Source organism: Variovorax sp. OV700 (genome assembly GCF_900099805.1).
In the GTDB taxonomy this organism is placed as follows: Bacteria; Pseudomonadota; Gammaproteobacteria; order Burkholderiales; family Burkholderiaceae_C; genus Variovorax.
Genome location: NZ_FNDR01000004.1, coordinates 57,672 through 115,342 on the forward strand (window position 1 = coordinate 57,672; position 57,671 = coordinate 115,342).

General features: G+C 62.7%; 48 protein-coding genes and 1 pseudogene (2 of these 49 cut by a window edge). 17 read left to right on the plus strand and 32 right to left on the minus strand.

The genetic code is table 11. The annotated features are described in order from the left end of the window. The 3 genes in view from BLR24_RS10135 to BLR24_RS10145 are tightly spaced (at most 40 nt apart) and all read left to right on the plus strand, a layout consistent with a single transcriptional unit that may run on beyond the window. Positions 1-354 carry the final stretch of a hydantoinase B/oxoprolinase family protein gene (locus BLR24_RS10135; protein ID WP_093016429.1) on the plus strand. It extends 1,332 nt beyond the left edge of the window, so the window shows 354 of its 1,686 coding nt (coding positions 1,333-1,686); its start codon lies beyond the left edge, outside the window; it ends in the stop codon at positions 352-354. After that, entirely contained in the window at positions 351-2,072 is a 1,722-nt protein-coding gene (locus tag BLR24_RS10140; protein WP_093016431.1) for a hydantoinase B/oxoprolinase family protein, read from the plus strand. The genes BLR24_RS10135 and BLR24_RS10140 overlap by 4 nt, the downstream gene beginning before the upstream one ends. A 40-nt stretch (positions 2,073-2,112) precedes the next feature. Continuing rightward, the gene (locus tag BLR24_RS10145) at positions 2,113-3,714 is read left to right on the plus strand and encodes an ABC transporter substrate-binding protein (RefSeq protein ID WP_093016433.1); all 1,602 of its coding nucleotides are present in this window, start codon (positions 2,113-2,115) and stop codon (positions 3,712-3,714) included. A 58-nt stretch (positions 3,715-3,772) separates the two neighbouring features. On the opposite strand, the gene BLR24_RS10150 is transcribed toward BLR24_RS10145, so the two are convergent. The 3 genes from BLR24_RS10150 to BLR24_RS10160 form a co-directional block, all read right to left on the minus strand. Beyond that, positions 3,773-5,497 (minus strand): ABC transporter ATP-binding protein, encoded by a 1,725-nt coding sequence (locus BLR24_RS10150; RefSeq protein WP_093016435.1) that lies wholly within the window; start codon positions 5,495-5,497, stop codon positions 3,773-3,775. A gap of 1 nt (position 5,498) precedes the next feature. Continuing rightward, on the minus strand, positions 5,499-6,374 hold the full coding sequence (locus tag BLR24_RS10155) for an ABC transporter permease (RefSeq protein ID WP_093017312.1): 876 nt from the start codon (positions 6,372-6,374) through the stop codon (positions 5,499-5,501). A gap of 114 nt (positions 6,375-6,488) precedes the next feature. Further along, a complete protein-coding gene (locus BLR24_RS10160; RefSeq protein WP_093016437.1) occupies positions 6,489-7,472 on the minus strand; it encodes an ABC transporter permease in 984 nt (327 codons plus the stop codon). Positions 7,473-7,626: 154 nt separating this feature from the next. Here BLR24_RS10160 and BLR24_RS10165 point away from each other — a divergent pair, with 154 nt between their 5' ends. Then, the gene (locus BLR24_RS10165; protein ID WP_093016439.1) at positions 7,627-9,204 is read left to right on the plus strand and encodes an ABC transporter substrate-binding protein; all 1,578 of its coding nucleotides are present in this window, start codon (positions 7,627-7,629) and stop codon (positions 9,202-9,204) included. Between the two features lie 47 nt (positions 9,205-9,251). Next, positions 9,252-9,611, plus strand: a complete 360-nt coding sequence (locus tag BLR24_RS10170) for a hypothetical protein (protein WP_254787231.1) — start codon at positions 9,252-9,254, stop codon at positions 9,609-9,611. A 4-nt stretch (positions 9,612-9,615) separates the two neighbouring features. Here the strand turns inward: BLR24_RS10170 and BLR24_RS10175 are convergent, their stop codons facing one another. Genes BLR24_RS10175 through BLR24_RS10200 form a run of 6 tightly spaced genes read right to left on the minus strand, consistent with a single transcriptional unit; the run spans position 9,616 to position 17,213 of the window. Next, positions 9,616-11,310 carry a M14 family metallopeptidase gene (locus BLR24_RS10175; RefSeq protein WP_093016443.1) on the minus strand — a complete coding sequence of 565 codons (1,695 nt, stop codon included), beginning with the start codon at positions 11,308-11,310 and terminating at the stop codon, positions 9,616-9,618. Continuing rightward, the gene (locus BLR24_RS10180; protein WP_093016445.1) at positions 11,307-12,572 is read right to left on the minus strand and encodes an ATP-grasp domain-containing protein; all 1,266 of its coding nucleotides are present in this window, start codon (positions 12,570-12,572) and stop codon (positions 11,307-11,309) included. Before BLR24_RS10180 ends, BLR24_RS10175 begins: the two co-directional genes overlap by 4 nt. Next, positions 12,553-13,728 (minus strand): ATP-grasp domain-containing protein, encoded by a 1,176-nt coding sequence (locus BLR24_RS10185; RefSeq protein ID WP_093016447.1) that lies wholly within the window; start codon positions 13,726-13,728, stop codon positions 12,553-12,555. The genes BLR24_RS10180 and BLR24_RS10185 overlap by 20 nt, the downstream gene beginning before the upstream one ends. A 22-nt stretch (positions 13,729-13,750) precedes the next feature. Beyond that, entirely contained in the window at positions 13,751-15,139 is a 1,389-nt protein-coding gene (locus tag BLR24_RS10190; RefSeq protein WP_093016449.1) for an MFS transporter, read from the minus strand. Then, complete coding sequence (locus BLR24_RS10195) at positions 15,136-16,101, minus strand: hypothetical protein (protein ID WP_093016451.1); 966 nt, start codon at positions 16,099-16,101, stop codon at positions 15,136-15,138. Before BLR24_RS10195 ends, BLR24_RS10190 begins: the two co-directional genes overlap by 4 nt. Positions 16,102-16,106: 5 nt before the next feature. After that, a complete protein-coding gene (locus tag BLR24_RS10200) occupies positions 16,107-17,213 on the minus strand; it encodes a TauD/TfdA family dioxygenase (protein WP_093016453.1) in 1,107 nt (368 codons plus the stop codon). Positions 17,214-17,395: 182 nt separating this feature from the next. Here BLR24_RS10200 and BLR24_RS10205 point away from each other — a divergent pair, with 182 nt between their 5' ends. Further along, the gene (locus tag BLR24_RS10205) at positions 17,396-18,280 is read left to right on the plus strand and encodes a LysR family transcriptional regulator (RefSeq protein WP_093016455.1); all 885 of its coding nucleotides are present in this window, start codon (positions 17,396-17,398) and stop codon (positions 18,278-18,280) included. A 7-nt stretch (positions 18,281-18,287) separates the two neighbouring features. On the opposite strand, the pseudogene BLR24_RS10210 reads toward BLR24_RS10205, so the two are convergent. Then, positions 18,288-19,896 (minus strand): annotated as a pseudogene (locus BLR24_RS10210) (rhodanese-like domain-containing protein); the annotation flags it as partial. A gap of 203 nt (positions 19,897-20,099) precedes the next feature. Here BLR24_RS10210 and BLR24_RS10215 point away from each other — a divergent pair. Further along, positions 20,100-21,062 (plus strand): tripartite tricarboxylate transporter substrate binding protein, encoded by a 963-nt coding sequence (locus tag BLR24_RS10215; protein WP_093016457.1) that lies wholly within the window; start codon positions 20,100-20,102, stop codon positions 21,060-21,062. On the opposite strand, the gene BLR24_RS10220 is transcribed toward BLR24_RS10215, so the two are convergent. Next, the gene (locus BLR24_RS10220; RefSeq protein WP_093016458.1) at positions 21,049-22,527 is read right to left on the minus strand and encodes a SidA/IucD/PvdA family monooxygenase; all 1,479 of its coding nucleotides are present in this window, start codon (positions 22,525-22,527) and stop codon (positions 21,049-21,051) included. The two genes, BLR24_RS10215 and BLR24_RS10220, sit on opposite strands and share 14 nt — an antisense overlap. Before the next feature lie 663 nt (positions 22,528-23,190). On the opposite strand from BLR24_RS10220, the gene BLR24_RS10225 reads away from it, so the two are divergent. After that, positions 23,191-24,192, plus strand: a complete 1,002-nt coding sequence (locus tag BLR24_RS10225; RefSeq protein WP_254787232.1) for a hypothetical protein — start codon at positions 23,191-23,193, stop codon at positions 24,190-24,192. 237 nt (positions 24,193-24,429) lie between these two features. Beyond that, entirely contained in the window at positions 24,430-25,224 is a 795-nt protein-coding gene (locus BLR24_RS10230; RefSeq protein WP_093016460.1) for a hypothetical protein, read from the plus strand. Between the two features lie 261 nt (positions 25,225-25,485). On the opposite strand, the gene BLR24_RS10235 is transcribed toward BLR24_RS10230, so the two are convergent. From BLR24_RS10235 to BLR24_RS10245, 3 genes are all read right to left on the minus strand, one after another. Beyond that, positions 25,486-26,286 carry a hypothetical protein gene (locus tag BLR24_RS10235; RefSeq protein WP_217636311.1) on the minus strand — a complete coding sequence of 267 codons (801 nt, stop codon included), beginning with the start codon at positions 26,284-26,286 and terminating at the stop codon, positions 25,486-25,488. A 98-nt stretch (positions 26,287-26,384) separates the two neighbouring features. Further along, entirely contained in the window at positions 26,385-27,890 is a 1,506-nt protein-coding gene (locus tag BLR24_RS10240; RefSeq protein ID WP_093016464.1) for an AAA family ATPase, read from the minus strand. Between the two features lie 199 nt (positions 27,891-28,089). Next, entirely contained in the window at positions 28,090-29,037 is a 948-nt protein-coding gene (locus BLR24_RS10245; RefSeq protein ID WP_254787233.1) for a LysR substrate-binding domain-containing protein, read from the minus strand. Between the two features lie 271 nt (positions 29,038-29,308). Between BLR24_RS10245 and BLR24_RS30390 the strand changes: the two genes are divergently transcribed. The 4 genes from BLR24_RS30390 to BLR24_RS10260 all read left to right on the plus strand — a co-directional run bounded on the left by BLR24_RS30390 (position 29,309) and on the right by BLR24_RS10260 (position 35,113). Beyond that, the gene (locus tag BLR24_RS30390) at positions 29,309-29,599 is read left to right on the plus strand and encodes a hypothetical protein (RefSeq protein WP_139188749.1); all 291 of its coding nucleotides are present in this window, start codon (positions 29,309-29,311) and stop codon (positions 29,597-29,599) included. Between the two features lie 60 nt (positions 29,600-29,659). Continuing rightward, complete coding sequence (locus BLR24_RS10250; RefSeq protein WP_254787234.1) at positions 29,660-30,520, plus strand: TauD/TfdA dioxygenase family protein; 861 nt, start codon at positions 29,660-29,662, stop codon at positions 30,518-30,520. Positions 30,521-30,599: 79 nt separating this feature from the next. After that, positions 30,600-31,742, plus strand: a complete 1,143-nt coding sequence (locus tag BLR24_RS10255; RefSeq protein WP_217636312.1) for an MFS transporter — start codon at positions 30,600-30,602, stop codon at positions 31,740-31,742. A gap of 143 nt (positions 31,743-31,885) precedes the next feature. Then, on the plus strand, positions 31,886-35,113 hold the full coding sequence (locus tag BLR24_RS10260; protein ID WP_093016470.1) for a VPA1262 family protein: 3,228 nt from the start codon (positions 31,886-31,888) through the stop codon (positions 35,111-35,113). Between the two features lie 329 nt (positions 35,114-35,442). Here the strand turns inward: BLR24_RS10260 and BLR24_RS10265 are convergent, their stop codons facing one another. The 18 genes from BLR24_RS10265 to BLR24_RS30685 all read right to left on the minus strand — a co-directional run bounded on the left by BLR24_RS10265 (position 35,443) and on the right by BLR24_RS30685 (position 53,554). Next, positions 35,443-36,180 (minus strand): hypothetical protein, encoded by a 738-nt coding sequence (locus tag BLR24_RS10265; RefSeq protein WP_093016472.1) that lies wholly within the window; start codon positions 36,178-36,180, stop codon positions 35,443-35,445. Further along, the gene (locus tag BLR24_RS10270) at positions 36,170-37,159 is read right to left on the minus strand and encodes a hypothetical protein (protein ID WP_139188750.1); all 990 of its coding nucleotides are present in this window, start codon (positions 37,157-37,159) and stop codon (positions 36,170-36,172) included. Before BLR24_RS10270 ends, BLR24_RS10265 begins: the two co-directional genes overlap by 11 nt. A gap of 308 nt (positions 37,160-37,467) precedes the next feature. Continuing rightward, positions 37,468-39,027: an IS66 family transposase gene (locus BLR24_RS10275; protein ID WP_175543242.1), complete on the minus strand. Its 1,560-nt coding sequence runs from the start codon at positions 39,025-39,027 to the stop codon at positions 37,468-37,470. 35 nt (positions 39,028-39,062) lie between these two features. After that, positions 39,063-39,413, minus strand: coding sequence for an IS66 family insertion sequence element accessory protein TnpB (tnpB, locus tag BLR24_RS10280; RefSeq protein WP_093016479.1), 351 nt, complete (start codon positions 39,411-39,413; stop codon positions 39,063-39,065). After that, complete coding sequence (locus BLR24_RS10285; protein ID WP_093016481.1) at positions 39,389-39,913, minus strand: transposase; 525 nt, start codon at positions 39,911-39,913, stop codon at positions 39,389-39,391. The genes tnpB and BLR24_RS10285 overlap by 25 nt, the downstream gene beginning before the upstream one ends. Before the next feature lie 349 nt (positions 39,914-40,262). Continuing rightward, a complete protein-coding gene (locus BLR24_RS10290) occupies positions 40,263-41,093 on the minus strand; it encodes a DUF7281 domain-containing protein (protein ID WP_093016483.1) in 831 nt (276 codons plus the stop codon). After that, a complete protein-coding gene (locus BLR24_RS10295; protein WP_093016485.1) occupies positions 41,090-42,346 on the minus strand; it encodes a hypothetical protein in 1,257 nt (418 codons plus the stop codon). The genes BLR24_RS10290 and BLR24_RS10295 overlap by 4 nt, the downstream gene beginning before the upstream one ends. Beyond that, positions 42,343-43,002 (minus strand): hypothetical protein, encoded by a 660-nt coding sequence (locus BLR24_RS10300; RefSeq protein WP_093016487.1) that lies wholly within the window; start codon positions 43,000-43,002, stop codon positions 42,343-42,345. Before BLR24_RS10300 ends, BLR24_RS10295 begins: the two co-directional genes overlap by 4 nt. Further along, positions 42,999-46,697 (minus strand): ATP-binding protein, encoded by a 3,699-nt coding sequence (locus tag BLR24_RS10305; RefSeq protein ID WP_093016489.1) that lies wholly within the window; start codon positions 46,695-46,697, stop codon positions 42,999-43,001. The genes BLR24_RS10300 and BLR24_RS10305 overlap by 4 nt, the downstream gene beginning before the upstream one ends. Positions 46,698-46,815: 118 nt before the next feature. Then, on the minus strand, positions 46,816-47,385 hold the full coding sequence (locus tag BLR24_RS10310) for a hypothetical protein (protein ID WP_093016491.1): 570 nt from the start codon (positions 47,383-47,385) through the stop codon (positions 46,816-46,818). 482 nt (positions 47,386-47,867) lie between these two features. Continuing rightward, positions 47,868-48,299: a nucleoside 2-deoxyribosyltransferase gene (locus BLR24_RS31260; protein ID WP_093016493.1), complete on the minus strand. Its 432-nt coding sequence runs from the start codon at positions 48,297-48,299 to the stop codon at positions 47,868-47,870. Beyond that, a complete protein-coding gene (locus tag BLR24_RS10320) occupies positions 48,281-49,990 on the minus strand; it encodes an SIR2 family protein (RefSeq protein WP_093016495.1) in 1,710 nt (569 codons plus the stop codon). Before BLR24_RS10320 ends, BLR24_RS31260 begins: the two co-directional genes overlap by 19 nt. 123 nt (positions 49,991-50,113) lie before the next feature. After that, positions 50,114-50,419 (minus strand): SMODS domain-containing nucleotidyltransferase, encoded by a 306-nt coding sequence (locus tag BLR24_RS10325; RefSeq protein ID WP_093016497.1) that lies wholly within the window; start codon positions 50,417-50,419, stop codon positions 50,114-50,116. Next, positions 50,416-50,637 carry a hypothetical protein gene (locus BLR24_RS10330; RefSeq protein ID WP_093016499.1) on the minus strand — a complete coding sequence of 74 codons (222 nt, stop codon included), beginning with the start codon at positions 50,635-50,637 and terminating at the stop codon, positions 50,416-50,418. Before BLR24_RS10330 ends, BLR24_RS10325 begins: the two co-directional genes overlap by 4 nt. Positions 50,638-50,651: 14 nt before the next feature. After that, the gene (locus BLR24_RS10335) at positions 50,652-51,560 is read right to left on the minus strand and encodes an S-4TM family putative pore-forming effector (RefSeq protein ID WP_093017318.1); all 909 of its coding nucleotides are present in this window, start codon (positions 51,558-51,560) and stop codon (positions 50,652-50,654) included. Positions 51,561-51,617: 57 nt separating this feature from the next. Beyond that, positions 51,618-52,025: a type II CBASS E2 protein gene (locus BLR24_RS10340; RefSeq protein WP_254787235.1), complete on the minus strand. Its 408-nt coding sequence runs from the start codon at positions 52,023-52,025 to the stop codon at positions 51,618-51,620. A gap of 47 nt (positions 52,026-52,072) precedes the next feature. After that, on the minus strand, positions 52,073-53,332 hold the full coding sequence (locus BLR24_RS10345; RefSeq protein WP_093016503.1) for a nucleotidyltransferase domain-containing protein: 1,260 nt from the start codon (positions 53,330-53,332) through the stop codon (positions 52,073-52,075). A 57-nt stretch (positions 53,333-53,389) separates the two neighbouring features. Then, positions 53,390-53,554, minus strand: coding sequence for a hypothetical protein (locus BLR24_RS30685; RefSeq protein WP_175543244.1), 165 nt, complete (start codon positions 53,552-53,554; stop codon positions 53,390-53,392). Positions 53,555-53,729: 175 nt separating this feature from the next. Here BLR24_RS30685 and BLR24_RS10350 point away from each other — a divergent pair, with 175 nt between their 5' ends. From BLR24_RS10350 to BLR24_RS10365, 4 genes are all read left to right on the plus strand, one after another. Beyond that, the gene (locus tag BLR24_RS10350; protein WP_066113304.1) at positions 53,730-54,056 is read left to right on the plus strand and encodes a helix-turn-helix domain-containing protein; all 327 of its coding nucleotides are present in this window, start codon (positions 53,730-53,732) and stop codon (positions 54,054-54,056) included. Then, complete coding sequence (locus BLR24_RS10355; protein ID WP_254787236.1) at positions 54,053-54,919, plus strand: ImmA/IrrE family metallo-endopeptidase; 867 nt, start codon at positions 54,053-54,055, stop codon at positions 54,917-54,919. Before BLR24_RS10350 ends, BLR24_RS10355 begins: the two co-directional genes overlap by 4 nt. 538 nt (positions 54,920-55,457) lie before the next feature. Then, on the plus strand, positions 55,458-56,765 hold the full coding sequence (locus BLR24_RS10360) for an ImmA/IrrE family metallo-endopeptidase (protein WP_175543245.1): 1,308 nt from the start codon (positions 55,458-55,460) through the stop codon (positions 56,763-56,765). Between the two features lie 28 nt (positions 56,766-56,793). Further along, positions 56,794-57,671: the 5' portion of an adenylosuccinate synthetase gene (locus BLR24_RS10365; RefSeq protein WP_093016509.1), read on the plus strand. 703 nt of this gene lie beyond the right edge of the window; 878 of the gene's 1,581 nt are visible here — the first part of the coding sequence; its start codon is at positions 56,794-56,796; the stop codon falls past the right edge of the window.

The following is a 57,671-nucleotide window of genomic DNA, read 5'->3' on the forward strand; positions in this document are numbered from 1 at the left end:
GGCGCCTCGCGCGGCGGGCTTGGCCAGGTCATCGAGATCGAGAACGCCGATGGCGATCCGATGGTGCTCTCGGCCACCTGGGACCGCGTGCGCTTTCCCGCGCGCGGCGCGCTCGGTGGCGGCGACGGTGCGCCGGGCGCCGCGCGGCTCAAGCATTCGGGCACGGCGTTGCGCGGCAAGGGCCGCCAGGTCATTCCCGCCGGCGAAGTGCTGGTGGTCGAGACGCCCGGTGGCGCGGGCCTGGGCGACCCGGCAAAACGCGACCCCGCGCTGGCCGCGCGCGACCTGAAGGCCGGGCTCGCCGGAGCCGCCGCCCCCGCACCGCTTGTCGCATCAACAGGGACCGCTGCATGAGCAACACGCCCACGGCGCTGGCCAGCCGCCAGCTCATCCGCAACCAACTCGCCTGGAACCGCCTTCTCTCCGTGGTCGAGGAACAGGCCCAGGTGCTGATCCATACCGCCTTCGGCACCTCCACGCGCGAGGCTGGCGACCTGTCGGCCGGCGTGTTCCTGCCCGACGGCCGCATGATCGCGCAGGCCGTGACCGGCACGCCCGGCCACGTTAACTCGATGGCCGAGTCGGTCAAGCACTTCCTGCGGCGCTTTCCCATCGAGACGATGGAAGACGGCGACGTGTTCCTGACCAACGATCCGTGGAAGGGCACCGGCCATCTGTTCGACATGACGATGGTCACGCCGGTCTTCGATGGCGAAGGCGACGCACGGCGCGCGGTGGCGCTGTTTGCCTCCACGCTGCACGTGGTCGACATCGGCGGCATCGGCTCCAGCCCCGACGGCCTGGAGATCTACCACGAGGGCCTGTTCCTGCCGATCCTGCGCTTCGTGCGCAAAGGCACCGTCGACCCGGCCGTGCGCGCGATCATCCGCGCCAACGTGCGCGACCCCGAGCAGGTCGAGGGCGACCTGTACGCGCTGGTCGCCTGCAACGAGGTGGGCGGCCGGCGCCTGCGCACGCTGCTGCGCGAATTCGAGCTGGCCGGCCTCGAGGCACTGGGTGAGTTCGTCATCGCGCGTTCGGCCCAGGCCATGCGCGAGGCGCTGCGCGGCTGGCCGCGCGGCACCTGGCACAACACGCTGGTGGCCGACGGCTACGACGCGCCCATCACGCTGCAGGTGTCGGTCACCATCGCCGACGACGGCATCGTGGTCGACTTCGGCGGCACCTCGGGCACGGTGGCGCGCGGCATCAACGTGCCCAAGGCCTACACCGACGCCTACACCTCCTTCGGCATCCGATGCCTGGTGGGCGCCGACGTGCCCAACAACGCCGGCTCGCTGACACCGATCCGCGTCGAGGCGCCGGCCGGCTGCATCCTGAATGCGCTGCATCCGGCCGCGGTGACCGCGCGCCACGTGGTCGGCCAGCTGCTGCCCGATGCGGTGTTCGGCGCGCTGCGCCAGGCGAGGCCCGACCTCGTGCCGGCCGAGGGGGCCTCCTCGCTGTGGAACCTGCAGCTCGTCGGCGGCGAGGTGCTGGCCGGCACCTCCGCGGCCAACGCCGAGGCGGTGCGGCGCGGCCCGCGCTTCAACGCGATCAGCTTCTCCACCGGCGGCACCGGCGCGCGCCCGGGCAAGGATGGACTGTCGGTGACGGCCTACCCGAGCGGCGTGCGCAACGTGTCGCTCGAAATTCTCGAGACCCAGGCGCCGATCGTCTTCGAGCGCAAGGAATTCCGTCCCGACTCCGGCGGTGCCGGCACCGTGCGCGGCGGGCTGGGCCAGGTCATCGAGGTGCGGCATGCGCGCGAAGACGCGGCCATGCTGATCGCCGCCGCGTTCGACCGGGTCGACCATCCCGCGCGCGGTGCGCTCGGTGGGCTCGACGGCGCACCGGGCCGGCTGCGGCTGGCTTCGGGCGCCGGGCTGCGCGCCAAGGGGCGGCAGCTGATTCCTGCGGGCGACCGGCTCATCGTCGAGACGCCCGGCGGCGGCGGCCTGGGTCCACCGTCCAGGCGCGACCCGGCGGCGGTGGCGCGCGACCTGCGCGAAGGCCTCGTCTCGGCCGAAGCGAACCGGGCCGTCGAAAGTGCCGAGCCGGCCGATGCCTGACCTTCTTCTTTTTCTTTCACGTCGCCAGTCTCTCCCCACCATGCATCTCCTGATCCAGGCGCTCCGGCTTCGCAGCGCCGTCGCCGCCACCCTGCTTGCAGCACACCTTGCCGCTCATGCGGCCCCGCCCGCCCACAGCGGCACGCTCACCCTGCTCCTGACCAGCGAGCCCACGGCGCTCGTCACCATCGGCAACGTCGCCACGCCCATCCTGAGCGTGAGCGCCAAGGTCACCGAAGGGCTGCTCAAGTACGACCACGACGTCAACCCGCAGCCGCAGCTGGCCACCGGGTGGACCATCAGCCCCGATGGCCTGACCTACACCTTCACCCTGCGCCAGGGCGTGAAGTGGCACGACGGCAAGGACTTCACCTCGGCCGACGTGGCGTATTCCATCGAGCTGCTCAAGAAGATCCACCCGCGCGGCCGCAACACCTTCGCCAACCTCACGGCCGTCGACACCCCCGACAAGTACACGGCCGTGCTGCGCCTGTCGAAGCCCGCGCCCTACCTGATCCGCGCGCTGGTGGCCACCGAGACGCCGATCGTGCCCAAACACGCCTACGAAGGCACCGACCCCGCCAGCAATCCGAACAACAACGCCCCGATCGGTACTGGCCCCTTCAGGTTCAAGGAGTGGGTGCGCGGCAGCCACATCGTGTACGAACGCAATCCCGGGTACTGGGACAAGCCCAAGCCTTACATCGACCAGCTGATCGTGCGCTTCGTGACCGACCCGGCCGCCGCCGCCGTGGCCTTCGAGACCGGCACTGTCGACCTGGGCTACCGCACGCCGGTTCCGCTGGCCGACCTGGAACGCCTGAAGAAGGTGCCGGCGCTGCGCTTCGAGACCAAGGGCAACAGCTACTCGTCGAACGTGACGCGGTTGGAGTTCAACCTCGACAACGAGTACTTCAGGAACGAGAAGGTGCGCCAGGCCGTGGCCCGCGCGATCGACCGCAGCGTGATCGTGAAGGTGGTGAACTATGGCTATGGCCAGGTGAGCTATTCGCCGATCGCACCGGGCCTGAAGACCTTCCACGACCCCGCGCCCTCCCCCTACGCCTTCGACCTGAAGAAGGCCAACGCGCTGCTCGACGAGGCAGGCTTTCCGAAGAAGGCCGGCGGCGTGCGCTTCAGCGTGCCGCTGGACTTCAATCCCATTGGCTCCGACGGTCCGCGCCTGGCGGACTACCTGCGCTCCGCACTGGCTCGGATCGGCATCGCGGCGACAGTGCGCGCACAGGACCCGAGCGCCTTCATCAAGCGCATCTACACCGACCGCGATTTCGCCCTCACGACGAACGGCGCGAGCAACCTGTTCGACCCGACCGTCGGTGTGCAGCGCCTGTACTGGTCGAAGAACTTCATCAAGGGAGTGCCCTTCTCCAACGGCACTCATTACCAGAACCCGGCGGTGGACAAGCTGCTCGAAGACGCCGCCATCGAGAACGACCCGTCCAGGCGCCTGAAGCTCTTCAAGGATTTCCAGGACACCGTGGCGCGCGACGTGCCCGACCTGAACCTCTACCAGCCGGTGTTCATCACCATCGCCAACCAGCGCGTGCACGACCACTCGCTAACGGCCGATGGGGTCGAGTCGAACCTGGCGGATGTCTGGGTGGACGCGGCAAAGAAGTAAGTTCCGGTCGCCCTTTCTTCGTACCCGCGAAGCGGGCGCAGTGCAATGTATTGGGGCCTCAAGCCGCCTTGCGCTGCTCCATTCCTGGCACAGCCGCAATCAAACTGCGCGTATACGGATGCTGCGGCCGGTCCCAGATGTCCCGATGGCTGCCGGTTTCGACGATCTTTCCCTTGTTCATCACCATCACACGGTCGGCGATGTAGCGCACCACCGAAAGGTCGTGCGAGATGAACAGGTACGAGAGCCCGAAGTCCTCCTTCAGCTCCACCAGCAGGTTCAGGATCTGCGCCTGCACCGAGACGTCGAGTGCCGACACAGGTTCGTCGAGCACCACCAGCGAAGGCCGCAGCACGAGTGCGCGCGCAATGCCGATGCGCTGGCGCTGGCCGCCCGAGAACTCGTTGGGAAAGCGCCGCCCGGCATCGGCGGGCAGGCCCACGCGCTCCAGGATGGCGGCGATCCGGTTGCGCCGTTCCGCACGGTCCGACACGCCATGCACCTTGAGCACCGATTCGATGATGTCGAACACGCTGCGGCGCGGATTCAGCGACGCGTACGGGTCCTGGAACACCATCTGCACGCGCCGCCGCCAGGGCTTCAGCGCTCTTTCCGGCAGCGGCGCGATGTCGGTGCCATCGAACACGATGCGGCCGGAGGCCGGATTCACCAGCCGCAGCAGCGTGCGCGACAGCGTCGACTTGCCACAGCCCGACTCACCCACCAGGCCCACGGTTTCGCCCGCGCGGATATCGAACGACACGCCGTCGACCGCATGCAGCACGCCGCCGCCGCGCTGGGGGTAGTCGGTGCGCAGGTCCTGCACCGACAACAGCGGCTCGGCGGCCGGGCCGCGCAAGGCCCGCACTTTCGATGCGGGTCGAGGCACATGGAGCGTGAAGTCGCGCACGCCGGTCGCGGGATCGAGCCGGGTCTGTATTTCGGGCAGCCGCGCATCGGCGTAGTGCAGCGAACTGCCGGCATGGAGCGACGCGCCGAGCAGGCCCTGCGTGTAGGCATGCGACGGCGCGGCAAAGAGCTTGGAGGTGGGCGCCTCCTCGACCTTCTGTCCGCCATACATCACGGCAACGCGGTCGGCCCACTGGGCAACCAGGCCGAGGTCGTGCGTGATCAGCAGCAACGCCATGTCGAGCTCGCGGCGCAGGCCGTCGAGCAGCGCGAGGATCTGGGCCTGGATGGTGACGTCCAGCGCGGTGGTGGGCTCGTCCGCCACCAGCAGGCGCGGCTTGCAGGCCACGGCCATTGCGATCATCACGCGCTGGCGCTGGCCGCCCGAGAGGTTGTGCGGATGGTCGTCGATGCGCCGGTGCGGCTCGGGAATGCGCACGAGGTCGAGCAGCTCGATGGCCCGCTTGCGCGCGGCGGTGACGGAAAGCTTTTCGTGGCGGCGAAGCGTTTCCTCGATCTGCGCGCCGATGGTGTGTACCGGGTTCAGCGAAGTCATCGGCTCCTGGAAGATCATCGCGATCTCGCGGCCGCGCACTTCGCGCAATTGGGCCTGCGGCAGCGCGAGGATGTCGCGTCCATCGAAGTGGATGCTGCCGCGCAGCACCGCGCCGGGTGCCAGCAGCCGCAGCAGTGCCAGCGCGGTGGTCGACTTGCCGCAGCCCGATTCGCCGACGAGCGCCAGCGTCTCTCCGCGCTGCAGTGTCAGGTCCAGCCCGCTAACGGCCTGGATCGGCCCGTTCGAGCCGCGGAAGAAGACATCGAGGCCGCGCACATCGAGCAGCGGCGGTGCGGCCTGCACTTGTTCGAGCGTCATCTCAACGCCCCCTCAGCCGTGGATTGAACGCGTCGTTGAGGCCGTCCCCCACGAGGTTGAGCGCCAGCACCGTGAGCACGATGGCCGCGCCCGGCAATGCGGTGAGATACCACGCGGTGCGCAGCAGTTCGCGCCCTTGCCCGATCATGCTGCCCCACGACACGGCGTTGGGGTCGCCCATGCCAAGGAAGGACAGCGCCGACTCGATGAGGATGGCGCTCGCCACCAGCACCGAGGTGGTCACGATCACGGGTGGCAGCGCATTGGGCAATATCTCCTGGAAGATGATGCGCGCGTGGCCGAAACCCTGGCTGCGCGCGGCCAGCACGAACTCGGTCTCGCGCAGCGTGCGGAACTCGGCGCGCACCAGCCGGGCGATCACCGGCCACGACGCGAGCCCGATGGCGAACACGATCACCGGCACCGAGGGCTGGCCGATCGCGACCACCACGATCACGAACAGGAACGAAGGCATGGTCTGGAACAGCTCGGTGATTCGCACCAGCACGTCGTCGACACGGCCGCCGAAGTAGCCGGCCGAGGCCCCCACGAGCACGCCGATCAACAGGCTCAGCGTGGCCGCCACCACACCCACCGCGAGCGAGATGCGCGCGCCGTGCGCGATGCCGGCAATCACGTCGCGGCCGAGCGAATCGCTGCCGAGCGGATAGCCGGCGTCCTGCCCCGGCCAGAGCAGCGGCGGCGCCACCATGTCGAGGGGGTCGCCGGGGTACAGCAGCGGCGCGGCGAGCGCCAGCACCAGCATGAAGGCCAACAGCACCACGCCCGCCACGGCGGCCGGGTTGCGCAGGAAGGCGCGCAGCGCAGCGCGGCGGCTGGACAGCGGCTTCGCGTCGACAGCGGACTTCGCGGCCACTGCCGGCGCACGGCGTGCGGCGACCGGAGCCGGCGCTGCCGGTTGCCCAATGGCGGCATCGAGGGTAAATGGTGTGGACATCGGAAATCGCAGTCAGAAATCTTAAGGGAGAGCTCAGCGCACCTGGATGCGAGGATCGAGCCAGGCATGCAGCAGGTCGACCAGCATGTTGGCCAGGATGACCAGCAGCGAGGACATCAGCAGCACGCCCAGCAGCACGGTGTAGTCGCGGCCCGCCACCGAGTCGAAGGCCAGCCGTCCGAGCCCGGGCCAGCTGAAGACCGTCTCGACCACCACCGCGCCGCCGAGCAGCGTGCCGAAGTGCATGCCCGCGACGGTGGTGACGGGAATCAGCGCGTTGCGCAGCACATGGCGCAGGTTGACGGTCCACGGATGCAAGCCCTTGGCCTCGGCGGTGCGCACGAAGTCCTGCCGCGCCACCTCGAGCATCGCGGCGCGCGTGAGGCGCGAGAAGATCGCGATGTAGAACCCCGACATGGCCAGCGCCGGCAGCACGAGGTGGCGCGCCACGTCGAGTGCATGCGTCCAGCCGGTGTAGCCCGCGCCGATGCTCTCGCTGCCGCCGGTAGGCAGCCAGCCCAGGTGCACCGAGAACAGCACGATAGCCATCAGGCCGAGCCAGAAGCCCGGGGTGGAGTACAGCAGCAGCGCCAGCACCGACAGCGTGCGGTCCTGCCAGCGGCCGACGCGGGTGGCCATGACGGTGCCCAGCGCAATGCCGATGGCCAGGGCGAAGGCCAGGGCCGTGACCATCAACAGCAGCGTGTTGCCCAGCCGCGCGCCAATCAGCGACGCCACCGGCATGTTGTAGCGCGGCGAAGTGCCGAGGCTGAAATGCGCGAGGTTGCCGAGGTAGGCGCCCAGCTGGTGCAGCACAGGCAGGTCGAGCCCGAAATGGCTGCGCAGCTGCGCCATGCTCTCGGCCGTGGCGGAGCCGGATTCGGCGGCCACCACGTCGGCGGCGTCGCCCGGGATCCACTGCATCAGAACGAAATTGAGAAGGATCACGCCGACGACGGTCGGCACGGCCTGCCAGGCCGTGCGTGCCAGCGTGCGGCTTGCGCTGCGCAGATTCATGGGAAGAGTTAGTGGGAACGGTGATGGGCTGGCAGCGTATGCGGGCCGGTGCTCGCCGCGAAGGAAGCTTTTCTTCTACGGATATCTGGTTTGCTTCGTTGGACCGGCGCGTAGTCCGCCCCTAGAGTGCGGCTCGCTCAACCGAAGACTCCAAATGACCCACCTTCCCTCTACCGGCAAAGCGTTGGCGGCCTTCGCGCTCTTCCTGGGCCTGCACACGTCGCAGGCAGCCCCGCAAGCCGGCGGCACCGTCACGCTGGTGCTGATGAACGAACCACCCACGCTGGTATCGGTTGCGCACTCGCACTCCTCTACCCTGGCCGTGAGCGCCAAAGTCACCGAGGGCCTGCTGAAATACGACCAGGACCTGAGGCCGCAAGGCCAGCTGGCGACAGCCTGGCAGGTGGGCGCCGACGGCAAGAGCTACACATTCACGCTGCGCCGCGGCGTGAAGTGGCACGACGGACGCGACTTCACCTCGGCCGATGTTGCGCATTCGATCCTCTTGCTGAAGGAGCACCATCCCCGCGGCCGGAGCACCTTCGCCCCGGTGGAGCGCGTAAGAACGCCCGACCCGTACACCGCGGTGCTGGAACTGTCGCGGCCCGCACCCTACTTGCTGAAGGCATTCGTCGCGTCCGAGGCGCCGATCGTGCCCAAGCATCTCTATGAAAGCGGCGATGTCCTGCGCAACCCCAACGGTTCGGCGCCCATCGGCACCGGCCCTTTCCGGTTCAAGGAATGGGTGCGCGGCAGCCACATCGTCTACGAGCGCAACACCGACTATTGGGACAAGCCCAAGCCATACATCGACCGGTTGATCGTGAAGGTCATTCCCGATGCAGCCTCGCGTTCCATCGCCTTCGAGACCGGCGACGTGGACATCGGCTATCGCACGCCGGTGTCTCCCGGCGACATCGAACGGCTGAAGGCCAACCCCAAGCTCGGCTTTGAAACGCGCGGCAACAGCTACTCGTACAACGTCACCCGGCTGGAGTTCAACCTGCGCCAGCCGCAGCTGAAGGAGCTCAAGGTGCGCCAGGCCATCGCGCACGCCATCAGCCGCGAGGTGGTGCGCGACAACGTGTTCTACGGCTATGGGGTGATCTCGTACTCGCCCATTGCGCCGGGTCTGAAGGAATTCCACGACACGCGCCCCACGCCCTACCCCTTCGCGCCGAAGACCTCCGAGCGGCTGCTCGACGAAGCGGGCTTTCCGCGCGGCGCCGACGGCACGCGCTTCACGCTGGCGCTGGACTTCAACCCGAGCGACCTGCACAAGCGCCTGGCCGATTATGTGAAGCAGGCGCTGGGCCGCGTCGGAATCAGGGTCGACATCCGCGCCACCGACTTCTCTCAATATGTGAAGCGCATCTACAGCGAGCAGAACTACGACCTGGCGATCAACGGCACCAGCAACCTGTTCGATCCGACGGTAGGGTCGCAGCGTCTGTACTGGTCAAAGAACATCCGCCAGGGCGTTCCCTTTTCGAACGGCACCTTCTACGACAACCCGGTCGTCGACAAGCTGCTGGAAGACGCGGCTGTCGAGATCGATCCGGCCAGGCGCGTGGCACTCTTCAAGGAGTTCCAGCGCATCGTCGGGATCGAGGTGCCCGACCTGAACCTGCTCTCGCCCACCTACTTCACCATCTACAACCGGCGCGTGCACGACCATTCGCTGACCGGGGACGGGGTGGAGGCGAACTTCGCGGACGTCTATATTCGCTGACTTCCCGTTCTCTTGACCCGAACAGCGATGCATTGACCGCCGATGATTTGAAGCAACTCGCCGAGGCTGGCAACCGACGGGGCAACCCCGTCTGCGGGAGCTGGCCGCACCGGGCAGCCGCGTGGGAGAGCTTCACCGAAGACCGGTGGCCCACAGACCTGATGCAGCCCCTGGGCACGCTGCGCGCCGACGGCGTCGACGAACCGGTGTTCGAGGAATTTCATCCGCACGGCACGCGCTACGACTCGGTGGGCGCGCCGATTTCCGTGGCGCACTTTCCATTCAACCGGTGCGATGTGTATCGCTGCACGGCCTGTGCGCGGCTGGTGCTGCGGTACACCGAGTTTGGCGGCTACTACGTCGATCACCGCGCGCGGCGGGTCGATGCCGCGCTGGTAAGCGGCTGAAGCCTCAGGCCAGCAGCCCCTTCCAGTAGAGGCGCGCGGCGGCCAGCACGGTCCGCATCTGCGTGGTGTGGGCCAATTGAAAGGCCGCACCTCGCACGGTTTCGTCGGGAAACTCCGTCACCAGCGTGAACGGCACGGTGGATCGCTCGTCCGTCATGACCAGGCACGGAATGCCGTTGATGCACTCGTAGGGAAGATCGCCCACATGGGCATGCCACATCTTCTGCTGCCGGGCATTGAACTCGGCGAGCTCGGTGGATCCCGACTGCAGTTCCTCGGTGAGCGCGACCAGGAAGCGCATGCCGTCATACCCGGGGTGCCGGCGGAGGATCAGGAAGAAGCCCTTGGGCACCGTCCACAGTTCGCTGCCGCGTGGCACGTAGCCCGCGCGCGGGCGCGTCCATTCATGGGCCGGGTAGCCGTGCAGGCTCAGGTGCAAACGCGCACCGGTGCGGGCGATGGCCTCGAGCCGCGCGGCCTTTTCGCCGAAGGGCGGCTGCATCCGGGCCTCGAGGTCGTCGCCCAGCGCGGTGTAGCGCGCGGAATGCGCCATGTGCGTCGGGTGCGTGGCCTGCAGGTAGTGGTGCAGGGCCGCTCCGTCGGGATTCTCAAGCGGCACGAGCGCGTAGTGGGCGTCGCGGTGATCGTTTAGGTGGCGTGCCGCACGAAGCGCGCCGACCACGCCCGAGCTTTCATTGGCGTGCTGGCCTGCCGTGACGACAAGGCCCGGCAGCGCCCCGCGCACGTGCACGCCAGCGACCTTGCGGCCCTGGAACGAGGTGACCGAGAACGGCTCGCCCGGCAGCGCGGCCACCGCATGCTCGACTTCCACCGGCGCAAGCGAGCGCACGGCCGTATCGAGCGCCAGCGTGCCGTCCACCGGCGGATCGACACGGCGATGCCGCGCCAGCCGCACGCTGAGCTGCGTTTCGCCACTCGACGCGGAGATCCGCGGAACGATTTGTCCGAGCTGGAGCGTGCGATCGGCATCGGGCAGCCCCGCGCGCGCCTTGAAGAATTCGAGCGCGCCGTAGTAAAGGTCTTCCTGCAACGCCTCGAAAGTGCTGATCGTTTCTTCGCCGAACGGCAGGCGGCGTTCGATGCCGCTGGTTGCAACCTCGATCTCGAGCGTATCGAAGAGTGGGAGCGTGGCAGGCCATTCGTGCCGCCGTATCGTCTCCAGCGCGGTGTCGCAGGCGATCTCGAATTCGGTGCGCAGCGGCGCGTCTTCGGCCAGCGTGTCGCCATGCCACACGCGCAGCCAGCCGCAGGGCGAGCCGGCAGCGTCGTTCGGGGCAAACACCTGCCAGCGCCGGCCTGCGGCCTCGACGAGGTAATCGGCCTCCAGCGCCCTGCCCTCGATGAACCGGAGCGAGGCGCGGTCGCCGATCAAGCCGGCCAGTGGATAGGCCTCCAGCCGAAAGCGCTGCGCCTTGCCTGCCGGGGTGTGGACCGCGATCTCGCCTGGCGCCTCCTTGAGCGCCTTCTCGAATTCCTCGAGAAAGAAATGGACGAGCGGCTTGTAGGCGCTGCGCAGCACCGCCGCCACACCCGCCTTGGCCAACGCCTCCTCCGCCGCGCGACGTTCCGCCACATCCTCGAAGAGCCACGCCTCGATGCGCGTTGCCGGCTGTGCGGTGAATCGCTCGACCAGTTGCCTGAGAGTGCGGGGAATGGCGGTGTCGAGCAGAAGGATCATGCAGCGAGTGTTTCGGGGTCCGAAAAGAACCGGTGCTCGATCTGGCGAATGGACTGCCAGTCGGCGGTGAGGCGGTCGAACTGCGCGTCGAACAGGCCTACCATGCCGAGCGCTGTGCGCAGATCGGTGGTCACGTTCACGCGGTCGCCTGTTTTAACCCATCGCTTCACGCTGACGCAAGACGGCAGCCGTTCGATCGAGTCCCAGTCGAACTCCCTGGCGAGCACACCCGCCTTCGGCGACACCAGCAGGATGTGGCCGCAGAAGCCGCTGAAACGCGGCCGGTCGTTCAGCGTCTGCTTGAAAAGTTGCGGGTTGACGAAGGCCTCGACCGTCGCGGAGATCTGGTTCTCTCCGGTCACCGCTGTCGTGAGCCGCGGGTCGAGGCTGCCGTGCAGGCGGGAGTTGAGCTCGACGATGGTCGGGCCCTCGGCGGTCACGATCAACTCCAGGTGCGACGGTCCGTAGTGCAGGCCCACGGCATCGAGCACCTGCGCGGCATAGGCGATGACCTGCGCATACTCCGCCTGCGTGTGGTCGACCACGAGCATCTTCTCCAGGCGCGGCGAGTGGCTGCGGTCGCGCTCCACCTCCCAGAGGCTCACCACCTTGTGTTGCCCCCCGAAGGAGACGGCGTCGACGATGTACTCCTGCCCTTCGCTGTACGACTGGATCAGGATGTCTTCCTGCACCTCGTCGTAGGAAGACTTGATCGCCAGCACGTTGCGGGCGGCCTCCTCCACCTGCTCGGGCGTGCGGCAGATCTTCACGCCCTTGACGCCCGAGCTGCGCGTGGGCTTGACCACCACCGGCAGCCGCGCATGCTCGCGCGCCCAGGCGGCGATCTCCTCGGAGGAGCGCGACTGGAACTGCTGCGGCGTCCGCACGCCGGCACGCCGCAGCGCTTCGATCTGTTCGAACTTGTCGCGCCGCGCGGCGGTGAGCTCCACCGGGTTGCGCAGCGGCGCACCGAGCGCATCAGCGAGCCGCGAGGCCAGTTCCACGCCGCTGTCCACGCCCGGCAGCACCACGCTGATGCCCAAGTCGCGCAGCGCGTCGGCCGTCTGCTGCAGATCGCCGCGGTGAACCACGCTTCGCACATAGTCGGCGGGGTTGATCTGCGTCTGCAGGCGCTCCGGCAGCAGTTCGCTGCTCAGCACGTGGACGCAGCGCACGCCGTAGGAGCGGAACGCCGGCGCCAGGTGCGCGCTGGTCGAGGCGCCGTCGACGATGGCAACGGTATCAAGCAACTGCTTCTTCATGGGGTCTCTTCTCTGCGGTGGGTTGAAACACGCGGCGCACGTAGATGTACGCGCGACGCTCGCGATGAACCAGCCGTTGTGGTCCGTAGGTGATGTGAAGGTCGGCGTTGCGCAGTTCGCCTGCAACCGAGAAGTCCCAGGGCAGCGGATCGCTCGACAGCAGGAATTCGACATGCGCGTAGGAGCGCGGCGCAAAGGTCTCGGGCACGGCGACGCGGCGCCCTTGAAGTTTGTCCAGCAAAGCCGCAACGATGTCGAAACCATAGCCATCGCGCACGATGTCGCAGATGAAGCTGCCGGCGATGCGGGGATTGAGTTCGATGATGTAGGGCACGCCATCGCGCACGATGCAGTCCAGGTGAACCGGCCCCCACGAGAGGCCGGCGCTGCGGGTGGCCTGGGTGCCGGCGTCGATCAGGCGCTGCAGGGCCGTGTCGTCCAGGTCGAGCTCGGAGGTGTAGCCGCGCTCCAGGAAGCCCTCGCCGCGGCGTTTCAGCTTGCGCATGGCACCAACATAGCGGCCGTCGAAGTATTCGACGCAGTACTCCTCGCCTTCGAGGAATTCCTCGACGATCACGCGGTCGGTCAGGCCGGTGCGCTGGTTGGTGCGCAGTTCTTCGGCCAGCACCTCCGCGTGGCGCCGGGCCTCGTTCGCGTCGGCGCAGCGCTTCACCCCATGGCTGGCCGAGCCTTCGGCCGGTTTCACCACCACAGGGAACCGCAGTGCACCGAGCCGGTCCCAGAGCGCCGGCAAGTCGGTGAGCACACCGACGGCGAACTGCGAGGTCGGCAGGCCGCTCGCGGCCAGGAGTTCCTTCTGGTTCGCCTTGGAGACGCTGCGCGCCACGGCACCGGCATCGGGACCCGGCAAGCCGAGCTGCTCGGCCACCTGCGCCGCGAGCCGCGCATAGACATCGTTGGCCGTGGTCACTCGCAGCTGTCGGCCGGGGTCAGGGTAGCGGCTGCGCAGCCAGCCCACGACCACGGTGGCCTCGGTGTCGAGATTGACGGTTTCGACCTCGGGCGGGAACACGCCGTGCAGCAGGTCGTTCGGCCCGCTGATGACGGTCACCGGGAGTTGCCTTTCGAGCGCGGCGCGCACCAGCGCAAGGCTGGTCCCCGTCTTGCGCGCGCCGATCACGATGAGTCGTGTCATTCCATATATCCCGGGAGAAAAGCTACAGGAACAGCACGGCGATCACCGCGCCCACGAGCCGCAGGAACGCCGACAGGTCGAAGGCGAACACTGCGCCGGCCGCGACCTGCGCGGGCAGGCCCAGCATCAGCGCGCCGAACAGCGCCACGCCAATGGCGCTGCCGACCTGGCGCGCCGCGCCGAAGATCGCCGACGCAGTGGCCGAGAGCGAGGGCGGGACGCTGCCGAGCACGAGCGACGTGAGGGCCGGCGTGCCGATGCCTGCACCGATGGCCAGCAGCAGCAGGCTCGGCAAGATGCGCAGGTACGGTGTGCTCGCATCCACGCCGTGCAGCAGCGCGAAACCCAACGCCGAGAGCACAAAGCCCGCGATCACCGGCGTGCGCGGAGAGAACCGCTTGGCGAGCCGGCCGCTCGCAAGGTTGGCCAGCATGATCACCGTGAACGGCAGCAAGGCGAACCCGGTCTCGGTCGGCGTGTAGCCCCTGGCATGCTGAAAGTACAGGCTCAGCACGAAGATCGACCCATAGAAGGTGATGTTCATGAGGACGCCGAGCACGATGGCGGCGGAAAAAGAAGGGCTGTGGAAAAGCCCCAGCGGAATCATCGGCGCGGACACGCGCGCCTCATGGCGCACAAACGCGGCGATGGCCAGCGCGGCAACGGCAAAGCCCGAGAGCACCATCCAGTCCGTCCAGCCGCGCACACCGCCCTCGATGATCGCGTGGGTAAGAAAGAAGAGCGCAACGATGGCCAGCAATTGGCCACCAGCGTCGAGCCGCCCACCTGCCGTGCGGAGGGTCTCCGCGACGTACCGGCGCACCGCCCAGAGGCCGAGCACGCAGATTGGCAGGTTCACAAAGAAGATCGAGCGCCAGCCCAGCCCGGTGGTGAGCGCCCCGCCCAGCACCGGGCCTGCGGCGCTCACCACGCCGCCAATGGCGCTCCACCACCCGATGGCGCGGGTCCGCGCCGCCACATCGCCGGCGCACGCGTGCGACAGCAGCGACAGGGACGTCGGCAGGATCAGCGCGGCGCCAAAGCCCTGCGCCGCGCGCGCCGCAATCAACACGCCGATGGAAGGTGCAAGGGCACAGGCCAGCGAGGCCATCCCGAACAGCACCAGGCCCGCGCTGAAGATGCGCCGGCTGCCGAAGCGGTCGGCAAAGGAGCCTGCGGTGAGCAGCAGCGCCGCAAAGGCCAAGGTGTAGGCGTCGACGATCCACTGCAGGCCGGTCGTGCCTGCGCCAAGGTCCACGCCGATCTGCGGCATCGCGACGTTGACGATGGTCACGTCAAGCTGCACGACGACGAACCCGAAGCTGGTGGCGGCCAGGGTCCAGCCGATTCCGGCGCCGCGCGACGAGGTGGACGCAAGGCCGCCCAGTGAGGCGTCTCCTGCGGCACTCATTTGGAAGCTCCCAGTTCACGCGCGGCGCGCCGACGTTCGCCGAGGCTTTCCAGCCATGGCAACAGACTCTGGATGACGCGCGGCAGCAGATAGACGGGCAGCTGCGCGCAGGCGAAGAACAGCGCGACGGCTGGCGTTGCTGCGGAGCCGAGCGCGGCCCATAGCAGCCCCACGTTGCGGTTGCCCATCAGCAGTGCGACGTTGAACCGGGTGCGCACGCTGCCGGGTGTGAGCAAGTAGGCGATGCATTGCGCGCCGAGGTTGGCGGCAAATGCCAGTGCGATCGCCGCAACCACGAGCCGCGGGTCGTCGAAGATGGCCTGCTGCATGCCGGCCATGGTGCCCGTCGCAAAGACCAGAAGCGCGATGACCACCACGCCGTCGATCGCGCTGCCATGCGCCTCGAGATGCCCTTTGGCGAAGCGACGCACCAGGATTGCGACGCCTTCGGCGGCACCCACCAGGAGCAGCAAACGCAGTGCAAGGCTGGACGGATCGATGGTGACGCCCGGGTCTCGCCCCAGCCAATGTGCCAGCAGCGGCGCGGTAAGCGGCACCAGCGCCATCGCCGCCAGGGTGGCGACCAACGCAACGGCCGCGTCCAGCCCCAGCATGCGTGCCACGGCCGAGGTGCCGCTGGACGGCGGCGCGCAAAACGCGAGCACCAGTGCGAGCGTCCACGCCGGGGGCAGCCCGAGCGCTGGACCGGCAAAGCCGGCGATGACGGGGCATACGACGATTGCGCACAGCGGCAGCGCCAAGGACACCGCGGGCCGCCTTGCCACCGCGAGCACCGTGGCCGGATCGACCCGCAGCAGCGTGCCGAGCACGAAGACGAACACTGTCACGGGCATGAGCGGGCGCGCCAGCTCCGCCAGCGTGGGCACGAGCAAGCCCAGGAACACACCCGCCGCCAGAACAGTCGGGCCGTTGCGGGTCAGGACGGCGAGTGGCCCGGGCATGCCGCTCAGCCCTGCTCGCTCAGTGCGGGCTGAGGCGCTTCCACATGGCGGGAGCGCACGGGCTCACTCGAACGCGGCAGTAGGCAGGGATCGAACACCCGCTCGTGGCGCTTGCCGAAGGAGCGGAAGTTCCACAGGTTGGTGGTGACCATGATGCGCTGCACCCAGCGGTGGGCACGCTCATTGGCATCGAAGCTCGGCACGAAGCTGTCCCGTGAATGCAACGCGAAGCGGTTGTTCACGAAGACCAGCCGGCCAGGCTTGATGTCGATCGCCACGGAGACCGCCCTGACCTCGCGGTGGAAGTTCTCGAGCGCCGCCTTGGCGCGCTGATTCACTGGCAGCACCATGTCTGGATAGAACGCGACGGTCACCCGCGGCAACTCGAGCGGCCCCGACAGCACCGGGCTCAGGTCCGTGTTGTCGCGCGGCGTGGGCGTGGCGCCGCGCCAGCGATACGGCACGCGGATGATGAAGTGGCGGCCATAGAGCGCCTCGAGGTCTTCGTCGCTCAGGCGCGCCAGCGCCAGCCGTGCATCGGCCACCCGGGTGAGCGGCCCTTGCCCCTCGCCTTCGGGCGCCGCGCGCAACCCTAGAAGCAGCAGCGCGAGCGGCGAGGTGTCGCCCTCGGGCATGAAGGCCTGTGCGGCGTTCTCGATGTGGAAATCCAGCTCCACTTCGGAGCCGAGGCCCGTGTACTCGTGCCGGGTGTGCTTGTGCGGCGTGAGGTTGTTGACCAGCTCGAGCCCTTCGTGCGAGATCGAGTACGGCTCGCCGATGGCCGCGCCGAACGCCGCGAGCAGGTTTTCGCTGAGCACCCCGTCCTTGAACTGGCGTCCGGTTTCGCCGAACTGCGGGCTGCCGTGCACGCCGCCGTCGATCGGCAGGTTGTCGATCACCAGATGCGCGTAGGCCGCGCTGTTGGACGACTTGATGACTTCGAGCAAGCGCACGAGGCGTTCCGGAAATCGGGAATAGACGCGCCGGCGAAGCTCGCTGATGTAGGCGGAACTCCCGGCGGGGTCGTAGTCGAGGTCCCCCAGCGCCTGGCGGATCTGCTCGGCCTCGCTGGCGGTGATGCTCACTTCGGCTCTCGAACCTTGGTCTGACATGGAAACTCCTTGAGTGTGTCGACAGGCGCGCAGGAAGGCGCGTCACGTGGGCCGCGGCTGGATAGACCGACCCTGAGGCAAGGCTACGTTGGGGGTTTTATCTCCAAAAGGAATCTATTTGGCTTTTCATATCTGATAATCAGATTTATTACTTTCCACCGCACGCACAGAAGAGACCGCCCATGGACCGTGTATTGCTCGAAACCTTCAAGGCCGTCGTCGACGAAGGCGGCGCCCTCAAGGCGGCCACCGTGCTTGGCTGCGCCCAGTCCAATGTGACGACGCGGCTCCAGCAGCTGGAGCAGCGCCTGGGCGTGTCCCTGTTCAACCGGGAGGGAAAGCGGCTGCGCCTGAGCGACGCCGGAGAGCGCTACCTGCCCTATGCGGCGCGCATCCTGGCGCTGATCGACGAAGCAGCCGCCAACGCGAGATCCGAGGTCGTCGTGGCTCGGCCCCTGCGTGTGGGCACCATGGAGAGCACGGCCGCAATGCACTTGCCCCACGCGCTGGCCGCCTTCCGCCAAGCCTTCCCGGCGCTGGAACTCCAGTTGGAGGTGGAAGCCGAGCCGGCCCTGTCCCAGATGCTGCTGCAACACAGGCTGGACCTTGCAGTGACCGCGCGCGTGAACGAACGCGCAGGCCTCGCATACGAGGCGGGCTTCGATGAACCGCTTGTGGTGGTTGCGCAGGAAGATCCGGCTGAACTGCTGGCGCAAGCGCCCGTGTATGCACCGACGCTCATCGCCTTTCGCGAGGGCTGCCCCTATCGCACCATGGCGCAGCGCTGGCTCGAGTCACGGCGCATCGCCTGTGCGCGCGTGCTGTCGTTCAGCACCTACGGCGCGGTGCTGGGCTGTGCGGCGGCCGGCATGGGCATTGCCGTGGTGCCGCGCAGGCTTGTGGAGAATCAAGCGCAGGCGTATCAGCTGAAGGCCTGCCGCCCGCGCGACCTGGCACCCGCGACGAGCTACTTCGTGTTTCGTGAAGACTGGCGGCCCGGTACGGAGCCCCAGGCCCTGATGCAGGAGCTGCGCCGCTCCGCGCGCCGCCCGCTGGCACCGCTCTGACGCCCGTTCAGGACGCGGCCGGTTCGACGAGGCGAATACCGAGGTCTCCCTCGCGTTCCAGCTGTGCCACCAGGCCGATTTCCCAGTCCAGGTATTGCCTGAAGCCGGCGGCGCGCTTGGCGGGGTCGGAGTGCGCGTAGGGGCTGTACCAATGGTCGTCATCGCCGGTCAACACGCCTTCGGGGCCGCTGCCTGTGGGCAGGCGTGCTGCGGCCCAAGCCTGCGTGCCGCCTGCAAGCGCATGAACAAGGCGACCGGTGCGCGCGCCGAGTTCTGCCGCCACGATGCGCGCGAGCACCCCGTCCGACGATGCGAGCACGATGTGTTGGGACGCAGGTACGTCGGCGGTGAACTCCTGCAACCGGTCGGGTACCGCAAACCGCGCACCGGCTACATGCCGGTGCTCGTAGGCCGAGCGCCGCTCCACGTCAAAGACCACCGCTGCGCCTGCTTCCAGCGCCTTGGCAAGTTCGCGCGGCGCGATCTCGAGCGCGCCCGCGCGCAGCTGCAGCACGCGCACCGGTTCGGGGCCGAGCACCAGCACCGGCACAGCTGGCGGTGCGAACACGAAGACCTCGTGGCCGCCCAGTTGTGCGAGCCACGCCCCGGTGGTCAACGCGCGCACGCCGTCCCAGTCCGCCAGAACAACGCGAGCGCGGCGGGTGCCTATGTATTCGTCGGTGGCCTGCACCAGCTGGCCGCCGGGCGCCCAGCGCCAGCCTTCGAGGTGCCCTGCCTCGTATTCCTGGCGCGTGCGAACGTCGAAGCGGTAGAGGGAGCGCTCGTCGGATTCGGCCTCGAAGCGTGCCAGCGCGGCTGCATCGATCCGGCGCACCCCTGCACGCGCCGCCACATCCTCGGCACGGGCGCGGGCCTGTTGACGTGTGCGCTCGCCGGGTTCAGGCAATGGCGCTGCGCGGCCATGGGTGAGCTTGCGGCCCGCGAGCAGCCAGGCCATGGTGCCGTCCTTGAGCGAAACCACCGGGTTGGGAATTCCCGCATCGATGATGCGTCTGCGCGCCGACGATGGTGCGCGTACGGCCAGCGCAGTTGACCACCACCAGCGTCTCTGGCCTGGGCGCGAGTTCCTGGATGCGGTAGACCAGCTCGGCGCCCGGCAGGCTGTGGGCGAACGGCAGGCTGAAGTCGGCAAACTCCTCGGGCGTGCGGCTGTCGACCACCACGATGTCGTCGCCGCGTTCCACGCGCTCGTGCAGTTCCTCGACCGAGATCCAGGGCGTGTGCTTGCTGTGCTCGACGACCTCGCCGAAGGCCTTGCTCGGCACGTTGCTGCCGCCGAAGAGTTCATGGCCCGCGGCAGCCCACCCCTGCGTGCCGCCTGCAAGCACCGACACGTTGCGCCAGCCCAGGCGCACGAGCTTGGCGGCCGCCTGGTGGGCGAGCGATTCGTCGGCATCGGCCAGCACGATGCGGGTGCTGCGGCGCGGCACGAGGCGGTCGATCAGCACTTCCAGCCGCCACAGCGGCGCCGAGGCTGCGAGCAGGATGTGGCTGCGCACGAAGACGCCGGTCTCGCGCACGTCGAGCAGCGCAATCTCCTCGCCGTCGGACAGCGCGGCCTTCAATGCCTGTGGCGTGATCGCGTGATGACGGAGTTCGGCAAGGCTCATGGGGACTTTCGGCAAAAGGAAAAAGCAAGTTTGCAAGCAGCCTAGCCAGCGGGTCCAGCGCCTCCAACGAAGTTTTTCTTCTACGCATATCCGGTTTGCTTCGTTGGCCGGAAGCTCGCGCGACTCTAGACTCTAGATTGCATCGCCTGATGCAAACATTTCTCCTACCCCACCTCCTGCGCCGCGCCATGCTGCTGAGCGCACTGGCATGTGCAGCGCTTCACCCGCTTGCCGCCGCTGCCGACGAAGCGGCCGGCTTCCCTTCGAAGCCGGTGCACATCGTGGTTCCCGTTGCCGCGGGCGGCAGTGCCGACAAGCTCACGCGCCTCATCGCCGAACGCCTGACCGAGCGCTGGGGTCAGAACGTGGTGGTCGAGAACGTGGCCGGTGCCAGCGGCACCATTGGCGCCGCCCGTGTGGCCAAGGCCACGGCAGACGGCCATATGCTGCTTCAGCAGGGCGAAGGCCTGACGCTCAACGCCATCCTTTTCGACCGGCTGCCCTACGACGGACAGAAGGCTTTCGCGCCGGTGATCAAGGCGGTGGTAAATCCGCAGATCCTCGTGGTGAACCCGAAGACGGGCATCAACGACTTCCGCGGCTACCTGGCGCGCGCGAAGGCGCAACCGCAGTCGATCAGCCTCGGTCTGCCCGGCAATGGGGGCATCGCCCACGTGGCTCACGAAATGATTGCGCAGGACACCGGTGCACAGGTGAACTACATCCCCTACTCGGGTGGCGGCCCGGCCACCCTCGACGTGCTGGCCGGCCATGTCGACGCCACGCTGATCACCCTGGCAGCAGTGACCGACTACGTGCGCGCCGGCAAGCTGCGCGCGCTGGCCGTGACCACCGCCTACCGCTCGAGCGCCCTGCCCGACGTGCCGACCATGGGTGAAGCCGGACTGCCCGGATTTGCCGTGGAAAGCTGGCAGGGTTACTTCGCACCCGCCAGAACGCCCACCGCAGTGGTGGCAAAGATCAACCGTGACATCCAGGCGGTGATCTCCGCGCCGGAAACCCGGGCGAAGCTGGAGGACATGGGCTTCAAGGTGGCAGGCGGCACGCCGTCCGACATGGCGCGCACGCTCGCGGCCGATCGCGTGCGCTACGCCAAGACCATCCAGACCGCGGGCATCACGCTGCGCTGACCGGACCGGCATGCGGCTGCTGCGCGCCGGCCTGCCAGATGGCTCCGGCGTAGAGCGACTCGTCGAAGTCTGGCAGTACATCCGCGCGCGTGCGCTCCTCGTGCAGTGCGAGATCGGCCAGCAGCAGGTCTTCGCTGATGCGGCGTACCACTGCGGGCACGTAGCCGCGGATGCTGGGCACGTCGCCCAGCGGCAGTCCGGTGCTGGCGAATCCGCCTGGGTTGTACGTGTGAATGTCGCGCAGCCAGGGCGCGGTGCCTGGCGTCTTTTCCAGGTACTCGAGTCCTGCACCCAGATAAGGCGCGGCGCCGAGTTCATCGTCGCGCTCATGAGCAGGCGGCTCGAAGCGGTCGCGCCATCGCAGGACCAGATCGGCAATGCTGGCGAGTTCGGGCCGCTGCGAGAGTTCGTGGGTGTAGCCGGTGCCCGCGATCACAAAGTCGAAGTGGAACGTCTCTTTGTGCACCGAGGCGACCACCTTGCCCTCGCGCACCTCTGCGCCCTGCCAAGGCGCGCCCAGATGCAGATGGAAGTTCGGAAACTTCAGCACACGCTCCACCGAGTCTTGCGGCGGCGTGGTGCCGAGACGGCGGTAACGTGCCGCATGGTGCCAGCGGATGGCATCAGGTAGCGCAAGGTAGTTGTCATAGAAGCCCGGGTAGCCGCGCACGCGTGTCACCGGCGTAGCCGCGAGCCGGTCGCGGCGAGCGAACAGGTGCACGGCGGCGGCACCGTTTTCGAGCGCCACTGCCGCGGCATCAAAGGCCGAGGCGGCCGCGCCGATCACGGCCACCGCCTTGCCCGAGAGCGCCTTGAAGTCGATTGCGTGGCCGGTGTGAGCTGCGAGCCCTTGGCTCACTGCCGCTGCAAGCAGGTCGGGTATGAACGGTGCGCCGCTGCCGGCCACGCCATTGGCGAAGATCAGCTTGCGCGTGGTCTCGATGCACGGCTCACCGTTCACTTCCAGATGCAGCCGGAAGTGCGGGACCGCCCCGTGCTCCACCGGCTCGAAGCGGATCAGCCGAGTGCCGTAGCGCACGGCGGTGCCTGTGATGCCGCGGAACCACTCCAGATATTCGGCCCAGGCCGTGCGCGGAATACGGTCGATGGCAGCGTAGGCCGCTTGCCCGTGCTGCGACTCGTACCAGGCTTGAAAGCCCAGCGCCATCACCGGCCCCTCGGGCCCGACAAGGTTTTTGAGCGTGCGCAGCTTGTGCATGCGTGCGCGCGAAAGCCACACGCCGGCTTGAGACGCATCGGCTGCAGCATCGATGACGCTGACGCCGCCAACGCCCGCACGCTGCAGCGCGAAGGCAAAGGCGCTGCCCGTCTGGCCGCCGCCGACGATGACCACGTTGTGATCGATTCCGGTATGCGCTGGCACCCAGCTGGCGGGCGCAGGACCAAGGAGTCGCAATGCTTCCTGCGCCGCGTGATCGGGAGTTGTCGATAAAGGAGAGTTCATGGATTGCGTTTTCGTTGGATTTTGCGTGGACCGCTTTCGGGGGGAGCAGGCAAGTTGGCACTTCCCCCGCGGTCGCTCCCGTGCCTTTTCCTCAGCAGCGTGAGAAGCGAATAAGGGAGTGCGCCAACATTCTTTGGCCCGGGGTGCGAGAAACAAAGCACGGAATCCGCATATGCAGAACCACTTTTTTGCGTTGCTCCAACGAACCGCCTTCGCGAGCATGCCGCTGAAGATTGAGACCAGTTGGGCCGACCTTGCACTATCTCTCATCGAAGGTCCCGCGACACTGCAGCGCACGGCGCGCGGTGTTACCTGCGCTTAGGGCTGTGAAGAACGGTGAAACGGTTGCGCGCCAACGAGAAGCCAGCTTGGAACAATGCCAGGGTTCAGTGCCGCGGCCCAACCGACGATAACCACAGGCACGTAAATACCCCCTTATCGGCAGTTGAAACGTAAGCGTCCGGCCAACCCGTCTTGATTCCTGCCGCTCTGGCTAGGAGCATCGTGTTCACTACTCCACTTATTTCTCGGCGGACACGTGAACACTATCGAGGCGGCGGTAAAGGGAGGCCTATGCGTGGAAGACTTGTCTAGCTTTCCGCGTCGGTAATTTTTTGCCAAACACAGTTACCCTAGGTGCCACCAGCAGCAAAGAGGAGCGGCATGTACACGCTGATCGAATCAAGGGGAGAAATTGCCAAAGCGCAAGATGCGCTTGAGGCGACCATTCGGCAGAACTTCAAGACGCGCGTTGTCAAGGACATCGGCTGGCAGGGCGGACGTCGCAAGCATCAAACGCTAAATGTGCAGAGCGGCTATTGGTTCTACTCCGCGGACCACAAGGAAGGCGACAACCCAAAGCGCCTGAATTGGTTCGGAAAGCACGGCGATGGTCCAGGCGTTCAGATCGCCGTTGAAGTCAACGTTCCATATGCGGGCCGTAACGACATGCTCGCGGGCTTCTTCGCTCGTCACAACCAAACCGGTCGCGTCTATCTGTTCCATACTGGACGTGTGGGAGGCGGCGCGAAGGGCGTGAGCAAAGACGCGTTCCTCGCATGGAGCGCCCTTACGCCTGCGATTGTGCAAGATGCAAACGGAGATCAGCGCAACGGAATTGTAGTAATGCCCATCGAAGGCAAAGGCGCAACGCGCTCCGCCATCGACTATGTGCAAAGCATCATTGACTTCAAGCAGGCCGTTCGTGATGGGGAAACCATCACGCCGGAGACCAAAGAACGCGAGAGGCTTCTCAAGGCCTACTACGAGGAGTCAAGCGGCAGGCGCAAAGGGAAAATCAAGGCGCGGGACATCGACTACGTATCGCGCCACGGTGAGGTAGTAAATGCGCTATCTGCATGGCGCACTGCTAGTGGCCTCGTTCCAGGCGAAAAGCTAGTCAAAAACGTGCTGATTGACCTGGGCCTTAAAAAGGCTGGTGGCCTGATTGAAGTCTACGAAGTCAAGACGAGTTCGTCGCGTGGTGACGTGTACATGGCAATCGGTCAGTTGACCGTTCATTCTCCTAGTGAAAGCTGCCGGCGAATCATGGTGCTTCCAGCGGACGATGCGCTGAAAGCAGACCTCGCGGCAGCACTCCAACGCAACGGCATCGAACTGATTCGCTACCGTCTCTCGGAGACAGACGCCAGAATCCTCGGCTAAAGACTCCTGTTAGCAGGCCTGACTCGCTCCAACCTCAACTATTCCCTCAGGTTTTCGGCGAAATCACCCGCGGTTCACGCGCTCGACCTGCTAGCCGAGCCGATCTCGGAGCTATCCCAAAGAAGCCTGGTTAGCAGAGCCGGACACTCTTACAGACAGTACCGGGGCCGGCTAGCGGCGCGCTATCCGCGTCGCTCGAGTTTCAAGGACGACAGTACAAAGGCGGAGGATTAAGACGTGCATGCACATTGGAAGATCGACAAGGCTTCGCTGGCGAAATGGCGACAGTTGGTAGAAGACAACCGCCATAAAGCCTTGCCTCGCCGGCGGTATCTCTGGAATGTCAAGCGTCAATGCCCGGCGCTCACCGAGCAGTGGATCTGGACGGCTCTTATTGGATGTCAGGTCACCACCCAGCAGAAGTCAGGTCAAGGAACGAGTGTCGATAACTTTTTGAAGTCGAGCAGCCCGGCGCTAAATGTCGAGAGATGTAGGCGTACGCGCGACCTCTACGCCCTTCTGGTGAAAGAACTTGAGCGCGCAAAACTGCGTCGCAGCACAACAATCGCCGAAAATCTTGTAGAGATCATGAGCCACTTGGAGGCAGGCGAATGGCAGAAATTACTCTGCCAGTTGGAAACCATCTCGAAGCGCACAGATTGGAGGGCTGAACGCGCCGTCGTCGACTACTTACTGAAGAAACATGAAGTTCCGGGGACGTCCAAGTCAAGGAAAAGGTATCCCGGCCTTGGACCAAAGCAGGCCCGCAATTTCGTGCAGTGGCTAGGCCTGTCCCGGCATGAGGTACCTATCGATAGTCGCGTTCTGAAGAAAATGAAGGAGTTCGGCACCACTTTTTTGCCCTCCGGTGCCGCACTTGGCGATGAGGCGGTGTACGTCTTCGTGCAGGACGGCTTGCAGCAAATTGCGGAATCGTTGGCTATTTACCCATGCATCTTGGATGCGTGTATCTTTGCTAGCTTCGATATCACAAGTGACGGTGACGCGGGTGAACCAGAAACCCAATCTTGAGCAGCCCGCGCTAGGCTTTTCTCTAGGCCCAGTTACGGTGGTTGGTGCCGCTAGCCCGTACTAACCTGCTAGCGGTGGTTCTGCTGGTGTTGGTCCCCAAGATCATTGCCTTCGCGTTCATCCTCCTCTGGAACCCGCAACCAGACCGTGAAGTCCGCAATCTTGAGCGAAAGCCGTGCCATTCGATCCCACGAAAGTTCAATCTATAAAGCAAGGCGTCCTTCTACGTTCATCGCGAAACTTTCTGAGCCCGATGACCACCTAAGCGGCGGGCGGAGCGGGCACATCGAAACCGTTGGCACTGGGTGCGCCCTCAGTTTGTATCTTCTCATTTGCATAGCCCAGAAAGTCTGTGCAATGGGCCACGCCATGCCAAAGTCGGCTATCCCACGCATTGATCCCCAGACGTTGCTGCGCCTCAGCGTAACGCCGCTGTACCACCCCATTGAGTGAAGCAACAGGCACTCCCTGAGGAAAGTACTGCCTCAGCTCGCCGATCAAGCCGCTAACCATGCTTGAAGCCTCTGCCGCAAAGCGATTGATTAAACCGAGACCCTCTAGGTGCCGCTGCGCGACCTCGCCCGCCGCCTGCAGCGCGCCCGTACCTGCGCAGTAGTATTTGATCGCGAGCGCACCACCCGCCACCGTTACCTCGCAATGAAGAAGGGCTGTGCCTGCATCGACGGAAAAGTAGGGGTGGCAATAAAGCAGATGCGCTTCGTGAAAATGCTTGGACTTGCGATGATTGCAGCCGAAGCAGATGTACAGCAGATTCGAATGGTAGACCGCATACTCGGGAAATGACTCCTTTGGCAGGTAGTGATCCCATGTCCTGGGGTCACTGAGCATGCAGTACGCGCACCGCTGAAGGTTGACTTCCGATTGAACTTTGAGCGCGGACAGAATATTGTCCTTGTGCTTCGAAAGCGGAATGGTTCCTACGCCATAGCACGACTCGAGAGCGGCGCTCTCCTCATCTTTCCAAGCTTGTTTTTCAGGAGGTACCATCGCGTCTATGGCTTCGTCGTACCCGTCGCACAGCTCAAAAACCTGGTCTTGCAAGTTGGTTAGGGTCGCTCTCGTTGCCCTGCGTTTCGACTTTATGATGGTCGGAAGATACTCTCGGACATCTAGATCGGCAGCCTTTTGATTCCGCATCGTCAAGCGTCCTTTGCAGTACGCAATGACTCGAGATACATGTCGGCGTTCAGGCTGAGTTGCCCGCCAAACCGCTGTCGCACGGCTTCTACGTCGCCACCATCGTCGTCAAGCATTCGCTCGAGCACAGCTCGATAGTCCCTATCTGTATCGGGCGACGCAAACACGAATCGTGTTATCTCCGACACGCTTTCCCCGAAAGTCTGAAACGTCGGCTTAACGACCATCGGCGTCATTCGGTCACGGCGGATCACGTGCACGCATTCCTTCGGCAACTGTTGGATCACCAGCGGAGAGTGCGTGGCGACAATCGAGAAGGAGTCTTGATGCTCAAGCACTTCGTTGAGCGCCTGCAGAAGCCCTGTAAGCAACTGCGGATGGAGGTGGAGCTCTGGCTCGTCAAAGAGGATCAACGTACGCGGCCGGATCCTCGAAATAATGTGGATGATGCAGTTGATCGCAAGCCGCTGCCCAGCACTTAACCGTTGGTACATTTTCTTATTGTTCTCGGGCTCCTCGACAAAAGATTCGAGATCATCAACCCGTACCAAATTCTGCAGTACTCGTTTTAAAAGATCACGCTTGTCTTGCGTCATGTCGCGGACCAAAACGGCCCGAATCTCCTTTAGCAGGTCGTCCTTCGTTTTTAGCCGCCCCTGCGGGTGCTGCAACCCGCAGTAGCTGTACTGAAATTCTTCACCCTGCAGCTGCGTGGGCCGCTCGAACTCGTCGAACGCACTAAACGAAACGGCAACAACCGAGTAGATAGATGGCACCGGCGAGATGGAGTCATCCGACTGTAGAGCCGAACGCTTTTCCTTAATCGCTTGCTTCGAAAAGCGACTCAGCAGGATAGCTAGACGAGCCATGACTTGGGTCTTGCCGACACCGTTTAGCCCAACGATCGAATGCATTCGCCGCGGAACCCCGTCGAGGGATTCGAAGTCGAATGCAAACTCGTGGGCTGCGCTGGCACCCTCGAGCTTAATTGCCGCCGAAAAGCTGCTAATGAGAGTGGAGCCCCCGCCAAAGCGGGCACCGGCCGTGTCCAGCAAAACACGGGCTTCCGAATCGCGTAGCAACGAGATCTTGAAGCATTGGTCGGATTGAAACCGCTGCCTTACGGCCGGTAGATACGAACAGTCGCGGAGTGTGCTCAGCAGGGCTTGCGCGAGGTCCATTTCCACTTGCATGAGCTTGTCGTAGTAATCGGAGCCGGAGCCCAGCGAGCAGACGTCTCTCAGCAATCGTGTTGGGATCCTGTCTCCGCTGCCCAGTTTCTGAAAGGGCCTGTTGTCTACGCCCTCTGCTTGGTTCGGCTTCATGATCTTCACGTCACCGAGATTCTTGACACTGCCCAGTCCAAACCCAGGCGCTAATCGCAGCTGTGCCTTAAACAGCGTGTAGTACGCGTAGTCGTTCCAGTTGTCTCGCTCAAGCACGACACACGGATAGGATTTTTCCGGAAGGGTGACCGACGCGTGCCGGTCGCGAATATAAACGTCCATGAACGGGGGTCCTAGTGCGCTAACTGACTTCGATTAGGGTTAGTGACCGCGCGGTGCCAGTCAGGTCTGGTACTTGCGAAAGCCCGATCCGGATCAACCCGCAGCAGTTGTGGGCGAAACCGTCCAATTGCAGATACTTGGCGTTCGGCCCCGGATCTTAAGTAGCGTAGGTCGTGAGCCGTGTCGGCAGATCGAACGGTCATTCAGCGACCCAAGGAGGCAGTTGCTCCAGCAGGAACTCGTACAGGCACTTGGCCGCTCTCGGCAGTTCTCGGTTCGCCCGCTCCAACCACATTTCGGAAGATGGCAACTTCGGGAAGCCTTCCTCGGGCGTCAACACCCGCATGTCTGCTACAGGGCGAATCGTCGCTTCTTGAAAAACCCCCACCGCCAATCCCGCCAGAACTGACGCCTTCAACACCTCTACGCTGGAGCTCTCCTGCACCACCACCCAGGGCTGACCGACAGCCGTCAGCGCCTCTTCCCCCCATCGCCTGAGGAGCGATCCTTGTGGGAGCAGCGCGAGGGGGACGGGCCGCTTGTGCTGAGGCGAAGCTCTCTTCGAAACTGCCCACACCACCGGATCTTTGCGCAGAAGGAGACCGTTGCCTTCGCCGCCCTGAAAGGCGTTGATCGTGAGATCGAACGCCGGTCCGAGCTTTCGTTGCATCTCTTCGGCCACGCCCACTTGCAAGTCGATGTGAATGGCCGGATAGAGCTCAGAGAACTCGGCCAGCAGAGACGGCAGCACAGTGGTGGCATAGAGATTCGTCGCTCCCATGCGCACCGAGCCACTAACAATGCCAGGCCGCAACTTGTCCATCGCCTCGTTGTTTAGGGCCAGCAATCGCCGGGCGTAGTCGAGCAGCACTCTGCCCTGCTCCGTCAATCTCAGCTGCCTCGTCGGTTTTTCGAACAGATCGATCCCGGTGCAATCTTCAAGGCGCGCGATCTGCTGGCTGATCGCAGCCTGGGTGCGATGCAGGTATTGCGCCGCGGGCGTGTAGCCGTTGCATTCGACCACCGCAACAAACGCCCGCAGCAGTTCAGGAGCCAGCAGACGGCCTCGAAGCATGTCCTTGCGATCCGCAGCCTGGCCGTGCTCCTTCGGGCGCAACGGCGGTTGCAATTGGGCGTCTGAATTCATTCTCTTTTGTCCCTGCGGCTACTCCCCACGAGATCAGTTTACGCGAAAGCGCCAGCAATGACGCACGCTCGGTTGTGTCAATGAAACTGCGATTTCGACGCTCGCACGCGGCCATAGCGGCCTTCGACATAAAAAAGGAGCTGGCTGGATTCTCGAAAACATCACGAACCGTTATGCGCTCCATAAATATTAATTGTTTGCTGCTTCCCGTCGCTCACAAATACGATGCTTTCGAGAAAAGACACATCAACACCCTTACCGCCATCAATAAATGATCAGAAAATCTGCAGTCCTGCTTGTCAGTGCCCTTTGGATGGCGAACGCTATGTCTGCGTCTCAGTCACCCGTAGACAAGTTCGTTGCCGATAAAGAGTTCTGCGCGTACATGGCCTCCCTCCCGGAGAACGAAAGCGAGACCTTCCTGACGCGTTATCAGGCAGCGATGAACGCGGCCGTTTCCTTTGTCCGCAAGAAAAATCCAAGAGCAACAGACACCCAAGCCATATTCTCAATTAAAGCAAGGTGTGATGTAGCCCTCAATGGACTGGCTCATTTCAAATAAACCGATAGCAAGGGGGATTAAGAAATGTCAGACACAACGACTGTTCGAAAAGAGGAGTCTATGCAGACTCTTCCACTTTCTGGCGGACTGGGAGCCGAATTACGTGGCGTGTTCATTCACAGTCATATGCCGCAAGGCGAAGTTGACTTCATCTATCAGATGCTTTTAAAGCACCGGGTGGTGTTTTTCAGAAACCAGCACCAGATAACTGACCAGTCGCAGAGGGATTTCGCCCGCAACTTTGGCGAGATCGTCAGCCATCCCACGGTCGCGGCTCAGGAAGAGCCAACAATCCTCGAACTCCACTCTCACAGAGGCGGGCGCGCCAACTCGTGGCATACCGACGTCACCTTCGATCTGCGCCCGCCCAAGCTCTCCATTCTTCGCGCTGTCACGCTCCCTGACCTTGGAGGCGACACGGTGTGGGCGAACACGGTCGCCGCATACGACCGGTTGCCCAGCAACCTCAAGGCGTTGGCCGAAAAGCTCTGGGCGGTCCACGGTAATGACTTCGACTACGCCGCGAGTCGCGTCGAACTGCTGCATGACGAGACATCCAAGAAGTACCGTCGGCAGTATGCCGCGCAGGTCATCAAGACCGAGCACCCCGTCGTGCGCGTGCATCCCGACACGGGCGAGAGGAGCCTGCTCCTGGGCCACTACACGCAGCGCTTCGTGAACTGCAACACCTTCGAGTCAGACCGTCTGTACGAGATCTTCCAGGCGCACATCACCCGTCTGGAAAACACCATCCGGTGGCGTTGGGCACCGGGCGACGTGGCCATGTGGGACAACCGTTCGACGCAGCACTACGCGATTAATGACTATGGCGACAGGACCCGTGTGATGCGACGCGTCACGATCGTGGGCGATGTGCCAGTGTCGATAGACGGCTCTCCGAGTCGAGTGCACGAGCAATGACGAGTAGCCGCCGCGGGCTGCCATGACCAGTCATGCCGCTGGAAGCAATACGTCGAGCGTATCGACCACACGTGGCTTCTTGCACGGACTCGTCGGCCTGTCCTTGTTGATGGGCCTGAGCATCGGCTACTCCCGCGTAATCACGACGCTCTACGCCGTCAAAATGGACGCGCAGGGCTGGATGCTCGCCGCGGTGGCCGTGTCCCAGAGCATTGGGATGCTGATACTGGCCACTTCAGCCGGGCGGTGGGTTGATGCTCACGGTGCACGCGCCGTTTTCATCGTGGGATCGGCATGGGGCATGGGCATCTGTTTGCTGACTCCGCTGGTACCGACCTTCCCGGCCCTGCTGCTGTTCACCGCGGCCGCAAGCCTGGCCATGCCACCTCGGTTCGTGTCGATCAACACCATCTTCCTCAGTCGGCTCCAGGAACTTGGCAAACAGCGCGCCGGATGGTTTCGGGCGGCCCATGTCATCGGCATGACGTTTTTGGGCGCCGTGCTGGCAACCACACTGTTCCCGATGTATGGGCCAGTACTTGCCTTCTGGGGAGCCGCTGCGATCTTTGGCCTGAACATTCTGGTGTTTCTGCTGGGCATCGGTCGCAACAGGACGACGAAGCGCAACCCCCAACAGATTAGCAAGCGAAGTTCGTTGCCGCAGCTGTTCAAGTCGACGCTGGCAAAACAGGTTGCGATCAGAGAATTTTCGATTCAGTCGCTGAACGCCTACTTCGCCTTTTACATCGTAATCATCGCCCTGCGCTACCTGCATCTGCCCGCGCGTACGGCGGGTTTCTTGGTCGCGGCACAGGGCTTGGCATTCGTCTTCACGTTGGTGATGGCCGGAAAAATCGCAATCCTTCGCCCCCGCGGCAGCCGGACTTTTGGCGGATTGATGGTGGTGGGCGCCCTGATCGGGCTTGCGACATCAAGTGCGACGGCCGCGATGTATTTGTACGCCTCGTTGCTGGGGTGTGGTCTCGGCTTACTGCAGATCATCAACCTCACGGAGTTCGCCGTATTGGGCGAGACGATCGGCTTCAGCCAAGCGGCGTCGGTCAACGCGCTTGCGGGCCCCAGTGGAGGTGTCTTCGGGGGCCTGCTGGGTGGCCTGATGGAACACTGGATCGCGCCTCAACCGTTGTTCCTTGCTTTCGTTCCGCTCTTCGCCCTGCTGGCCTTGGCTCTGCCGAACAAGCAAACTACACCTAGCATGTGATTCCTCACCAGCTCTGCACCTCAGCACACGCTCAGCGCGCACTGACGGGACTGCACGCCTTTCACACGGGCATACGTAACGCCAAGTCTTGATGATCACTAGCCAGTATTCGATATCCAACTAACCGCGCAATCATCGAGAATATGAATCCCAGCTCATTTGAATTGATCGTTTCTGACCCGCGTCTCGATCGGATCGTCGGAGATCACGACAGGCATGTCGCCATACAGCTGTGGCTCTTGCAGCTGCAGGCAGACTCTTTTCAGGAAACCCGATTGCTGTATGGCCGGGTCTTGCCTTTTGACTACAGCAACAACAGCTGGAACGCACCCAGAGAGGATGCATTTCGGCAGGTGACCGCAGGACTGAAGGCACAGGTACTGCGACTCAACCTGTACTGCGCGGCCAGCTCGGTCGCGACATTCCTGCGCCACTTGGTGGGCGGAAGCGACTTGCAGACAGCAACGGCCGCCGCGGATCTCAATATAAGCTCGCCCCTACAAAAAAGGGTCGGGGATCTCTTGCTTTCAGGCCCACTGGCTTTCCGCCCAGTGATGCATCTCCCCAGCCGGCAATACTACCGGTGGGCTACTTCGCGGCATAGCCCAGTGGTTGGGGCGAGCGCCGACAGTGCTGCCATCGCGAGCGAGTCCAAGTTGAGATCGTTTGCCGTCGGTAGAAGATTAAACCCCGAGCTGGCTCGCCTCGCCGTCGGGGCACTGAACGCCGACACCGGTATGGAGTTCCACGAGCTTGACGCATGGCGCCTTGGCGATATCGAGCTCCTGGTCTTCCCGACTCTCGACGACCTTGGCCGCCCCACGTTCGACATCGAAGGCAAGCCGGCGGACCTCAAGTTGATCTTGCACAATTCAATTGACTTGGCAGGCGACATCAGAGTGAGGCTGACGGTCTTGAATGACAACTGCGACCTCGAGGTTCACGAACGTCATATCGCGGGCGCGCACAGCACGCCATTGACAATCGGCTTCGCTTTGCAGCCAGCCCACCTAGAAATAGTAGACGCGTACCGTCTCGAAATCGATGCGCAAGATGCTACTGGACGTTGGGTACCTCGTTTGCGCTGGGGCACACATCTCGTCAGAGAAGCAGGGTTCAGCATACATGCCGTCGGCGCCAATACGCGGGTAAAAAATGACTGGCTGACGGTGGCTCTTCGTCCCGTGCATGAGGAGCGCGTTGCAAACGTGCAGCAAATCACTCGGCAATCCTCGGTGACATCCTCAACAATGGGGCGCAGGCGGTTCGACGCGTGGGTGCCCCTAAATCGGCAGGTCACCTCTATCATGAAAAGCCTGGTGCCTCCAGCATCAGACGCCCGATTTTTCCTCCGCTACTCCGAGGGGGACAACACCGGCAGGCTCGAACTCGCCGAATGGTTGAAAAAACTATTGGCAGAGCACCGCAATGCCCAGGTCATCTGGTTCGACCCCTTCATGGAAGACATTGGCATCGAATTCCTGAACCAGTACGGAGCGAATGAAGGCGACTACGTGGTGATTACGTGTTTGCCGGAACCGAAGTTGCCCGGCGACTTCCTCGACAGAAAGCCTAGCCGAATCGACAACCTCTTGGCCGCCTGTAAATCGTGGTCGCAAAAGTATGGCTCGGTTCGACTACGCGTGGTCGCCTTGCCCTTTGGCGAGATCCACGATCGGATGATCACCATCCAGAACGGCCAAGGCGAGCCAATTATCGGATTTCACCTGTCGAACTCAATACAAGCTGCCAACAAGAACCACCCCTTGCTCGTAACTTCTATCCCAATCGACGTACTACGTCCAGTTGTCGACTACGCCCGGTCGATTTTGGGACGACTAGCCGCCAGCCCCCAGGGCGGTCCCTCAGTCCTATTCGACTCCGAAGCACATGCGCCTGAAAGCAAGCCTCGTTTCACGAGGGACGATGTCTATGCACATGCCAGAGCAGGTGAGGTTCTGGGATGGTGGGTGAACGACAAGAGTTTCGCGGGGCTCTCCGGAAGGCCCTTAGCTACCGCACTGATTGCCCACGGCCTTGCCGACGACCGTGGATTGAAAGGGATCGTCTTCGAGGATATGCCAGCCTCGATCTGGAGCCAAGGACTTCCCTTGCCGGAGTTCAACTCGGCGTGGGACGCAATAAGTCTTGTTCTCGCAAGCACATCTGCCCCGGAGGGCATAAGGGAGGCAGATTCCAACCCCGGCAGCCCTCTAAGCTTGGCACTGCGGTCCTATCTCGATATTGCTCGAGCCGATGCAATCGACCCCCCGGAACCCAAAGGCGGCCTCGTCAACATGACGGCGACGCTCGACGCCTCTCTGATCGATCTCCTCGACGACCAAGGCGATCCGCAGCGGATGTTTCCACCAGACGTCACCGAAGTCTTCTGGGGCGACTACTACGCGATCAGAACACTATGGGTACTCGACCCGGCGAACTTGGTCCGATGGATCGAAGAGGAGGCCGATCCAACGCTGCCCAGCACCAAACGGCGCCAGCTTTCACTAAGGTGCGCCATTCGGGTAATCACCTTCGAAACTGCACGGGGCTTCTCGCGCGTTCAGTTGCAGGCGCTGCTCACTAGCGGCAATGATTTTCTTCGCTGGATCGGCTTTCACCTCTTCGAAGAACAGCTGAATACTGATCCGAAGGAGCTCGCCGAGTTCGGCCGAATTCCGAACCTCACCGGCGCACTTCGCATCCGGCTGCTGGTTTGGCTCATCGAACGAGCCAACCCAAAAGATTTTTTGCGGGGAGTGCTAATCACCGAGCTACTGGAACTCGTTTCCCCCAAGGTCACTGACGAGGAACTCGGCGCCTTGATCAGTTCAGTTCAAAGCAAAGACCGGCGTCTCCATTCATCGTCGCCCTGGTTCCTGGATGAGATCATCGCTCCTTTGGTCGAAAGTGGACGCCTACCGCTCGAGCCTCTCACACGGATTTGGATGGACGAACTCAAGCTCCTTTGGAGCAAGTCCCGCGACACGGAGCGAGTTAGATTCAGGCGTGCAACGCAAGGAACGTTTACCGACGAGGTTGCCGTCCTGGCGACACTTTCTGACTCTCAGACATTGAAGTGGGTCGCCGATGCACTGCGCAATGATCTGACGGCAAGCGCCAGAGTTATCCAGGCACCCCTCGCCGCACATGCTGATTGGACGGAAACTGACAATGAACTCGATATCGCCGCGTGGGCCGGCGCCCTAGTTGCGAGAATCCTCAAGAACTTGACCCGCCCACACCAGATGGAGACAAAGTTTCATGAGCTCCAGTCAAGGGCAGACGATCTCGCATCCCGACGCGCTGAACAAGACAAGGCTGGTCTTGTTAGCCAAGAACTGAACGCCTACCGCAACATCACCGCATAGTCGCATTGCTTTTTTCTTGAGGAGCGGAGCGCACGCAACAGCCGCTGCAGCGCTGCGCTCAGCCCCCTAGATGCCAACCCACGATAAGCAGGCGTTTACGTAGGCCAGCTTTTGCACATATGCGGGGCAGACAGCACGCTGTTAATGGCCATTGGATCCGCTCGCGATAACGCGGTCACGAGAACACTTTTTCTCATCGGTTGACCCCACGCGTCCCGAGAACCTCGAATATCGGGTTTGAGGCGCGTATCAGTCACGTCTTGGCCTTAGGATAGTCGGGGGAAAAGTCCGCTTTGAGGCGTCGAGCTAGACCAGCTCGTTGGGTTGTATCACATTGCTAGGTCAGTGATTAGCAACCGATCGAGCACGGGGTCGAGCCAGTCTCGAATGTAGTGTGCGGTCGCGCGCCGGTCCACACCTGAGTCCAGCTTCTGCCGCTCTCCAGATGCGAGTGGTATGGGGTAACGCCCCCGCCAAAGGACGACCTCTGATAGATCGCGGCAAATGTTTCGCATAGCAGATCGGTCACTGTCAAACTTCAGAACGTCCGAGAATTCGCCCCTAAACAATCCCACGGCCTCCGCGAGCGCGAGAATGTTGTGTCCACTAGAAGTTGGCACCCCCAAGGTCCTCAGTTCAGCGCTGGTTGCCGCGCCGCCTCCGTCAACAGAAACGCGGAACTCAATCTTTTCCGGATGGTGCTCCACAATCCAAGCCTTGAGTGCTGTCTCGAGCGCGAGGCCGTAGAGGAGCTTGGTTGTTTCGAGCGATTCCATCGCCCGGTCGAGGTCTGGAGTTCTTCTCCGAGAGTCGCCATCCTCCATGGTCATTCCCGTCAGATCCAGACTGAACTCATTCCACAGCGCGTCCGCTGAGCGCCTGAGGGCGCGCGCGTGTGTTCTCCACGCATGTGGATCCCTGGTCTTTATAAGAAATTCGTCGGCGTGCAAGTCGCTGCCCTCTATGTCCGTCCGGGACTTACTGTAGCCGGTCGTGCCGCCGTCGAGAAGGGGACCACTGCTACGGGAGACCTCGAATACGCAGTCGAAGTTGAGCCTACTGGCCACAGGATGGTGGTTGCCGCGTTTGTCGAGGCATCGATTGCTCCTGCAAGCGCTGCAGCATCCCTGCCGCTGTCGTTGCGACAGCCTCGCTCAAGCTGAGATTGAGCAAGCCACCCTCGAATGAGGCGGTTGCGAGGACATCCAACTCGACGTCCAGCCGGCTGATAGAGCGCGACGCTGCTGATCCGTGACTTGAGCAGATCATCCTGATCCTATTGATGCTCACGGACTCCATAAAGAACTTTTCGAGAAAATCTTTCGGGACCGGCCCTGAAATGCGCCCTCCCTTTTCCGGCGTGTCATAGAGTTCAAACGTCGACTCGATGAGCACAGCGTCCACGTTGTCGGTCGATAGCGACCAACTTCCATCAGTTTGTTGCGATGGCGTCGTTGGCTCTGAAACGACGCTCAGGATTTGAATGGCGTACTTCTGCGTTGGAATCGGATCGAGCTTCGATTCCAGCCGCTGCAATGACGCGATCAGATAGAGCCGCGTGATGACTACGTCGTCACCTGTTTTCGTGACGTGGATATCAAGCCGAGAAGGCATCTTTCGGACGCCCTCTTGAACAAGCCGATACCATTCATAGAAGCCACCGCATGAGTAGGTCGACACCATCCCATCTAGGCCGTGCAGGTGGTCGCTTTCAGCGTACAACATGTCAGATGAAAGACCTTCCGCCAGGTTCTCCGTGATGCTAACCCTCTGAGTGAAAGCGGCTTTCTTCGAAGCCTGCGCATGACGATCGCGCTCATTGATTTTTACTGCGAGCAGTGAGGTGCCGGTGCCTGCAAGATAGCACGTGCCGAAGCTTTGTGTGGGTACGACGGCGTGCCGGTTGTGCGTGAATACCTCCCATTTTCCCTGCCTGTCTCTGATCAATCCCAAGAGGAAAAGCTTGTGACTCTCGACCCGCCTCAGTGTTTGCTCAAGCATCCTGCGGTCGACCTGTAGGTCCGGCTGATAGCCGCCGAGATTCATGATGTGCGCAGAGAGCTCCGCCCAGAACCTGAAGGCAGGGCCACAGTGCCCCGCGAATGCGATCACACCACTATGGTTCGGCAGGAAGAATGTCTTGCGCCCAAGCCGGGCGATGTACCACGGCTCCTCGGGGCTACCACGTTCCGATGGGATCTGCCCCACGCTCGGTAGCCACACAGATCTCAGTTCGTTAGGATCTGATCCATCAACTGTCAACAGTGTGTCAGCAACAATGTGCGGATCGTTCGTAAGCGCTCAATAAACCACGCCCTTGCGCGTGGTGTCGGAACCGGTGCGCGCAGGGCGGCCTACGCGCCGACGAGCTCGATGTTCCAGGGCAGCAGCGCCTCGTAGTCGTCGACGGTCTGCGCCAGAGGCAGCTTCTTGAACAGCGCGACAAGGTATCGGTAGGGCTCGATGTTGTTGGCCTTGGCCGTCTCGATCAGCGAATAAAGATTGGCACTGGCATTCGCGCCGCCCACGGTGTCAGCGAACAACCACGACCGTCTTCCAACGACGAAGGGCCGGATCGCGTTCTCCACCGGGTTGGAGTCCAGTGGCCAGGTGCCGTTGTCCAGGAATCGCACAAGCTTGGGCCACTGCCCGTGCAGGTAGTGCAGTGCCTCGCCCAGCAGGCTCGACGGCGCAACGCTATGCAGGTGCGTGAGCAGCAGCCGCTCGATCTCGCGCACGACGCCGCGGCTGTAGCGCGAACGCAGTCTCAGCCGGCGCGCGGGCGTCCAGTCCTTGGTCAATGCCTCCGCGCGGTACAGCTTGCCAATGAGCCGTACGAATCGGGTCGCGAGCTGGTCGGGCGAACGCGCTGCCTTCGGGATGGACTCCTCGGCCTTGATCAGCGGCCGGCGCGCGTGAACCCAGCATCCGAGATGCGTGAGACCACCGGTCTTCGCGATGCCGTTGTAGACCTCGTAGCCGTCGGTGATGAGCGTGGTGCCGGGGCGGATGCCGGCATACAGCTTCTCGGCGTGCACGGCGCCGCGCCCCGGCGCATAGGCGAACAGCCGCACCGGTGGACCGGTGCCATTCATCTGCGCCCACATGAAGCTTTTCGTCTGTGCTTTGCGTCCGGGCTCCTTCAGCACCTGGACCGTCGTCTCGTCGCCGTAGATCAAGTCGCTGTCCAGCAAGTGATCGCGCAGCAGATTGATGACGGGCTGCACGGCCTGGCCGATGCGCACGACGCCGGCCGCCAGGGTGTTGCTCACGATGTCGCCGCCGAAGCGGCGCAGCAGCGCGGCCGTGCGGTACAGCGGCATGCCGAACTGGTACTTGCCGGTGATGACCCAGGCCTGGGCCTGCTCGGTGAGCAGGCCGCGCGGGATGATGCGCGCCGGCGCCGGTGCGACCTTCAGGCTCTGATCGCAGCAGGGACAGGCGTACTTGATGCGGTGGTGCTGCAGCACATGCACCTGCTCGGGGATGACGTCCATCTGCTCGCTGACCTCGGCGCCGATCTCCACCAGCGCGTGCCCGTCATGGTCGCACACACGCTCGGCCTCGGGCAGCTCGTGGCGCACGATCTCGCGCGGCAGCGCGGGGTCCAGCGGCTTGCGTCCGCGCTTCTTGCGCTGATGCCCGGCGACCGGTGTCGACTCCTCTTCGTCGGTCTCGGCCGGCGGCGTCTGATCGGTGGGAGCGAGGGCTTCGGCCTCGTTGAGGAACAGGTCCTTCTGATCGGTGCCGCGGGCTTCGCTCTTGGCAGCGAACAGCTGGCGCTGCAACGACCTCAATCGCTCCAGGGCGAGGTCCCGCTCGGTGGTCGCCACCCGCAGCGCACCGGCCAGCGCGTCGCGCTCGGCGATGAGACCAGCGAGTTCTTCAGCGGTGATGGTGGCAGGCGACGGCACGCCAGCTTGGATCGGTATGCGCCATCATTGTTCCTTCAGGCCACGCTGGAATAGCGCAGACGGGAGTGGCGTTGCACCACCGCGATGTCGATGCCCTCCAGCAACCAGTGCAGCTGTTCGGCCGTCAGCGTGGGGACCGCCTCGGCCGAGGGCCAGATGAACCTGTCCTTCTCCAGACGCTTGAGCAACAGCCAAAAGCCGTTGCGCTCCCAGCCCAGGATCTTCACCCGGTCGCGCCGGCGGTTGCTGAACACGTACGCGCACGAGGCGAACGGGTCCAGGCCCAGGGCCTGCTCCACCAGCACGGCCAGGCCGTTGATGCTCAGCCGGAAGTCCACGGGCTCGCGGTGCAGGTAGACCTTCAGCCCTTCGTCGAAGCGGAACATGGCAGTCGGCTCAACATTTGCACCAGCGTCGGCAATTCCTGCAAGCTCGTCTTGCCGAGATCGAGCTGCACGCCGTTGGGCAACCGCACCTGCAAACCGACCATCGGCGCCGGTGCCGCCAAGGAACTCTCATCCGGGATCACCGCCACGGCCGTAGCAGGTGTGTGGGCCGCGGGAACAGCCGCCGCACGCTCGCGCTGAGGCACTCGCTGAAGCTGATCTTGTTCACCCTCTACGCGCACGGCAACGAATGCCGCATCTTGCATTCGCGCGATATCACCCGCTGGCACCTGGGCGCTTCGCCGCTGGTAAGCCGCGATCCACGTCCTCAGCAGGTTCGTATTGACGCCGTGCTCCATCGCCATGCGGGCCACAGACACTCCCTGCTTGAGACAGGCAACGATCAATTCCCTCTTGGCGGCTTCGTCGTAGACGCTGCGACCGTCACTCTTGCGCCCCACAACCAACCGGCCTCTCAACTCTGCGTACTGCTCTGTCATGTCTACGTGTCCATGTTGCTCTACATGGGCACGTAGCCTCACAGCTCATCGTTCCCTGAACAAGGGCGTGGTTAATTGACGGCTTACGATCGTTCTCTACGTTGAGAAGGGCGATGACCGTCATGAGATGGAGTAGCGGTTTATGGAAGGCCCGGCCAACGTATCAGTTCTGACCTGCTTAGTGGTACTAGCCGCAGAGGTTCACTCCAGAGAGTACCTGCTCCGCCAAGTCGTGTCGACCGGCTGCGGCGGCGGGCGAGCGAAGCACGCTCGAGCACCTTGCGGAGGAAGAGACCGCTCTCGCAAATGACGACTCAGCAGAACATTCCGCATGGCTCGTTAGGCCGAATCAATCCGACGCATTCAGCATTGCTTCCTGCGCGACTGCACTGGCGAGAGACTTCATGAATTCCCAGTGCAGCCGGATCAGGGATCCTGGCGCCTCATCCAGCGCGGAGCCAAACGCCCGCAACTGCCTGTCGTAGAGCTGGCGTCCGTGCGGTGTGTCGGCGGCCGCCCTCAGCCACTCTCTCCTGGGAAGCACGAGGCCTCTGAACCTGTGGGCCGGAATGGACCTGGCCATGATCAGCCCCGCAGGATCGAAGTCGAAGAAGCCCCTCACGGGCTCAGCCCGCTCCCGCACAAGAGCGGCCGCATCCTCGTTAGGGCTTTCCGGATCGCCGCGGTAGACCACCAGCGTCCCAGTGCCGCCCCATCGAATCCAGCGGTAGGAACTGATCTGCCGGAAAGTCTCGAAGTTCTCGACGACCATGATCTGGTCGCAGGCGATGGCGCGAGCCTGCTCGAGCGTCGCCACCAGGTGAGTTCCATCGGGCGTATAGAGGCTGCGGCCGTCCAGGGTGCAGTTTCCAATGCAGCGAACCGAGACCGATCGCGCGCGAGGTGCGGCGCTGAAGTGCTTCTCGGACATGCCGCCGAATGCCGCCGCCTCGGCGCGGCTGGTTCGCTCCCCCAGCTTGGCAACCGGGAGCTGGTGAGCCTGCAAAAGCTTCGCGGCCGCCGCATGGTGCTGCGCGCTGTAGGTCACTTCCGAGCCGACAGGCGTTCCTATGCTGTAGTGCTCACTGAAGAAAAGCGCCGTCGGCCCGATGCGGTTCGAGGCAGGCGCCACCGCGACGAGACGCTGCAGGAAAGAGATCTGCTGCGACGTGAACGTCATAGCAGCGCAGGCCGCCCTGTCAAAGAGGCGGATACCACTGGCGCTCGCACGCGCACATCGTGGAAGTGTTCGTTGATCGGGAAAGAATCCTCCTCGAGGGCCTCCACGAAATCCAGCTGAAACTTACGCATCCTGAGTTGGGCACACGCGAACACCATCCAGGCCGCGTCGCTCGTGTCCACCAGCGAGTGCCGCTCCCGTTTGAAAGCGAGCAGAGAGATCGGCTCGCGCGCGTTCGCGGCCGCGAGGGCCAGGTCTTCGAGCGCGGCATGCTCAGCACTCAGCGTGAACTCCACGTGCTCCTCGTCCTCGATGAGAATCTGGGGGCTCGCCTCCTGCTGCACCGGTGCGACCGACGTCAGCACGGGCAACCGGGCGATGGCCGCCATCACCCCTTCCATCGTGACCGGGTCCGGGTCGGAGACATCCGGCTGCGGTCGGAAGCCCAACGGTAGAGAGCCCGCGAGCGCATGGGGAATCTTCTCGTCGACCTCCAAATCCCAGCCATCCATGGTCTTGTTGCGGCCGATCCAGAGCGCGAATCGCGAGAGGCGCCGCAGCTGCTGCTCCATCAGCCGCGCCTCGAACAGCCGTTTGCTGATCGCGACCTGTGCGTCCTTGATTTGGGACGTCCAGCTCAGGCGCTTGGCGCCGAGGCGTCGCGTCACCACGTTGCGCACGTACGGAAGGCCTGCAGCGATGGCCTCGTTCGACACCACCTCGACGAAGGCATCGATGGACTCCACGTCACGCAGAAACATGTCCACCTGGCGCGCGTAAAACCGGTTCTGCCGCAACTTCGACGCCAGATCGTCCACGTTTCCGTACTGGGTCGAAATCAACGAGTGCAGCATTGCCAGATTCTGCTCGATGGAATACGCAATCTCGACGATCGATTCATCCAGGGCCTTCTCCACCCGGGCCTGATCCCTCACGCTGCCGGTGGCCTTGAGCCGGCGAAGCTCGCTCCATTGCTCGCGCGCTTGGTGCATGGTGCCCGACACGCGCCTCAGCGCCTGCAGCACCTGATAGCTGGAAAAGTGATCGGAGATGAACTCACGAATGCGTGGGTTGAGCCGATACTCGTCCTCGTCGTACGCCATCAGCACGCTCAGGTTGAACAGTGCTTCGATGGCCGAATTGCGCTGGCGGTCGCCGCCTGAGATCGATCCTTCGTAGGCCTCTGCCACGAGGTCCGAGTGCTTCGCCAATCCGGCCAGAAGCCGCTGGACCTGATCGCCACGTTCGGTCACGTGTCTTCCCCCCCCGGCTCGGGTCGGATCGGAATCTCCTGCTGCGCACCTTCGTCCAAGTCATCGACCTCCTGGTCCGGAATGACCTTGTTTTCGTCGAGGAACTGCAGCACCGCATACAGCTGGTCGACCTTGCCTGTGACCTGGTACGCCCCCGTGTCCTTGTTGGCCACCACGACGTAGCCATCGCGGAGCAGGTGCTCGAGCAGCCGCCGAAGGTTCTCGTGGTTGCTGTTGCGATGCGCGGCATTGCTGATGACGCCAATCAGCGACTTGAGCTGGGTCTCCAGCACACTCGACTGAGAGACCGCCTTCTCCAGTTCATAGAGGACGATGTACTCGCCGGGGACAAGTAGCCTTGCGCCAACGTCGCTCTGCCGGATGAAGTCCAGCAGGAGGACGGCCGGTCCATACGTGTCGCGGAACTTGGCGAGCTCGCCCTTGATGCGTGTGATGTCCGCGGCGCCGATCACGTCGGGCGCCATGAAGAAAGCGCCCTCCTCGCCCAGGCGGGCAAGGCGCAGGTTAGCGTGCAGAAGCCAGGCGCCCACCTCCTCCCGCTCCGTCGCGTCGCTGAGGATCTCGTACTCGAGCGGGTATCGCACCGGGCAGATGTACGCACCGTCCCACAGAAGTCTCAGAACACCGGCATTCATTGCATCACCTCGATGTCCCCGCCGGCGTTGATGCTGGTGCTGTCGGCCGCCTGCGATGAGTGCAGGCTTCCTGCAGGCACATATTCGCGGACACGGCCCCTGTCCTCGAACAGGTAGCGCCGGGCAAACAGCGCATGCTGGGTCGGGCCCAGATCGGGCGAAGCGGTCATCACGTCGATCCAGTTGTCCCGCAACATCTGCATCAGCGCCACGAAGTTGCCACCGTCGATGGTTCCGACTTCGTCCGTGACCCAAGGGATATAGACTGTCTCGTTGTCGCGGATGGTGTTGAGCAATCCGGTCATCAATGTCACCTTGATGAGGGTGGTGAGCCCGGTGGAGGAGATGCTCTCGAACTCGCTCTCACGCATGAACACCTTCGGCACGCCGTTGTCGGTGACGCGGCCGCGCAAGTTGATGTGCGACGCCAAGTTGACCTCCAGGGTGCCGTCGCTACCGAGGACGCTGAGGAAAGCGCCGATGGCCTGTGTGACGTCGTCCGAGGGCAGGTCGCGCGAAGGGTCCCTGCCATACTCGCTTGCGTGCTGGCGCGCCACCTCATCCATGCGCTGGAGCTTCTTGTAGAAGCCAAGGGTGTCGAAGTTCGTCACCAGGTCGACATGCAGGTCCTTGATGCGTGCAAAACGGACCGCGCGCAGGCCGGTCCCCAGTCGCTCGTTGAACAACTTCACCTCGTTCTCGAAATTGGTGATCGCTTTGCGGAACGCCCCGATGTTGGCCAGCAAAGCGGCCAGCGTGCGGTTGACGTCCGTCGCGACTTGCGGACCAATCAGGCGATACGCCGTCACGAGCTCCTGCGCACGCGCGATGGGCCCCTCCCCGGTCCCGGTCATGCTCGCTTCGAGCAGGTCGCGCACGGCCGAATCCTTGGCGGTCATCGCGGTCAATAACCGGCCCGTGGTCGAAGTGATCCCGGTCTGGAGCTTGGTAATGGCTTGGAGTTCAGCGTGGACCCTGCCGCGCAGCTCCCGCGCCGTGGTGTGCGGGTCGATCGCGGACACGCCCACAGCCTGGTAGGACCCGAACTCTTCGTCCAGGCCTTCGAGGGTCACTAGCTCATCGTCGATGTCTTCGCGGCGCTTCTCCTTGGCACTCGTGAGCTCATCGTGAGCTCGCTTCGCCTCGGCGGCGGCTTGCTCGAACGTGGCCAGCTTCTCCACCGCGGTCCGCGCCGCTTCATGGTCCCGCCTGGCTGCCGCCTGCAGCTGCTGCACGCGCACGGAGCCGCCGGCGGCCTGCCACTTCCTCCAGCGGCCGACCAGGCTCTCCTTGGCTTCCAGCTCGTCGACCAGCTCGTTGATGGCGTCGGCGTCCTTCTTGAGCGCAAAAAGCCGCGCTGGATCGACACCTTGTTCGGAAAGGTGCTCAGCCAGCTGCGCTTCAATCTCCTTCGCCTGCCTGTCCGCGTCAGCCGCCAGGCTCTTGAGCGATTCATCGATCACGGAAATCGATGCATCGTGCGCTTCTTGCGCCGCTTTGCGCTGTGCCTGGTGCGCCTGGCGGATTTGCTCGATGTCATTCGCGTGGGCGTGGTTGAGGCCGACCAGCTGCTGCTCGATGGCGCGAAGCTCGGACGCCAGTCGGTCGAGCTCGGCCTGCGCTGTCGTCTTCGAACCGCTTCGCTCGGACTCGACGCGGTGGGTGGCCCGTTCGAAGCCGGCGTTGATCTCCTCGGTCTTGGCATCGTGGATCGACAGGCCCGATTCGGCGACCTGGACTGCTAACTCTGCATCCTTCTGGGCCCGTGAGACGGTCGCGACGCGCGTCTGCAGCATCTCCAAGTGGGCCCGGGAAGCGCCCACGCGGGCTTCGGCCTCCTCCACGAGCCGCTTCGCCGACTCGTTGTGCACCCATTCAGGCGAAGCGATGGCCGATGTGCGCAGGCCCCAGCCATAGAGCGTGCGCGAACTCTCTTCCATGAAATGAGGGTCGAGATCCTCCCGATGCAGAAGGGATACGTCGATGACCTTGGCCAGGTCGCGCCGCCAGGTCTCGTCGTCGTGGGCATGCAGCTTGGCAAGGAGCGAGCCAGGCTGCGGGTTCAATCGCAGACGCGCCTCGTCGGCCGCGGCAATCAGCTCCTGTAGACGGCTTTGCTCGGCACGGATCTCGCCGTCGAGCTGCATGCCACTGCGCTTCGCCTCCAGGTCTTTCGCTTTGGCTGCAGCCAGAGATTGGACAATCGCCGAGCGGCTATCCGTGTGCCGATGGCGCTTCTCGTTGGCCTGCTGCAGTTCGTTGAGTGCTTGCTGCGAAGCGGCCGGCTCACGAACCCGGCTCTGCCAAGCTCCACGCAGCTCGAGCAGCGGCTCCTTGGCGGCACTCAGCGTCTCACGCTGGGCATCGCGAAGCGCGGACGCCTGGGTTTTTGCGCCCTCTTCCGATTCGTTGATCTGGGCAAGCGCCTGGGCCAGGCGAACTCGGTGGGGCTGCTTGCTGGTTTCAATCTCGAGGCTGCGGGCGGCCGTGCGCATGCGCAGTTCCTGCTCTAGCGCCTCATAGCGGGACGTGACGGACGCATGCGCGGCCTCCGCGGCCGCGGCCTGGCGCATTGCGTTCTGGCGACTCAGGCGCAGGGTGGGCAACTCCTCGATTTTCGATTCCCAGTAGCCGGCGCGCTCCTTCTCGAAGAGCTCGGACGTGGCTTCGGCTTGGTCGTACGCTTCCTTGGAATCGATGCTGCGCTTGGTGGCCACCTTGCTCGCCTCCGAGATCTCGCTGCGCTCGAACTCCTCCCGCTCAAGGTCGGACCTGCGCTTCACCTCCAATGACTCGATGGTGCGCACCACTTCCACGCGCTCAGCAGCTCGCGCCTGCCGAATGAACTCCAAGTCCGCCCGCCGCGCTCGAAATCTCGATTCCGCGGCTCGGTGTTCCTTCAGATCGAGACCGAGATCTCCAATCTGGCCTTCGAGCCTGAACGCCTCGGCGACAGCATCCCGGTTGCGCATCCAACGCTCGATCGGCGCCCTGCCCTGTCGGAACGCAAGTCTGGACCGCTCGGAGCCCTGGCCGATGTCCTGCTGTGCAAGGCCCACGGCCACCTGCACGATGTCGGAGAACTTCACGTGCTTCTTCACCATGGCGGCGACGAGACGATCCAAGTTGTCCAGGGGCTTGGGGCCATACGACCATTCCAGGCTGAAGCGACGCAGCCGATCCTTCTCCTTGGTGTTGGAGGGCACACGCAGGATGACGCTCCTGTATTCCGCGGTGCTGAGCTTGCTGCTGGTCGGGATGTCGAGCTCGGTGGCGCGTAGCTGGGTCTCGTCATCGCTCAGGAAGCGTCCATCGCGCACGAACAGATCCTTGATGAAGCCGCAGTTGTAGAACCGGTAGAACGGCGTGTCGGGATCGTCAGCGCGGCGGCGGATGACCGCGAGCCGCATGTCCGTCTCGTTGGGGCCCCGCTGATATTCGAAGGCAATGGCGCTCGCGTCCGTCGGGAGCAAGAACCGGATCATCGGCAAATTGCCCTGGCCCGCCGACACGATCTGGCTCGGTGGATGGCCGAAGAACAGCGGCACGATCTGCAGTGTGCTGGTCTTGCCGACACCGTTGTCTCCAAGCACGGCCGCGCCACCGCGAGGATCGATTGCCGTGATTCGGGCGCTGGGGACTCGTTGATTGGTGCCGGCATTCACAAGCAACGTGCGGCAAAGGCGGTATGTCATTAAGTGCTTCGATTTATCTGCTGAATCCCTGCAGCGTAAACGCTACGACGGTCGGCATATCAGGTTCGTTGGCTCTTGGCGGCACAAGCGACCCCGTCGAGGCTTGGTTCGCAGGGCGTCATCCGAGAATCGAGATCTCGCCTCGCTTCTCCGTCTTGATGATCACGTCGTAATCGCGCTTCGCCTCGTTGAACGAGGAACGGTAGGAGTTCGGGTAGTTTTCTCCGATACTCTTGAACACGCGAATTACCTCGCCGACAGGCACCCCAAACAGCATGCGGTTGCGCTCCCGGTCAGACGACACAAGCACTGAGTCCAGAACGCGTTCCTCGTCGAATGCGCAGCCGAAGACGTAGCTGTGAACGAACTGGTGGCACAACGGGAGCAGCTGCATCTTTGTCTTGCGCGGGCCTTCCAGATCGTATAGTTCCCACCATCGATGCCGGTTGATCCGTGTCACTGGCTTGCCAGTCGACGGAAATGCGATAACTGAGAGGCTCTGTCCTGCCGTTTTGTCATCGATCTTGTGTGCCTCGGTCAACTTGCGGATGGCGTAGAACCCGAGCATGACCTTCTTCTCGACGTCCGCGAACGTTCCGTCGTACCAGCGCCGTTGCTTTAGACGACGCTCGAGCGAAGCGGCGGACTTGATGAGGTCGTCTTTCCAGTAGTGAGATTCGTGGATCATGGCTAGCGATCATGAACGAAGCTTAGCGCCTAGGCAAAGCGCCCGTAAGCAGGCTCCGGCACGGAGTCGCGATGCAATACCGGTGCCGTCCACCTCGCCGAGTCGGCAGCGCCCCTCGCAGACGCGCGACATACCTGAGCTGTTTGGCCCCATCGATGCCAACGGCTCCTTCTGATTTCCTGCGCAGTCAAGTTGCCTGAAAGCAGAGCCAATCATCCATAGAGTCCCGCAGCCGCAGTTCTCGCGCCGACAACTGACGTGCGCTTGCGGAGAACACAGTCGCTCATTGCCGACAAGACAATTAAACCAAACCAGCCTAAGCGGCATTGCCCCCGGCGGAGCCTCTCGCGTCTGCTTAGCGGTGACGACTGATTGGAAACGGTCGCAAACGGCAGGAACTCGTCGGTGCTACCGCCCGCGAAGCGAAAATATCTCCACGTACGCAAGCATAGATGACTCCAAGCTGGTGTGCTCCAGTCGTCTCAGTGAGTCAATAAGTCCGAGACCTCTTCGGGTGTCCTTGCCCACTGATCGACGCAACCGTCTACCATGGGATTGTTCCCCCATGGGAGGGCAGTTCGAACGTCAGTCTTTAGGCCGACGACGCGCTTTCCTAGCGCCTTTGCGAAGCCGATTTCAATGCAAACGCCTTCGTCCGGTGTGCGCCCATCGAGGACCGCAAGCAGAACGTCACACCTTCGAATCTCCTCGATATCTCTTCGATAGACGGCCCGATATACCTCCGCTCGGTCCAAACCACGGGCGATGTCTGCTTCAACAAGGTGTCCATCACGATGCGGAACATAAACATCCCACGTCTTTTCAATTCTGCTCGCAAGCTGTTCTATGAATTCCCGCTCTGTTGGACTAAAGAGCGGCGCAGCCAAGTAGATTTTCACGCAGCGACCCCGCACGCTTTACTCTTGCAGATTTGGTGGAAGTCTATTGGGTTGTATGGCCGGAAAAAGATGACCTCTAGGACCCTCGTCACGACTTGCGACGGCGTCAGATTCGTTGTGTTTATCACCGTTGCGCCTAAACCATTCCACATTCGATCTACTGCTTCGATCTGCGGAGCGAGTTGATCGACGTTGTAGGTCTTATCTCGTCCCGCTAAGCGAAGGACAAGAACCCTGGGATCACATTGCAGAACGATCAGGTGACCAGGGGCAATGCTCCCAACCGGCCCCTCTGGTGGAACCATCCAGTGAAGCAACTCTGAAGCTCGCTTCGCAACTCCGCTCTCATCCTTGACGAAGTACAAAGGGTCAAGCGGGCTCCTATCGATTGCCGCAATGACTTGAGATGCTGCCGATACGCGTCGGTTCTTCTTCCTGAATTGCTGATTAATCCACCCGTCTACGTCTGCACGTTCATCTTCTGTCAACTCGCTGTGAGGTCGGCCGAGCAACGCGTTTCTTCTATCTACCCATTCATCGAAGGTGGCGATGCTCTTTAGCTGCTCCAGAGTCGTTGTCTTGCCGGTGCCGACTGGGCCGGTCAGATAGTACTTATATTCGGTTCTCGTTCCTTGAAGCTCGGCATCGCACAACGCGTTGAAGTCATCTGAGTCTGTCACCAAAAGTCGCGCTAGTTCTTTGATCTCTTCTGTCGTAAGGAACAGAGTTACTAGGTTGTAGACACTGAAGTTCGCCGTCCGGATTGCATTCTGCTCTTCAGCGTTCGGCTTCGACTCTCGGCACCAGTGAACATGATAGTGAAAGTTACCTGGGTTGCTCCGCGCAGAAATTCGGAGCAAGTGTTTCAGGTTCGCATCGCTCATTGAAAGACCAATGAATACGATTGTGTGTTTTGCCAGATGGCTGAGGAGGGACACATAGTGGCCGGCACCAACGTCGACTAATTGATCAGCAAACTCCTGCTCCATGAAGACTACCTGCTCGCTCAGCCCGTCGATGGTTTGCAGGGGAAGAAAGCCATTGGGGTGGTACACCACGCCGTGGTTCCTTCTGAACTGCGCCGTAGGCTGCCAAATGACTTCGAACCCCTTGTCTTCACCCGTTGGGACTCCGCGCTCTCGATTTTGCTGGTAGAGCATTCGCTCCACCGTATCGTCAAAGTTGTAGTTGATAGTCATAGCCGACCTCTTGATGAGCGGGGCCAGGTCCCACAGATAGGGATGTGCACGTAGGTCGGCATCGTCGGTCTTCGCAGTCGCGTACAGACACTTGTGCACAAGCTTCAACCAGCCAGTCTGAATGCGGCGTTCCCGAACCACTTCGTCCTCGTGCTCTTCCATTTTTGGTAAAGACTGCACGTATTTTTGGTAAAGAAACTGAGACTGCGCGGTCAGACTTTCTGAAGCCTGCAACAGCTTCACGCCATTCACGCTTTCATCATCCGCTATCCGCTCAATAAGCTTCTTCCAACTCGGAATGTCGAAGTCCATGCTGACACCTGCCCCGAGGCAAAGCCCTAAGCGATTGTCTTTGGACATTCGCTGCCGCATGTGCACGACGTATTTGATGTTGTCGGAGAGAAAGGACATGGTGATGATTGATGACAAGCAAGAAAAATCGGCACGATCTCGCGCATGGATGCCGATGGCTTGGGATATTGAGGCATGCGACACGTTGCGCTGCATCAGATCTAGATCGGGTCTATGCTGACAGCGTAGCTGGTGAACAGCGAAGTAGCTCGAATTCCGAGAACTGTACTCGCAATTCCGAACAGCGATATCGCCGCTGTCTGCACCGGTGAAGAGCTGCTACTGCGGCAGTTTGCGGAAGTTATTTTTCCCGCAGATGCCGTTGCGCTCGATCAGCCAGTCCGTGTGGTCGAGCATGTTGGACTTTTCGAAGAGATTGGTATCACGATTGCAAACCTCCCAGACACCCGTGTGAAGCCGCTCCTTCACGCAAGGCACCGCGTCGATCTTGCGCTCGCCAGCGCACTCGATGGTGATGCCATGCGAGTAACGCCTGATTTTGTGTTTATACAGACCGAGTTTCCCCATCTCCGCAGGCAGTTCGTTGATGTAGTCCTTCGCTTCCCAATCCACGACCGGCTTCACGTAAACCAGTAGGTCCGGATCGAACGGATCTCTAGGTCAGGGCTTGATGATGGTCTTGTGAGCCCAGGATCCTTGCGCGGCGAAGCAGCAGTGGAAGGCTTCCAGTCGCGCACCGCCGCCTTGATAGCTTCGATGCTGCTTTCGAACTGCTTGAAGCGCGTGCTGTTAACGTTGACCGCGTCGTTCAGAAATGCGTTGACGTCTTGGACCAGTTTCATTCTTCTTCCCGCCTTCAGCGCACGTTGCCAGCCGAACGCAATTCACTCACCCAGTGGTCGGCGCCAGCGTTCATTCGTTCTTCCATCTGCCTGCGCAACAAGTTGTAGACCCAATCAAAGATCAAAGGGCTGGAAGCCCGATGGCTGAAGATGGCATCTTGCAGCTCGCGCGACCGTGTGCTGATCTCCCGTTCCGTGGCGCCGCCGCGGGAGCGGTCCCAGAGCTTCTTTACTTCATCGTTCAGTCGGTCCAGCAACTCGCATGTCACGGCTTGTCGGTTGCACTCTCTGAGCGCCCAAATCATCGCCGGCGTCATTGGAGCCAGCGTCGAGAGCACGAAGGTCGTCATGGTGTGATCGATTGCGAGCGAGGCGAATCCGGCCGATGCAAACAGCACTACGCAGCCAGTCAAAAGAGCGAACCTGTAGCGCTTGCGCAAAGCGCTGTCGTACCAGAGATTGGTGCGCTGACACACCATCCTTGCCAAATGGAGTGGCAGCTCCTTGACGGCGACCGGGTACCAGTTGATCAACCGTTGCTCGTCTTTGTCACTGAGCTGCTTGCATGCATCGGCAAAGACATCTTCCGGGTCGATGCGGTGACCAACCAGAAAGGCGTTCCAGTCCATCTGCAATACCGTGCAGTCGAAATCCTCCTGCAGCTTGGCCGCGTTCTTGAGCTGCGCACGGTGCCAGCGATCAAGAAGCAGAACCTCCAAGAAGCTGAACATCAGGGCGGCGAACGCGATGAATGGCTTCGACGGGAGGAGCAGCGCTGACACGATCAGGCCGACGATTGGGAAAACGAGCGAGATCACGAGGCCCGCCGCTTGGACATTCTTGGCTCGCCGGTAGATCAACGTCCTGGCACGCAGCAAATTGAGCATTCGCGGCTCCACCTGCTTCTTGTCGATTTCATTCATGCGTTTCTCTGCTCCTTGCATCATTGCTGGTGTCTTGCGGTCTAGGTCCCCGCTGGCTCAAGCCCAACGCCTCCTGCGTTGCTGCGGATGCTCGCCGCCGCCGGCCCACACGTCTGTGGTCAACCAGTCCTCGAAATGCCACAGCCATTCCGCGGTCCAGGCGATGTAGGTGTCGACCAGCTTCATCTGCGGCAGCCACTCGCGCTGCTTCGGCCACCATAGACACAGCTTGGTGCCGGTACCGTTGTTGGGGTAGATATGCGGCAGCGCGGCTTCGTCGGCCAGGGTCGTCAGGTCAGGACTCAGCACGAACATTTCCGGTGGGTGCGAATCGGGTGTCAGGCGCAGTTCACACTCGTAGACGCGACCGAAGTCGCTCGGCGCCAGATGGAATCGATAACGCAAGGCGCGGCCCGACAGAAACATCAGCCGGGCGCCATCGAGAGGCAGGGCACGCAGTTCCATGGCTCGTTGGGCCAAGGTCGGTACGGGCGGGGCCGGGTAAGGTGTCATCAGCGGCCGAAATACGTATGGGGCCGCGCTGCGACACTGACCGGCGCGGCGGCTGCGGACGAGATCAACGTCACCCGGCCCGCGACGCGGTTGCTTTGCCGACGCTGGGTCTGGTCCTGCTGGATGACGCCAGCGCAGCGGGGGCCGAACGCGCCCTCCAGCGCCTTGATCAGGACATCCAGGCCCTCATGGTTCTCGATCGCGTGCAGGATGCGCTTCAGATCACCCATCAGGCGTTGATGCCACGAGAAAAACGCCCCTTGCCGCGCAGGAGAATTCATGCCGGCCGCCAGGTTGTCCCCCGGGGCGGACGGGTTGGGCAAGACCCATTCTTCGGAACCGTCGGGCCGGGGGAGCTGCCCGAAGTGCAGCGGCATCCGCTCAACGATATCGAGCAGCAATTCCAGGGGACTCTCGTGCGGCTGCGGCGCCTCCACCGCATACGCCATCGCGGCCAACGTCGTCAGGAAAACAGAGGAAGGTGCCAGGTCCTGACTTCCCTGCGCAATGCCGAAGGCCACATTGCGATGCAGCTTCAGCAGTTGCACCAGCCGGCACAGCAGTCGGTCGAACACCTCCTGCGCATCAGGCAACGGCGTCACTTCTGCGCGCGTCACCGAATCCATCGCCTCCGAAAAGCTCATCACGGCTGTGAAATTCGGCGAGATCGTGGCGGCGAGATCGAAATGCTTCGCGTACCCGCGCGGGTTCGTGGAGTCGAAAAGCCGCAGCTCGCGATCAGGGATGAGGCCATGCGTCTCGCCAAACGGCGCTGTCAATAACGGAGAGTCAATAACCGGCGCGATGTCGGCGCACATGCCTTCGGCATACTCCAACGTCGCACAACGCTCCCAGCGGTGCAGCCGGAGCCCATGCGCATCGGCGTAGCGGGACAAGGCGCGATGCAGGCGGTCGAGCAGCAGGACTGGCCCGTGCTCGCCCTCGTATTTGCGACGCGCCCCTGACGCCAGGCGCGCGATCAGATCGATGTCGAAACCCTCCCGGGAGCCATCACGCGGTCGCACGATGGTGCCCAACTGCCGGGAACCGTGGGCGTGGATCTGGATGAGGTCGCCCTGGAACTCCGGACATGCCGAGAGGAACTCACCGGTGCTGTTGTAGGAGCGCTCCAGCGCTGCCAACTGGGTGGCTGTGGGTTCGTGGGCGCGTGCGATGACATCCACCAAGTGGAAGAAGCGCGCCGACGAGCGCACGGAGATGCGGGAGCGCTGGGGGAGAGTCACAGGTTCACGGATCACAGGGGCTCCTTGAAATTGTTGTTTACGACTGCCGGCTTCACCTGGACTCGCCCAAGCTCAGCGTTTGTGCTTGGTGGCGTCCACCAGCTTGTAACCTTGACCCGGCCGCGGCGTCGGCGGCAGCGGCTTGCCTTTCACACCAGTTATTTCGTTGCCGGTGCCCGGGTTCTGGTACTGGCCGGACTTCGGTGCGGGCGTACCGGGCTTAAACGTCTTGCTCATGGTCATCCTTTCAGGGTCGGTTGGTTAATTGCGACATTCCGGCTTTCGACCCCTTCCCCTCTGGCTGTGTTACCAAATCGGGGTTGCACAGGAAGTTCGGAACAATCACAATAAAAATTGTGGACTCCCGAACTTCTGGAGTCAAGTACTTTTTTTATCGGAAATCCGAACAGGCATGCCAACACTGGGTGAGAAGGTCCGCACACTGCGGAAGAAAGCAGGCTTGACGCTGGAACAGTTCGCCGAGCAGATCGGCGCGTCCAAGTCATCCGTATGGGAACTGGAGAACAAGGAAAAGGCCCGCCCATCCGCAGACCGGATCAATGAGGTGGCGAAGGTCCTGGGCGTGACGCCCGAATTCCTCATGAATGACGATGTCGCCGAGCCCTCGATCGACGTAGCCGACGAAGCTTTCTTCCGCAAGTACCAGTCACTGGACAATGGCGTGAAGCAGCAGTTGCAGGAGATCCTCAGCGTCCTCGACAAGAAGGCCGGCTCTTGATCGAGCCGTTATCTCCAGCGCGGGAGGCGATCAAGATGGCGCAGCTGTGGCGCGCCGTCCACGGCCTCAAGTTTCCGATCAACGCCGGAGCGCTGGCGCAGGAATGGTCGAGGAACGTGGCTCCCGAAGCCCCCATCGGGGAGCTGCAAGCCCGCGAGCTGAAAGGCTTCGAGGGCGGATTGTTCTGGCTGAAGGAGCGAAAAGTCTGGGCGCTGCTTTACCACCCACATCCCGATCTACCAGGACGATCCAACTTCACCGTTGCGCATGAGTTCGGACACTACGTCCTGCATCGCAAACTGCAGGAGGCGTTCCAATGCTCCCAGAGCGCGACCCTGGGCATCACCGGGGCAAGGATCGAGCGCGAGGCAGACCAGTTTGCGTCGTACCTCCTCATGCCTATCGACGACTACGTCCAGCAGGTGCGCGGGCGCCGGATCACTCTTGATGTGCTGGGTGAGTGCGCGGACCGCTACGGCGTCTCCCTCACAGCTGCAATTCTCAAGTGGCTGGAATTCACCGATCAGGCCGCCATTACCGTCATGGGAAGAGAAGGAATGCTGCATTGGTGGAAGGCCAGTAGCAGCGCGAGGAACTACGCATTTGGAACACTGCAGGAGGGCATGGAACTGCCCTTGGGCTCGCTTGCTGTAAGCCCAAACCAGGTGTTTTCAACTACGGACTATCGCCTGGGCGTGGAACACCCCGAAGGGGTCTGGCCTATGAGGCTACCCGTGCGCGAGATGGTCGTGCTCTCCGACCGGTATGACATGTCCATCTCTTTGCTGATCCTCGACTCGCCCGGTGTAGAGCATCCGGATGCGCCCGACGAAGATATGACAACAGCACCCCCCACGTTCTGAATTCTCGCCGTGGACGGATCAGGCAAAGAGTATGTATTGTTCATGCATCGGGCCTCAATCTGTAAACCGTGGCCTTCGGCCGCCGCAGACACTCAACCAACCTGAACGGAGCGCCCGCACACAGTCCAAAGCGGGCACCGAGGAACACGGCCCGCGATGGAGGACTTGCATTCGCCCGACGCCCAGTGGATGTTCCAAGGTGGGCGGGTCACAATACCCCTGCACAAAACAGCACTGCGAGCAGTAGGCTGCGGCGGGTGATCCGCCGCTTTAGTCGATCTCACGCATTGCAGCTGAGTACAACGGCACTCCAGGCGATGACAATGAAAGTTGCGAGAACACTCTGTTTCCGTCGTCGCGCCTGCCGACATTCTCAGCCGGCATTGGCGAATTGAGGATCGCCGTGTTCCATGTTGTGCGCGAACATCTAGGTGCAATGAGGCGACTTCCAGCAATACAACGAGACGGATCAGGCGCCCCCGCACGATTAGGTGACAATGAACGCAAGGGCCCAACGCCACTCAAATTTCCAAACCTGATGACCAAAAGATTCAAGTGGACCAACCGGTCGGTCGTCACATTCGCAGAGGGCCAGGACCCGGTGCTCCAGATGGAGGCCAAAGCGCGGGCGCTGGCTTTGAAAGCCATGGACGAGGGATGGACCGGCCCGCCATTCGATCCACTCGCGCTGGCACAGTGGCTTGGCCTTCGAATAGAAGCACGCGGCGATATTGCGGACGCGCGCATGGTACCGTCAAGCGAATCAACTATCACGCTAGAGTACAACCCCACGCGCCCACGCGGACGGCTCAGATTTTCTATCGCGCATGAGATTGCACACTCGCTTTTCTCAGATTGCGCCGAACAGATCCGCAACCGCGGAGTGAGCCCGCATGCGGACCGTGACAATTGGCAGCTTGAGGTACTTTGCAATATCGGTGCGGCTGAACTCCTAATGCCCTTGGGCAGCTTTGTCGGATTCTCGGGCGAAAAGCTTTCCATCGAGAGCGTAATGAGCTTGCGCAAGGAATTTGACGTTTCGGTGGAAGCATGCCTCATCCGGCTTGTTAAATTGTCCAAAGTCCCCGCCGCAGCGTTCTGCGCTTCGATGCATGAGGACGGCCGATATCGACTGGACTACGTGATCGCAGCACCGGGTTGGGACGCTCCATTCGAGGTAGGCCAGATCGTCCCCGAGGGAAGTGTGATCCGAGAGACTTCGGCCATTGGGTTCACTGCAGTCGGACATGAAGACTGGGGCAACGGCAAGCTGCTGCGCCTTGAATGCATGGGACTCGCGCCTTACCCTGGATCTGTCACACCCCGTGTCGTCGGATTCTTCATTCCCACCACGGCATCTTCTGGCCACAAACCGCCGGAAATACTCGAAGTCATCGGCGACGCCATGCGGCCTCGCGGCGCCGGGACCCGGATAGTGGCGCATGTCATTCCTGACACCGGAACGATTTGGGGCGGCAATGGTTTCGCCTCGCAGCTGCGGAAGCGTTTCCCTGGTGCATGGTCCGAATTCCAGCGCATAACGGGCGGACACCCTCCTTCGCTGGGCAAGGTGGTGATGGGGGACCTGGGCGACGGAGTCAAGATCGCCCATATGGTGGCACAGCGGGGCATCGGAAGATCAGACTCCCAACGACTGCGGTACGCCGCCCTTGCCGACTGTCTGCATGAGGTGCGTCAGAAGGCCATTGATTTGAATGCCACGGTGCACATGCCGCGGGTTGGAACAGGCCACGGGGGAGCGAACTGGGATGTGGTGAAGGAACTTCTCACCGAGGAGCTGGTGGACCGGGGCGTTCCTACAACCGTATACCGCCTTCCAGCCTGAAACCAAGACCTCGCCTGCCCCCATAAACATGAAGCCACGCGCCATCGTCATTTCGGGAAGACACGCCGCAGGAAAAACTTCACTGGCAACGCAACTGCTCAATCGAGGCGACGCTACGCTCATCGAGGTCCCGGCGCTGGCCAGTGAGGTCTGGACAAGAAACCGAAAGCGCGCCAGTGCGGTCAAACGTGCGCAGCTTACGCTAGACAGCGAATCGGACGGCCATTGGCTCGCGGAGGAACTGAACAAGCGCCTTATGAACGACAACGCCCTCGGCTTGCTGGTCGTCGACGGCGCCACATTAGTGGCGCATGTCGCGTACCTGCGCCAAAGCGGCTGGTCCGTCATTCACGTCCATCTTGATGGCAGCGACGGGGCGCTACAAAAGCGCAGCGGACTCAGGGTCTCTGGAAATTCGGACGCACGTGAGTGTGCGCCAATGGCCAAGATCGCCGATGTCGTCATTGACACCGATCGCTGTAGCGCACCCGACGTCTTCGCCCGCGTCCTAGCACGTACCGAGCAGGTCCGGCCACTGACTGCTCCCCCGCTCGTGGACGTTCTGGTCGGTGGCCAGTACGGAAGCGAAGGGAAGGGCAACATTGCCAACTACCTGGCCCCCGAGTACCAAGTGCTCGTGCGAGTAGGTGGACCCAATGCCGGGCATAAAGTGTTCCGCGCAGGAGCCCAGCCTTACACCTTCCGGCAATTGCCTTCGGGAGCACTCGGTAACCGCGACGCTATGCTGATAGTGGGCGCAGGCGCCGTCATCAGTCTGCCCACGCTGCTGAAGGAGATCGGTGAACTCGCCATTCCATTCGACAAGCTCATGATCGATCCCCAGGCCATGATGATTGATCAGTCCGATGTTGATTGGGAGGTGCAGCACCTGAAAGCGGCGATCGG

Bases quoted from the DNA above. Each gene is read 5' to 3' on its own strand.
- BLR24_RS10180 (WP_093016445.1), bottom strand. From the start codon at position 12,572: ATGAAGAAGCAGTTGCTTGATACCGTTGCCATCGTCGACGGCGCCTCG.
- BLR24_RS10140 (WP_093016431.1), top strand. From the start codon at position 351: ATGAGCAACACGCCCACGGCGCTGGCCAGCCGCCAGCTCATCCGCAAC.
- BLR24_RS10160 (WP_093016437.1), bottom strand. From the start codon at position 7,472: ATGAATCTGCGCAGCGCAAGCCGCACGCTGGCACGCACGGCCTGGCAG.
- BLR24_RS10330 (WP_093016499.1), bottom strand. From the start codon at position 50,637: ATGAAACTGGTCCAAGACGTCAACGCATTTCTGAACGACGCGGTCAAC.
- BLR24_RS30685 (WP_175543244.1), bottom strand. From the start codon at position 53,554: ATGAGCAAGACGTTTAAGCCCGGTACGCCCGCACCGAAGTCCGGCCAG.
- BLR24_RS10150 (WP_093016435.1), bottom strand. From the start codon at position 5,497: ATGACGCTCGAACAAGTGCAGGCCGCACCGCCGCTGCTCGATGTGCGC.
- BLR24_RS30390 (WP_139188749.1), top strand. From the start codon at position 29,309: ATGATCAGAAAATCTGCAGTCCTGCTTGTCAGTGCCCTTTGGATGGCG.
- BLR24_RS10300 (WP_093016487.1), bottom strand. From the start codon at position 43,002: ATGAATGCCGGTGTTCTGAGACTTCTGTGGGACGGTGCGTACATCTGC.
- BLR24_RS10200 (WP_093016453.1), bottom strand. From the start codon at position 17,213: ATGTCAGACCAAGGTTCGAGAGCCGAAGTGAGCATCACCGCCAGCGAG.
- BLR24_RS10240 (WP_093016464.1), bottom strand. From the start codon at position 27,890: ATGGACGTTTATATTCGCGACCGGCACGCGTCGGTCACCCTTCCGGAA.
- BLR24_RS10245 (WP_254787233.1), bottom strand. From the start codon at position 29,037: ATGAATTCAGACGCCCAATTGCAACCGCCGTTGCGCCCGAAGGAGCAC.
- BLR24_RS10335 (WP_093017318.1), bottom strand. From the start codon at position 51,560: ATGAATGAAATCGACAAGAAGCAGGTGGAGCCGCGAATGCTCAATTTG.
- BLR24_RS10260 (WP_093016470.1), top strand. From the start codon at position 31,886: ATGAATCCCAGCTCATTTGAATTGATCGTTTCTGACCCGCGTCTCGAT.
- BLR24_RS10360 (WP_175543245.1), top strand. From the start codon at position 55,458: ATGACCAAAAGATTCAAGTGGACCAACCGGTCGGTCGTCACATTCGCA.
- BLR24_RS10340 (WP_254787235.1), bottom strand. From the start codon at position 52,025: ATGGAACTGCGTGCCCTGCCTCTCGATGGCGCCCGGCTGATGTTTCTG.
- BLR24_RS10190 (WP_093016449.1), bottom strand. From the start codon at position 15,139: ATGAGTGCCGCAGGAGACGCCTCACTGGGCGGCCTTGCGTCCACCTCG.
- BLR24_RS10320 (WP_093016495.1), bottom strand. From the start codon at position 49,990: ATGCAGCGCAACGTGTCGCATGCCTCAATATCCCAAGCCATCGGCATC.
- BLR24_RS10215 (WP_093016457.1), top strand. From the start codon at position 20,100: ATGCTGCTGAGCGCACTGGCATGTGCAGCGCTTCACCCGCTTGCCGCC.
- tnpB (WP_093016479.1), bottom strand. From the start codon at position 39,413: ATGTTCCGCTTCGACGAAGGGCTGAAGGTCTACCTGCACCGCGAGCCC.
- BLR24_RS10305 (WP_093016489.1), bottom strand. From the start codon at position 46,697: ATGACATACCGCCTTTGCCGCACGTTGCTTGTGAATGCCGGCACCAAT.
- BLR24_RS10145 (WP_093016433.1), top strand. From the start codon at position 2,113: ATGCATCTCCTGATCCAGGCGCTCCGGCTTCGCAGCGCCGTCGCCGCC.
- BLR24_RS10195 (WP_093016451.1), bottom strand. From the start codon at position 16,101: ATGCCCGGGCCACTCGCCGTCCTGACCCGCAACGGCCCGACTGTTCTG.
- BLR24_RS10285 (WP_093016481.1), bottom strand. From the start codon at position 39,913: ATGACAGAGCAGTACGCAGAGTTGAGAGGCCGGTTGGTTGTGGGGCGC.
- BLR24_RS10250 (WP_254787234.1), top strand. From the start codon at position 29,660: ATGCAGACTCTTCCACTTTCTGGCGGACTGGGAGCCGAATTACGTGGC.
- BLR24_RS10205 (WP_093016455.1), top strand. From the start codon at position 17,396: ATGGACCGTGTATTGCTCGAAACCTTCAAGGCCGTCGTCGACGAAGGC.
- BLR24_RS10350 (WP_066113304.1), top strand. From the start codon at position 53,730: ATGCCAACACTGGGTGAGAAGGTCCGCACACTGCGGAAGAAAGCAGGC.
- BLR24_RS10290 (WP_093016483.1), bottom strand. From the start codon at position 41,093: ATGACGTTCACGTCGCAGCAGATCTCTTTCCTGCAGCGTCTCGTCGCG.
- BLR24_RS10165 (WP_093016439.1), top strand. From the start codon at position 7,627: ATGACCCACCTTCCCTCTACCGGCAAAGCGTTGGCGGCCTTCGCGCTC.
- BLR24_RS10220 (WP_093016458.1), bottom strand. From the start codon at position 22,527: ATGAACTCTCCTTTATCGACAACTCCCGATCACGCGGCGCAGGAAGCA.
- BLR24_RS10310 (WP_093016491.1), bottom strand. From the start codon at position 47,385: ATGATCCACGAATCTCACTACTGGAAAGACGACCTCATCAAGTCCGCC.
- BLR24_RS10185 (WP_093016447.1), bottom strand. From the start codon at position 13,728: ATGACACGACTCATCGTGATCGGCGCGCGCAAGACGGGGACCAGCCTT.
- BLR24_RS10225 (WP_254787232.1), top strand. From the start codon at position 23,191: ATGTACACGCTGATCGAATCAAGGGGAGAAATTGCCAAAGCGCAAGAT.
- BLR24_RS10270 (WP_139188750.1), bottom strand. From the start codon at position 37,159: ATGAATCTCGGCGGCTATCAGCCGGACCTACAGGTCGACCGCAGGATG.
- BLR24_RS10175 (WP_093016443.1), bottom strand. From the start codon at position 11,310: ATGATCCTTCTGCTCGACACCGCCATTCCCCGCACTCTCAGGCAACTG.